This is a genomic window from Novosphingobium sp. BL-S-20 (assembly GCF_055521635.1).
On record NZ_CM145494.1, the window covers coordinates 7501 to 63114 of the forward strand.

Consider the following 55614-nt stretch of genomic DNA (forward strand, 5'->3'; position numbering starts at 1 on the left):
ATGTCGCAAAGACCAGCACGTCCGGCGCGACCTTGTAGCTGGCGGTGAAATCGTAGCTGAAGTTCCAGTCGCTGAACTCGGGCGAGATTTCCTGCGGGGTGAAGATCGCCAGCTGCGCGGTCTTGATCGCGCTCGTCGGGCCGGTGGTGAGCACCGGGTTGCCCGCGCCGTCGAACACGCGGCGCTGGTAGTAGCCTTCCTTCTTGTCGTAGTTCAGGCGCACGCCCGGCTGGACCGTCAGTTCGGGCGTTATGTGCCAGCTCAGCTGGCCGAACAGGGCCGCGCTGGTGTTCTTCAGATATTGCGTGTTGTAGGCGACGAGGCCGTTCAGCACCGAGGGATCGTTCGACAGCGCGTTCGACGGCGCGATGTTCCAGCGGCTGGAAGCGGTGCCGTGGGCCTCGGTGCCCTGGGTGTCGATCCGCTGGTAGAAGCCGAAGGCACCGACGACGAAGTCGATCTTGTCGCTGCTGTAGTTGTAGCGCAGCTCCTGCGTGTACTGGTCCTGCTGCGAGGGATTCTGCGACAGCGCGACGATCGGCAGGCCGGTGAAGTCACGGTCGTTCGACGGGTCCCAGTCCCAGAAGCGCCAGGCGGTGATCGAGGTCAGGGCGCCTGCGCCCAGGTCCCACTTCACGCGCAGCGAGGCGCCGCCGATCTTGTTCTTGGCGCGCAAATCGGTGTCGAGATCGGTCAGGCGGTCGAAGGCATTGCGGCTCGGCGGAGCATAGCCCAACGCGGCGGACAGGGCTTCGAACTGGCGGTTCAGCGCGCGCTGGGTCAGGCCGGTGCGGACATAGACCGAACCGCAGCAATTGGCGTCCTGCGCGCTGAAGTCACCCGCGAGCGTGACTTCGAGATCGTCCGTGGGCTTCCAGAGCAGCTGGCCGCGCAGGCCCAGGTTGTCCTGCCCCTGGATGTGCTCGCCGGTGACGACATTATAGATCGTGCCCTTGCGGCTGGTCGACGAGATTGCGAGGCGCGCGGCCAGCTTGTCCGTCAGCGGACCGGATACGGCGGCCTTGGCCTGCTTGAAGTTGTAGTTGCCGATCGAAACCTCAGCCTTGCCCTCGAAATCGAAGGTCGGCTGGTTGGTCGTGATGTTGATCGCACCGGCAGTGGTGTTCTTGCCGTAGAGCGTGCCCTGCGGGCCGCGCAGGACCTCGATCTGGGCGACATCCAGGAAGTCGAACGTGGCCGAGGCGACGCGCGAGTTGTAGACGTCGTCGACATAGATGCCGACGCCCTGCTCGATGCCGTCGTTGGTCAGGCCGAACGGCACGCCAAGGCCGCGGATGTTGACGGCGGTGTTGCGCGGGTTCGACGAATAGAACTGCAGGGTCGGCGTCAGCTGCTGCAGGCGGCCGACGTTGAACGAGCCGGTGGAATCGATGTGCTCTCCGCCCACCACCGAGATCGCCAGCGGCACGTCCTGGCTCGATTCCTGACGGCGGCGCGCGGTCACGAAGATTTCCCCGCCCCGATCGTGCGCGCCGGTGCCGACCGAGGTCGGCGGCACGTCATCGTCGCCGGTAGCGGCGGCAGCGGTTTCAGCGGTGCTCGCAGCAGCGGACGTTGCGGCGGCAGGCGCGTCCTCCTTCGCCAGGGCTGGAGTCGCGGCCAGCATCAGCGTGAACGAAAGGCAAGCGAGCGGAAGCGGGGCCGGCAGCGGCCCGCGAATGGTCTTTCTCATGTGATCCCCCTTGATGATATGTCGAAGGGCCTCACATCCGGTGGTCCGGTCTGCGCGGCTCAGTGCGGTTCGTTCGGTGGTGCGCCTTACGAGGCGAAGCGCCGCCGTTCGGTGATGTCGAGCTGAACCAGCTTCCCATCGTGAACTGTCAACTGGATGACGCCATAGCGCATCTGGTCCAGAGCATCGGCTACCACCTGAAGCGGTGCCGCCTTGGGATTGGTGCTGGCGGATTCCCTGGCGAGGTGCAGTCCCGATCGCTGGTTGTCCGATGACGGTTGAGACATTGCGAATCTTCCTCCGAGCGCGGCTTTTTCCGCCGCCATCCGCACTCGTATTCTCAACTTAAAAAGTTGACAATATCCCTAGCCGAAAGTTTCTCGTTTCCGCGCCCAAGCAAAATCTTTTTACGCCGAAACGATATGGCCCTGCCCCGTTTGATCCGGGCGGCAAATTCGAGGGATCGCAAGTCGTCCTGCAAGGACCACTAACGGAAATTACTTATTCCAATCAGTAATTTGAAAATGAGCAGGCCGGGCCGTCAACGTCCGGCGCGCGTTCAGTCCTCGCTGTCCGCCTGAGCGGGGACAAGTTCGATGCGATCCGACAGGCGTACCCCATCGAGCAGTTCCGCCGTGCGATCGCGCACTTCGAGCATCAGCGCACGGGTGCGGCAGTTCTCTTCCTCAAGGCAGTTCTTGCACTTCTCGTGCGCGAACCGGCTGGCACAGGGCACCAGCGCCAGCGACCCGCGCATCAGGCGGATCAGGTCTCCATAAGTGATATCGATCGGGGAGACCGCCAGCCGATAGCCGCCGTCCTTGCCGCGCTGCGAATCGACGATGCCGAAACGGCTCAGTTCGGACAGGATCGTGGTCAGGAACTTGGCGGGAATGTTCTGTGCTTCCGCGATCTGCGCGAGCTGGATTGGACCCTGCCCATAGTTGTCGGCAAGATGCTGCATGGCGCGGATGGCGTAGCGGGTTTTCTGCGATAGCACGCATCCGTCATGCCGCAGCACGAGCGCCGATGGCAAGGCCGCCGCGCGGGGATTTCACAGATTGTCAGTCTCTTCGGTTGACAACTTGAAGCCCCGCCGGACGCAGCCCCGATGGCGGAAATTGTCCGCCTCCCCTTGGCGGCTTGACGCACGAAGCCCTTGGCCGTCGCTTTTCGCAGTGCAAAAGACCGATGCCCTCCCCACATGGCCCGGCAGCGCCGCGCAGACTTCACAAAAACCGGGGTTTTCCATCTCCTCGCCCGCTCGCCGGGGTCCACCGATCAAGTACTTATTCGCAAATGCACAAGACCCGGCACCCACCCCGCGCCAGATTTTGCCGCAAGCGGCCACTTCCATCAACGAGCCGCGCAACCGGGAATCGGTCTGACTTTGTTCGGGGAAATACCATGATCAGCAAGTCACGAATCGCCTACGCGCTCGCTTCGAGCGTCTCGCTTCTCGCGTTCGCATCGGGCACTGCGCATGCGGAAGACGCCGATGCCGCCGCGGCAACCGCGGCCGCCGCTCCCGCGGAAGGCCTTACCGATATCGTCGTCACGGCCGAGCGCCGCGACGTCAGCCTCCAGCAGGCCCCGCTCTCGGTCAGCGCGATCACCGCTGAAACGCTGAAGGCCGCGAACATCAACGACATTACCGGCCTCAACGGCACGGTTCCCGGCCTGGTCGTCGCCAAGAGCGGCGGCGGCGAGCGCATCATCACCATTCGCGGCATCGGTTCGGAAACCCCGGAGAACACCAATACCCAGCCGGGCGTCTCCTACCACATCGACGGCGTCTATATCTTCAACTCGATCGCCGCGAGCGCGGCCTTCATCGACGTGGCGCAAGTGGAAGTACTGCGCGGGCCGCAGGGCACCCTGTTCGGCCAGGGATCGACCGGCGGCACCATCAACGTCGTCTCGATCGAGCCGAGCACCGAAAGCGTCAGCGGCAACATCAACGCGGGCTATGGCAACTATAACTACATGGAAGGCTCGGGCGCGCTGAACGTGCCGCTTTCCGATACCCTGGCGGTACGCGGCGCCTTCCAGTTCACCAAGCACGACGGCTATGCCCACGCCACCGAAGTGCCCGGCTTCGCCAAGTACGACCTCGACGACCAGGACGAGACCGGCTGGCGCCTCGGCGCCAAGTGGCAGCCCGCCTCCAATTTCTCGATCGTGCTGAACACCGTGCAGTTCACCAGCAACACCAACGGCCCGGCGCAGAAGAACATCCTCGATCCGAACCCGGACCCACGCGAGCTGACCCAGGACTATCCCGGCCGCTCGGTGGTGAAGACCCAACTCTACACCGGCGTCATGAAGTGGGAGACGCTTTTCGCCACGATCAAATCGATCACCGGCTACCAGAAGCTCCATTCGGAACAGGCCTGGGATTCGGACGGTCTCGACACCGAGCTGTTCTTCCAGAACACCTACAACCCGGTCAGCTTCACCGGCGTGGCCTACGACCACGTGCCGCTGTGGGAATCCGACACCAAGAGCTGGAGCCAGGAAATCAACCTGACCTCCAACGGCAGCGGACCGTTCAACTGGGTGCTCGGCGGCGTCTACCTGCACTCCAAGAACAGCCAGTACATCAACGAGTACCGCGGCTCGACCGGCGACATCCTTTCCCCGGCGCTGCCCACCAGCACGGCCTGGGACGATCCGGCGATCGAGAACCTCACTTACGCCGAGCTGTCCTCGATCAAGCGCGACCTTTACGCCTTCTTCGCGCAGGGCACCTACGATCTCACCAGCCAGCTCAAGCTGACCGCCGGCGTGCGTTACAATCACGACAAGGCCACCGGCATGTTCGACAGCATGTCCGGCGGCACTTCCAGCCAGACCTCGGGCGCCTACCTCCAGCCCTCCTCCACGGGCGGGCGCAAGGGCGATGCCTGGACGGGCAAGGTCGCGCTCGATTACCAGATCACGCCCAGCAACATGGTCTATGCAAGCTGGACGCGCGGCTTCAAGCCCGGCGGCATCAACAGCTCGGCTTCCGCGGGCAACAGCTATTCGATCCTGCCGACCTACAAGCAGGAATCGGTCGATTCCTTCGAGATCGGCACCAAGAACCGCTTCCTGGGCGACACGCTCCAGATCAACGGTTCGGCCTTCCTCTACAACTACAAGAACATGCAGTTCCTGGAGGAAGACCCTATCCTCTACGGCGAGGGCATCAGCAACGCCCCCAAGGCGCGGGTCTACGGCCTCGAACTCGAAGGCTCGTACATCCCGACCGAAGGTCTGCGCTTCGACGCCTCGATGTCGTACCTGGAAGGCGAGTTCACCTCGCACTACCTTGCGCTCGACCCCACCAACGCGGCCAATGCCCAGAATGCGGCGGGCTATCCCGACTACCTGTTCTGGACGAACTTCTTCCCCGCCGTGCTCGCCCGCGACGCTGCCCGCCAGGACATCAAGGGCAACCGCGTGCCCAAGCTGCCGCGCTGGCAGGGTAACATTGCGGCCACCTGGAACGGCAAGGTCGGCCCCGGCGAACTGACCGCCCGCGCCCAGCTGATCTATCGCGGCAAGTACCAGTACCGCCTGTTCAACGAAGGCGGCGTCGACCTCACGCCCTCGTACACCCAGGTCAACGCGATGCTGAAGTACGAGCCGGAAGGCACCAATACCAACGTGACCCTGCGCGTCATCAACCTGTTCGACAAGAACGGCATCAACTCGCGCTTCTCGGACCCCTACGGCAGCGCCCAGGTGATGGATACCTACATCCCGCCGCGCCAGGTGATCCTCTCGGTAGGATACAAGTTCTAGAAGTCTGTTTGGAAAATGCCCGAAAGGGCATTTTCTAGCGGTACCGGCCCCAAAGGTTTTTTGGCGCTCCCGCCCTACCACCCAACGGTAGTATCCTGCGGGTGGTAGGGTGGGGGCGCCTGAGAAACTTGGGGCCGGTGCCGCCAAAATCCGCCTCGGGCGGATTTTCAAAAAACGCAGAGCGCGGCAGTTCAGGCTGCCGCGCTCCTTTTCTTTTCGGTGGCCAAGATTCGCTCGCCTTGTCCCGCCGCCCCGATCAACTATCTAGGCGCAGATCATCAAGAGTGTGCAGCCGCAGCATGAGAGTCTGCACGGCGTGTCAGTCCGGCGATTCCATCCCGGACGGAACCCGCAGGAGTCGCAATGCCGCGCAGTGTCCTCGTCCTATTCGCCGCCTCGCTGGGCTTCTTCTTCGTGACGGCGACGACATTCACCTCGCTGGGCTACGTGCTCTACACCATGGTGGCGCAGCTCGGCTGGTCGAAAGCCGCGGCCGGACTCAGCTTCTCGCTGCTCGGCCTCGCCTGCGGCCTTGCCAGTCCCCTGCCGCCGCTGCTGATGAAATCGATCGGCACCCGGCTGACGATGTTCGCGGGCTGCCTCGTGCTCGCCGCCGGGTTCTTCATCGCATCGCAGATCGAGCACCTGACCCTGTTCTTCGTGGCGACGACCCTGATGGGCATCGGCTTCTCGCTGATCGCCCCCTCGCCCGCCGTCTACCTGCTGGCAACGTGGTTCCCACGCACTTCGGCGCGGATGATCGGCTTCTACTTCATGGCCGGCGCGGCAGGCGGCATTGCCGGGCCGCTGATCGTCGGCGCCATCGTCGGCATGACCGGCGACTGGCGCCTGCACTGGCTGGTCATGGCGGTCAGCGCCGTCGTGCTCGGCCTGATCTGCCTCGTCTGCATCCGCGACGCCGTGAAGGTGGAAAGCGTGGAGCAGGTGAAGGGAGCGGGCCATGAGCAGGATGCTCCTGCCGAAAAAAGCCTCTGGACCGTGCGCCAGGCGCTGATGACGCCGAGCTTCCTGATCCTCGCCCTCGTCATGACCGTGGTGCAGACCGCCGTGACCTCCGCCCACTCGATCCTCGTCGCCCATATCGCCAATCTCGGCGAAGGCGCGGCACCCGGCGCCATCGCCATGAGCCTGCTGGCATTCGCGGGCACCGGCGCCAAGGGCCTGACCGGCACCCTGTGCGAGCGCATCGACCCACGCCGCATCCTCATTGCCGGTCTGGCCTTGCAGGCTGTGGCCATGACGCTGCTGTGGTCGACCTCGATCGTGCTGGTCGCGACGGCAGCCGCGACGCTGTTCGGCCTCGGCTGGGGCATGGCCTGGCTTTCCGCCCATATCCTGCTGCTGCGCTACTTCGGCGCGGGCATCGCCGGCGACATGACCGCGATGGCGACCACCGCCACGACTTTCGCGGTACTCGGCCCGATCCTGGCGGGGCGGATCGCCGACGTGACCGGCGGCTATTCGCTCGCCATCCTGATCTTCGCGCTGCTGCTGGCCGCCTCCACGATCGTCGCCGTGCTGTTCCTGCGCGCGCCTGCCGCCCGCCCGGTGAAGGAAGCGGACGTCATCGCAGAGGGTGAACTCGTCCCTGCCGAATAAATCGCCGTTCAAATCGAAAAGGCCCCGGCGCACGAAAGCTGCCCCGGGGCCTTTCCGCGTCCGGGCCATCTGCCAAAAGTCACTGCGCCCAGTGCAAAGCCCTGCCCGATGGTCCCCGCTAGTCTAGCCAAATTGCGGGAGGACGCATGGACGTTCTCCCCGGTCTCACCGATACGGGGATCAGGCAGGAATGACTCTACTCAACGACCAGTTCTTCGATAGCCTGGGCAGTTCCATCCTGGACACGCTCGAAGCCGACACGCTGCCCCCGGCCTGTTACACCGATGAGGACTTCCACCACTTCGAAAAGGCCGCGCTGTTCGAGCACGAATGGCTCTGCGTCGGCCGCGCCGAGTGGCTGGAGAACCCCGGCGACTTCTTCACCGTCACCCGCGCCGACGAGCCGATCATCGTCACCAAGACCCGCGACGGCACGGTGAAGGCGCTCTCGGCGGTCTGCCAGCACCGCGCTATGCTGGTGGCGGAAGGCCACGGCAATGCCCGCGCCTTCGTCTGCCCCTACCATCACTGGACCTATGATCTCGACGGTACCCTCGTCGGCGCCCCGGCGATGAACCGCACCTGCAATTTCGACAAGAAGGCCGCCAGCCTGCCCGAGATTCGCCACGAGATCTGGCACGGCTTCGTCTTCATCAACCTCGATCCCGAAGCCGAACCGCTGACCCCGCGCCTGTCCGGCCTTGAGGAGGTCGTCGCCAACTACGACTTCGCAAACCTGCGCGGCCCCCGTCCCGAGGAAGCCACCGTGTTCCCGTGGAACTGGAAGGTCATGCTGGAGAACAACAACGACGGCTACCACGCCAGCCGCCTCCACGCCGGGCCGCTGCACGACTTCATCCCCAGCGGCCTCGCCACGTTCCCCGAAGTGCCGGAGGATTCGGCGGGCTACTATCGGCTCAACGGCACGCTCCACAAGAACGCCGCCTTCAACGCCACGCAGAAGTCGGTCTTCCCGGTGTTTCCCAAGCTCACCGAGGAAGAGCAGAACCGGCTCCTGTTCGTGAACCTGCCGCCCAGCCTCTCGCTGGTCGTGCTCAACGACACCGTACTCTACCTCATCATGGACCCGCGCTCGGCCCAGTCGCACGCGCTCACCATCGGCACGCTGATGGTGCCCGAGGCGATGGACGATCCGCTGTTCGAACTGAAGATGAAGATGAACGACACGGCGGTCGAGGAAATCGTCAGCCAGGACTTCCATGTCGACGAACTCGTCCAGCAGGGCCTGCGCTCGAAGTTCGCACCGCGCGGGCGTTATTCCTGGCAGGAGGGCGCCCAGCGCCTGCTCAACGTCTGGCTGGTCGAGCGCTATCGCCGCGAATGGGACCGTCGCCGCGGACCTCAGAAACCTTTGGCCGCCCCGATCACCCGCCTGCGCGCCTGATTCACAGGGTTTTACCGTCACCTATTCCCGACGGTCTGCGGCGTCCGGTCTCGTACCGGGCGCCGCCTTTTCTTTAGCGGCGCGAGGAATCAACGATTCGTGCGCGGCATGGCGAGCGCCCAAGAACGGTCCGGCTAGGCCAGTCCCCAGACCAACGGGAGCAAGCCTCAATGACCAACACCCTCATCTTCGTCGATTTCGCCACCGACGATCCCGCCAAGGCCGCTGAATTCTACGCCGAAGTCTTCGGCTGGGAGAACGATGCCCGCCCGCACGGCATCTACCACCGCATGGTCCCCGGCGGCTTCTTCCAGCACAAGGACGGGTCGGACAGCCAGATCGGCAACCTCCACCTCGGCGTGTTCGATGCCAATAACGCCCGCCCGCACCCCAACCCCGAGGGCGTCGAACCGCGCACTCTCGCCACCGAGGGCCGCAAGGCGCGCATCTGGGTGCTGATCGGTGACGACGACAACGAGCACCGCATCCTTTCCACCGCCGAGAAGCTGGGCGGCAAGGTGCTCTGGCGCAATCACTACTGGAAAGAGTTCAACGGCTACAACCACGCCTTCGCCGATCCCTGGGGCAACGAGATCATCCTCTGGGGCAAGGCCGGCGAGAATCCCGAGATTCCGGCCGACTACACCCGCGAGTAGCAGCGGTTTTCCCGGCGGCACGACAAGTTCTTGTGCGCGCCGCCGCAAGACCGCCCCGCCCCCCTCTCCATAGCCTGCAACCATCGAACCAGCATTCGGAGCCAAACCCACAATGAGCCGTCTCCCCATCGTTTTCTTCGGCCATGGCAGCCCGATGGTGGCGCTGGAAAAGAGCGCAGTGACGCGCACCTGGAACCAGATCGCCGAAGGAATCGGCAAGCCCCGCGCGATCCTGTGCATCTCGGCCCACTGGCAGACGCGCGGCACCGCCGTCACCGCCATGGCCCAGCCGCGCACGATCCACGATTTCGGCGCTTTCCCGCAAGCCCTGTTCGACGTGCAGTACCCCGCCCCCGGCGATCCGGAACTGGCCGCGCGCGTGCGCGAACTGCTGGCACCGATGCCGGTGACGATGGACGCCAGCTGGGGGCTCGACCACGGCACCTGGTCGGTGCTCGTCCATGCCTATCCCGAAGCGGACGTGCCGGTGATCCAGCTCGGCATGGACCTTGGCAAGAGCGCGGCGGAGCACTGGCTGGTCGGCCGCATGCTGCGCCCGCTGCGCGACGAGGGCGTGCTGATCATCGGCACCGGCAATATCGTCCACAACCTGCCCGCGATGGACTGGGCCAACCCGGCTGCCGATCCCTATCCCTGGGCCGAGCAGTTCAACTCCACCATGTGCAAGGCGATCGCCTCCGACGATCCCCAGACGGTGATCGACTACGAGGCGCTGGGCGATGCCGCCCGGCTCTCGGTGCCGAGTTCCGACCATTTCCTGCCGCTACTCTACGTCCTGGGCGCCCGCCACGAGGACGAGACCGCGACTTTCGAACCCGACTTCATCCAGCACAAGTCACTCAGCATGACGAGCGTGCGGATCGGCGCCGCGTAAATCCGCGCGCCCTGACCTCTTTCCTTCCCAACAGGAGTTCCGATGGCACTGATCAGCCTTAAGCCCGAACCAGCCAGAGAGGCCGCACTCCAGCCGACCGCCCTGCACCACCTTCGGGCCACGCCGGAAACGGTGCACTGGGGCTACTTCTCGCCCGAGATCAAACCCGCGCTCTACGTGAAGAGCGGCGACCTGATCCAGGCGCAGGCCGTGACCCATCATGCGGGCGACGATCCGGAGCTGATGTTCGACGACGACATCCGCCGCATCTTCACCGAGATCGATCCCGCCACCCGCGCGCCCGGTTGCCACATCATGACCGGCCCGATCTTCGTCGAAGGCGCGGAACCCGGCGACATGCTGGAAGTGCGCTATCTCTCGATGCGCCCGCGCTTCAACTACGGCTCCAACCTCGCGGCCAACTGGGGCCATCTCTACGAGGAATTCGGCCAGACCGAGCGCGTCACGATCTACAAGATCGATCCCAACGCCAATACCGCCAGCGCGCTCTACGCCTACGACGTGGACGAAAAGTACGTCGTCCCCGGCCGCATCACCCATTGCCCGGAATGCGACCGTTCCACCGCACTGCCCGGCATCACCATCCCGGCCCGTCCGCACCTCGGCACCGCGGGCGTCGCGCCTGCCGTCAACGAGGCGGTGAGCACGATTCCTCCCGGTCTCCACGGCGGCAATATCGACAACTGGCGCATCGGCGCGGGTGCGACGATGTATTACCCGGTGCAGGTCAAGGGCGGCCTGTTCTCGATCGGCGACCCCCACATCAGCCAGGGCGACGGCGAGATCAGCGGCACCGCGATCGAATCCTCGCTCGACGTGCTGTTCCAGATCGTGCTGCGCAAGGACTTCCAGTTCCCCTCTCCCCTGCTGGAGACGCCGGACTGCTGGATCGTCCACGGCTTCGGAGAGAATCTGGACAAGGCGATGAAATCCGCCTCGATGGACATGCTCCACCTCCTCACCGAGCATCAGGGCCTGTCGCGCAACGACGGCTATTCGCTGATGAGCGTCGCCGCCGACTTCGGCGTGACTCAGGTGGTGGACGGTACCCAGGGCATCCACTGCCGCATCGAACGCCGCATCTTCCCCGAGAAGGGCAGCGTCCGCGATCCCGAGTAAAACCGAACGCACCGGACGCGAGAGCCCTCACTCTGCGTCCGGTGCGTGCCCGAGAAGTCAAGAACCGGAGCCCTACGATGGGTTATGAACTGATCGACGTCCGCCCCCTGACCAAGCGCATCGGCGCGGAAATCTTCGGGGTCGACTTGCGCCAGCCGCTCGGCAACCAGGCCTTCGCGGAGATCCACGACGCGCTGATGAAGCACCAGGTCGTGTTCTTCCGCGATCAGGACATCGATCACGAGGCGCACAAGGCGCTGGGTCGCGCCTTCGGTCAACTGGCGATCCATTCCGGCGTCGCGGGCCTGCCCGACCATCCCGAAGTCGTCGCGATTCACGCCGACGAGAATTCGAAATTCGTCGCAGGCGAGAACTGGCATTCGGACCTGTCCGCCGATGCCGAGCCGCCGATGGGCTCGATCCTGCACATCCACACCCTCCCTGAAGAAGGCGGCGATACGCTCTTCGCCAGCATGTATGCGGCTTACGAGGCACTGTCCCCGGCGATGAAAGGCTTCCTCGATCCGCTGACCGCCGTTCACGACGCCAATCCCGTCTACAAGGCGATCTTCCCGGATTCGACGAAGACCTACCCCTGCAATTCGCACCCGGTGATCCGCACCCATCCCGTAACGGGCCGCAAGCTGCTCTTCGTGAACTCCTCCTACACCACGAAGATCAACGAGCTGTCCGGCCCCGAGAGCAAGGCCGTCCTCGATTTCCTGTTCGACCATGTGAAGGACGCAAACTTCCACGTCCGCTTCCGCTGGCAGAAGAATTCGGTGGCCTTCTGGGACAATCGCTGCACCCAGCACTTCGCGGTCTGGGACTACTTCCCCGAAGTCCGCTCCGGCTTCCGCGTGACCGTTGCGGGTGACCGGCCATTCTGACTCCTCGCATGAAGCTGCGCCTGCTGCTCGCCGCCCCAACGCTGGCATTCGCCCCGCCCACGTTCGCCGCTTCTCCCGCCGGAACGCTGAAAGGCGAACTCGACGCCATGGTCGCGGCGGGCGAGCTGCCCCAGGCGCTGGTGCTGATCGAGCAGCACGGCAAGCCGCTGGTCGAAATCGCCACCGGCTATGCCGACATCGAAAGCCATAAACCGATCGCCCGCGATGCGATCTTCCGGCTCTATTCGATGTCGAAGCCGATCACGTCGGTCGGCGTGCTGATGCTGGCCGAGCAGGGCAAGCTCGCGCTCACTGATCCGGTGGGCCGATATCTGCCGGAACTGGCCGACCTGCGGGTCTGGGACGGGAGCGCGGAAGCGAACACGGTTGCGGCAGCGCGTCCGGTCACCATCGAGGACCTGCTGCTCCACCGCTCCGGCCTCACTTACGAATTCATGGGCAATACCCCGGTCCAGCGCTGGTACCGCGACAAGGGCGTCGCCCGCACGACCGCCGTCGCCAGCACGGACATGCCAATACCGCCGGCCGCAACGCTGGACGAACTCGTCGCCCGCCTCGGCAAGGCCCCGCTGCTGCACCAGCCGGGTAAGCGTTTCAGCTACGGCTTCTCCACCACCGTCCTCGGCGCGGTGATCGAGCGGGTTTCGGGCGAGAGCCTCGACAAGTTCCTCAAAGCCCGTATCCTCGAACCGCTGGAGATGAAGGACACCACGTTCGTCGTCAGCGAGGCGCAGGCTCCCCGCCTCGTCACCGGCTATGCCGCCAGCGCCGGGGGCCTCAAGATGGTCGACCGCCCGGATACGTCCGAATACCGCGATCCCACCCGCCTGCGCGACGGCGGCGGCGCGCTGGCCGGAACGCTGGAGGACTATCGCCACTTCGCCGAGATGCTCGCCGGTCGCGGCGCATGGCACGGCAAGCGCCTGCTCAAGCCGGAAACCGTCGACGCAATGTTCACCCCGCGCCTGCGCACGGGCGGCGGCGAGCATCTCGATGCGCCGTTCGGCTACGGCCTCGCCATTGGCGATGCGGGCACCGAAGCGCGCGGCGGTCTCCCCGTGGGCGCGGGAAGCTGGTCCGGCTCGGCCAATACCTACTTCTTCGCGGACCCGGCGCATGACGTCGTGGCGATCCTGATGACCAACGAACTCACCCCCGGCGCCTTCGAAGCCCGCACCTGGAAACTGCGCGAGGCGCTGGACCGGGCGGCTCTGGCCGTGGTGAAGCGCTGAAATAACAAATAACAGGCGGAAACTGGTCGCTCGGCGGATTTGCCGTATAGTGCCGGGATGAGCGACCAACCTTCCGCCGCCCATCCTTCCCATCCGGGCCAAAACCCGGCCCAGAGCCCGATCAGGCCCGCCACGTTCCCCTGCTTCGCCCTCGCGCCCTGGACGATCGCGGTGCCATTCCTCGCCCTCGCGGCAATCGCGCTCGGCAAGCCCGGTTCGATCCCGATGGCGGTGCTGATCGCGGTGGTGCTGGGCGCGGCGATCATGGCGGCGGTCTATCATGCCGAAGTCATCGCCCACCGGGTCGGCGAACCGTTCGGAACCCTGATCCTCGCTTTCGCGGTGACGGTGATCGAAACCTCGCTGATCGTCTCGATCATGCTCAGCGAGGGCGTCGGCGCACAGGCGCTGGCGCGGGACACGGTGTTCGCGGCGGTGATGATCACCATCAACGGCATCGTCGGCGTTTGCCTGCTGCTGGGCGGCGGGCGACATCACGAGCAGGGCTATACCCAGTCCGGCGTCAACCACGGGCTGGCGATCCTGGCGACGCTGTCGATCCTCACGCTCGTCCTGCCCAATTTCACGACGAGCCAGACCGGACCGTTCTACAACGACAAGCAGCTGATCTTCGTCGCCGTGGACGCGCTGATGCTCTACGCGACATTCGTCGTCGCCCAGACCATCCGCCACCGCGACCACTTCCTCTATCCCGAGGAAAACGACGGCAGCCACGAGACGGTCCCGGCGGCCAAAGCCATTGCCGCAGGCGTCATGCTGCTGGTGGCGCTGGTGGCCGTGGTCATGCTGGCCAAGGCACTTTCGCCCTCGATCGAGGCAGGGGTAGCCGCGATCGGCGCGCCGCCGGCCACGGTCGGCATCATCATCGCCGCGCTGGTGCTGGCGCCGGAAAGCCTCGCGGCCCTCGGCGCCGCACGTGCTAACCGGGTGCAGACCAGCCTCAACCTCGCGATCGGCTCGGCCCTCGCGACGATCGGCCTCACGATCCCGGCGGTGGCGATCGCCTCGCTGTGGATGGGGCTGGACCTCGAACTCGGCCTGTCGCTGAAATCGATCGCGCTGCTCGGCCTGACCCTGCTGGTGGCGACGATGACGCTGAGCACCGGACGGACCACGCTCGTGCAGGGCATGGTCCATCTGGTGATCTTCTCGACCTACCTGTTCACGACGCTGGTGCCTTGAGGGCCTGCATCGCGCGATACCTTGCGTGAGAAAACGATACCTCGCGTGAAAAGCCGACGTCATCCTGAACTTGTTTCAGGATCCATTTCGCCGATCAGGCCGATGGTCTCGGCTGCACGATGGATCCTGAAACAAGTTCAGGATGACGCTGTGTAATGGGCGAGCAAGCCGGTGAACTGCCCCCGCCCCCTCAATTCCGGTAGAGCGCGTCCAGCCGCTCGCCGTAGCGCTCTCTCAGCTTGTGGCGGCGAATCTTCAGGCTCGGCGTCATTTCCTCGTTCTCGATCCCGAACGGCTCATCGGCGAAGGTGTACTGGCGCACCTTCTCGATCACCGAGAGGTCCGCGTTCACCCGGTCGATCGCACCGCGAATCTCGGCGCGGAAGGCGGGGAGGCCCTGAAGTGCCTTGAAGTCGAACTTCTCGCCATTGACCTTGGCCCATTCCAGCGCCCAGTCGGCATCGGGCACGATCAGGCCGACGATGTAGGGGCGGCGGTCGCCGTGGACCATGGCCTGGGCGATCTCCGGCTGGAGGGTCAGCATCGATTCCACTTTCTGCGGAGAAACGTTGTCGCCCTTGTCGTTGACGATCATGTCCTTCTTGCGGTCGGTAATCATGATCCGCCTGCGATCGTCGATATGGCCGACGTCGCCGGTGTGGAGCCAGCCGTCCTTGAGCACCGCCTCGGTAGCGGCGCCGTTCTGCCAGTAGCCTTCCATCACCAGTTCGCCGCGCACGAGGATTTCACCGTCCTCGGCGATCCGCACTTCGACCCCGCGCAGCGGCGGACCGACGGTGTCGTGCTTGATTCCGGCGGCGGGGCGGTTGCAGCTGATGACCGGCCCGGCCTCAGTCTGGCCGTAGCCCTGTAGGAGCGTCAGCCCCATCGCATCGAAGAACGCGCCGATCTCGGGATTGAGCGGCGCCCCGCCCGAGACGAGCGCCTTGATCCGCCCCCCGAACTTGGCGCGCACCTTGGGCCGCAGGGTCCGTTCGATCACCATGTCGAGCGGGTAGTCCAGCAGGCGGCGGCGCCCGGCCTGTTCGCGGCCTGCAATGCCCATGGCCAGCTCCATCAGCCGCGCGGGGATCGCGCCCTGCTTCTCGATCTGCTTCATGATGCGCGTGCGCAGCACTTCGAACAGGCGCGGGACGACGACCATGATCGTCGGGCGCACTTCCTCGATATTGGAAGCGAGCTTGTCGAGGCCCTCGGAATAATAGATCTGCCCGCCCATCGCGATCGGCAGGAACTGGCCGCCGGTATGCTCGTAGGCATGGCTGAGCGGCAGGAACGAGAGGAATATCTCGCCCTCGTCGCAGCCGAAGTCGTCGAAGATGATCTGCGCCGCGCCCGCCACGTTGGTGAGGACCATGCCATGGTGCTGACGCACCCCGCGCGGGGCGCCACCAGTGCCGCTGGTATAGATGATGCAGGCGAGATCGCGGCGCGTGAACTTCGCCACCCGTGCATCCACTTCCGCCCGCGCCGCCCCGGCATCGCCTTCGAGCAGGGCGGCCCAGTCATGCACCTCATAGGCGCCGCCCTGCATCGGCGGCAGCGTCTCCATGCCGATGACGTGGCGGCAGAGGTCGGTCTGGACGATCGCCGGAAGCAGCGCCTTGCCCAGCTTCGCGGTGGAGACGATTGCCGCGCGGGCGCCCGAATTCTCCAGGATGTGGATGTGATCGCGCGTCGTGTTGGTGGTGTAGGCGGGCACGGTCACGCAGCCCGCCGCCATGATCGCAAGGTCGGCAAGACACCATTCCGGCCGATTTTCCGACACCACCATGACCCGGTCGCCCGGCTGCAGCCCCATGCGCCGCAGCGACGCCGCGATCAGGCCGACCCGGCGCGCCGCCTCCGCCCAACTCGTGGAATGCCACTTGCCGTCCCGCTTGGCCCAGAGCATCGGCGAATTGCCGAGCCTGTCTGCCTGCGTGAGGAACAGCGATACCAGGTTGGTGCACTTGTCGAAGTCGCCAAGATCCATGCCGGGCTCGTCCTCTCTTGCCATGCGGAATTGTCCGTTCTGATCAACGTTTAGGCGCGTGGGGAGGTTGCGACAAGCAAAGCCGCATCCCCGCCTGCTACTATAATGCCGGGTTTTGACGCTATTCGGACCCGACCGCCTCGGCGATCGAGGCGAAGCCATCGCGCTTCATCAAGGCTTCCAGCCCCTTGCAGAGCGCCTTGGCCATGCCGGGGCCTTCGTAGACCATGGCGCTGTAGACCTGCACCAGGCTGGCGCCTGCACGGATGCGCGCCCAGGCATCCTCGGCCGTGGCGATGCCGCCGACGCCGATCAGCGGAACCGCAGCTCCGGTGGCCTTGCGGAAATCACGCAGGCGCTGCTGGGCGAGATCGCGCAAGGGCGCGCCGGACAGGCCCCCGGTCTCGCCGCGATGGGGCGAGCGCAGGGCCGGGCGGGAAATCGTGGTGTTCGACACGATCAGCGCACCGAGGCGCTTCTCGATGGCGATGCGGGCGATGGCGTCGATATCGGCAGGTTCGAGATCCGGCGCGACCTTGAGGAAGACCGGCGGGCCATCCGTGCCGCAGACCTCGGCGCGGGCTTCCAGCACGGCGTCGAGCAGGCCGGTCAGCGCCGATTCGTCCTGAAGCGCGCGCAGGCCCGGGGTGTTCGGGCTGGAGATGTTCACCGCCAGATAGGTCGCCAGCGGCGCCATCAGGCGCGCCATCGTCGCATAGTCGGCGATGCGGTCATCCGCGTCCTTGTTGGCGCCGATATTGATGCCGACGACGCCCGGACGATCCTTGCGCGCGGTCAGCCCCGCCAGCGCGACCTCGGCGCCCTTGTTGTTGAAGCCCATGCGGTTGATCACCGCGCGGTCCTCGACCAGTCGGAACAGGCGCGGCTTGGGGTTGCCCGCCTGCGGCAGCGGCGTGATCGAGCCGACCTCGGCAAAACCGAAACCGAGACCGAGCAGAGCGTCGGGAACCTCACCGTCCTTGTCGAACCCGGCGGCCATGCCCACGGGATTGGGGAAGGCGATTCCCGCTACTTGCGTCGCCAGCGAGGCCGGGAACGCCGGGGCACGGCCGGGTCCGGCCAGTTTCAGCGCCTTGAGCGCGAGGCCATGCGCCGATTCGGCGTCGAGACGGAACAGGGCGGGTCTGATCAGGGAATAGAGCACGGACCCGCGCATAGACACCTCAGGGCTGTTGCTCAAATGCTTCTTATCGGGCGCGGCGCGCGCAAAATCGCTTTTTCGGCGTCATCGCCGGGGCACGCGTGTCGCACTTATACAATAAATCGGCGGAGGGGCGGCATACACGGGACTTGCGACCCGAAGGGCTCGTAGCGGGATGCGCACGAGTTCTTTATTACCTAACGGCGGTTCCCGATTCCGATCGGGAGCCGCCTTCTTTTATCGGGATTCGCCTGAACGGCTCCGGAACCGCGAGATTTGCAACAGGCATTGCCGGTTTTGTCGCAAGAACCCCTGCGAAACGCCATTGAAACCGGAGGGGTCCTGCACTAGGTGGCACAAATCGGAAAGATTTGATCCACTTTAACCGCAAGAGACGCGAAAGCCGCTGATATGCGCCTGTCCAGCATGGCCGACTACGCCGTTGTCATCATGTCCGCCGCGACTCGGCACTCGGGCACTTGTGCGCATCATCCGGAAGATTCGCGGCTGAGCCGCATCTCGGCGGCGCAGCTTGCGGAAGAGACCGGCCTTCCCGCACCCACGGTGCAGAAGCTGGTGAGCAAGCTGACCGCCGCGGGATTGCTGCAATCGACCCGCGGCGTGGGCGGAGGGCTGAAACTGGCCCGCGCGCCCGAGACGATTTCGATTGCGGATATCGTCGAGGCAGTGGAAGGGCCGATCGCGCTCACCGCCTGCCTCGAACAGGGCAAGCACGAATGTACGCTGGAAGGCGGATGCAGCGTGCGCCCGCACTGGCCGCAGGTAAACGCGGCCTTGCGCGGCGCATTGGCGCAAGTGGTCCTGACCCAGCTCGTCGAGGAAGTATGAATGACTGAGGAAACCTCCCCCGAGGGCACCATCGAGGTGCGCGAAGTCCATGGGGACGATCTGCGTCCGGCAGAGTCGGGCGAAGTGGAAGTGCGCGATCAGGCCGCGCGCGACGCCGCTGCGCGCGTCGCGGACTACGAGCACGGCTGGGTTGCCGACATCGAGCAGGAATACGGCCCCAAGGGCCTTTCCGAGGACACCATCCGCTTCATTTCGGCCAAGAAGGACGAGCCGGAATGGATGCTGGAATGGCGCCTCAAGGCCTATGCCCGCTGGCTGGAGATGACTCCGCCCGACTGGGCCAAGCTGAACGTGCCGCCGATCGACTACCAGGACGCCTACTACTGGGCCGCGCCCAAGAAGAAGCCTTCGCTCTCCAGCCTCGACGAGGTCGATCCCGAGATTCTCAAGGTCTACGAGAAGCTGGGCATTCCGCTGGAGGAGCAGAAAGTGCTCGCCGGTGTCGAAGGCGCGCGCAAGGTGGCCGTGGATGCGGTGTTCGATTCGGTCTCGGTCGCCACCACCTTCCGCAAGGAGCTGGAGCAGGCGGGCGTGATCTTCCGCTCGATCTCCGAAGCCATCCGCGAATACCCGGAGCTGGTGAAGAAGTGGCTCGGCAAGGTCGTGCCGGTGCAGGACAACTACTTCGCGGCGCTGAACTGCGCGGTCTTCTCCGACGGCACCTTCGTCTACATCCCCGAGGGCGTACGCTGCCCGATGGAGCTTTCGACCTATTTCCGCATCAACGCGGAGAACACCGGCCAGTTCGAACGCACCCTGATCGTCGCCGACAAGGGCGCCTACGTCTCCTACCTCGAAGGCTGCACCGCGCCGATGCGCGATGAGAACCAGCTTCACGCCGCCGTGGTCGAACTGGTCGCGCTGGAAGATGCCGAGATCAAGTACTCGACCGTTCAGAACTGGTATCCCGGCAATGCCGAGGGCAAGGGCGGCATTTACAACTTCGTGACCAAGCGCGGCCTCTGCCAGGGCGCCCGCTCGAAGATCTCGTGGACCCAGGTAGAAACCGGCTCGGCGATCACCTGGAAGTACCCCTCCTGCGTCCTCAACGGCGAGGATTCGGTGGGCGAGTTCTACTCGGTGGCCGTCACCAACAATTACCAGCAGGCCGATACCGGCACCAAGATGATCCATAACGGCAAAGGTAGCCGCTCGACGATCATCTCCAAGGGCATCTCGGCGGGCAAGAGCAACAACACCTATCGCGGTCTCGTCCGCGTGGCTGCGGGTGCCGAAGGCGTGCGCAACTTCACCCAGTGCGATTCGCTGCTGCTGGGCAAGGAATGCGGCGCCCACACCGTGCCCTATATCGAAGTGCGCAACCCCAGCGCCCAGATCGAGCACGAGGCGACCACCAGCAAGATCAGCGACGACCAGCTGTTCTACGCCATGCAACGCGGGCTCGACACCGAGCAGGCGGTGGCGCTGATCGTCAACGGTTTCGCCAAGGAAGTGCTCCAGCAGCTGCCGATGGAATTCGCCGTCGAAGCGCAGAAGCTGCTGGGCATCAGCCTTGAAGGAAGCGTGGGCTGACGATGGCCCGCTTCCATACACGCAAGACATTCAAAGGAATCCCCGCATGACCGCCGCCCGCAAGACCCTCGGCATCAGCAAGGACGCCGCGCCGAAGGCCGACGCCAAGGCCAGCTTCAACGTGACCGGCGCGCGCCTCGAAACGCTCAAGGAGCGGGCCAAGGAAATGCGCCGCAACCCTAGCGAGGCGCAGAAGGCGCTCTGGGCAGAGCTGTCCGGCTCGAAGCTGGGCGGCGTGAAGTTCAGCCGCCAGTCGGTGGTCGGTTCGACGATCGTCGATTTCGCCTGCCCCTCGCGCTGGATCGTCGTGCAGCTCAGCCCCGAAGACTCCAACCCGGACGTCAACGAGCTGCAGGACCGCAAGCTGATCGAAGTGGGCATCCGCGTGCTGCGCTTCTCCGAAGATGAAGTGCTGGACCGCATCGACGGCGTCGTGCGCGAGATCACCACCGAACTCAACGTGCCGTTCGACAAGCGCTCCGCGCGCCGGAAGGCCGGGACCACTGCCGCCCCCCGCTTCGACGAGGGAGCCGAAGGATGACTATGCTCAAGATCGATAACCTTCAGGCCAATGTTGCCGAAAAGCCCATCCTCAAGGGTCTCTCGCTGACGATCAATCCGGGCGAGATTCACGCGATCATGGGGCCGAACGGCGCGGGCAAGTCCACGCTGGGCTACACGCTCGGCGGCCGTCCGGGCTACGAAGTGACCGGCGGCTCGGTGGATTTCCTGGGTCAGGACCTGCTCGAACTGGAACCGCATGAGCGTGCCGCCGCCGGCCTGTTCCTGGGCTTCCAGTACCCGGTCGAGATTCCCGGCGTCTCCTTCGTCCAGTTCCTGCGCGAAGCGGCCAATGCCCAGCGCAAGGGCCGGGGCGAGGAACCGCTTTCGGGCGGCGAATTCCTGAAGCTCGCCCGCGAAAAGGCGGGCCTGCTGCGCATGGACATGGACATGCTGAAGCGCCCGGTGAACGTCGGCTTCTCCGGCGGCGAGAAGAAGCGCGCCGAGATGGTGCAGATGGGCATCCTCGATCCCAAGCTGGCGATCCTGGACGAGACCGACTCCGGCCTCGACATCGATGCGCTGCGTATCTGCGGCGAGGGCATCAATGCTATCATGCGCGCGCCCGACAAGGCGGTGCTGCTGATCACCCACTACCAGCGCCTGCTGGACTACGTGAAGCCGGACTTCGTGCACGTCCTCGCGGCAGGCCGCATCGTCAAGACCGGCGGCCCGGACCTCGCGCTGCGGCTTGAGGAAGAGGGTTACGAAGCCGTGGTTCAGGAAACCGCCGCATGAGCGAAGTCGCTGCTCTCCCGACGCGGAAGCACGAAGACTTCCGCTATTCCGACATCGACGCGCTGGCCGGTGTCTGGCCGATCGCGCGCGAGGAAATCGTCGTGGCTGACGGCGGCGACGAATCGCTCCAGATCGTCGAGGACGGTGCTGCCGCGGTGGCCCGTCACCTCGTGATCTCGCTGGGCAAAGGCGCGAAGTTCGACCTTCGCGTGCTTTCGGCAGGGCCGGTCTATGGCCGCATCGCGGTCGATGTGCGACTGGCCGAAGGCGCCGATTTCACGCTGGGCGCGGCGCAGCTCGCCACCGGCAGCGAGACGCTGGAGGTCGTCACCGAAGTCACCCACGCCGGGCTGAACGCCACGTCCAGCCAGATCGTGCGCACCGCGCTCGCGGGCCATTCGGTCGGCACTTACCTCGGCCGCATCGCGGTGGAGCGCGGGGCCGACGGCACCGATGCCGAGCAATCGGTCCGCGCCATGCTGCTGGATCGCACCGCGACCGCCAATGCCCGTCCGGAACTCGAAATCTATGCCGACGACGTCAAGGCGGCGCATGGCTGCGCGGTGGGCGAACTCGACGCCAACGGACTGTTCTACCTGATGAGCCGCGGCCTCACCCCGCCCGAGGCCAAGCGACTGATGCTCCAGGCCTTCATCGCCGAAGCCTTCACCGGCGCGCCCGGCGAAGCGGAACTGAGCGAGGCCGCGATTGCCCGTCTGGAGGCGATTCTGTGAGTACCGATACGCTCGTCCTCAAGGACCAGTTCCCCGGACTTGCGGGCAACTGGCACTACCTCGACACCGGCGCGACCGCGCAGAAGCCGCAGGCGGTGATCGACGCCACCGTGAATGCGCTGGGCCGCGACTATGCGACCGTGCATCGCGGCGTCTATGCCCGCTCTGCCGAGATGACGCTGGCCTTCGAGGCCGCGCGCCGCAAGGTCGCCGCGTTCCTCGGCGGGCACGAGGATGAGATCGTCTTCACCCGCGGCGCGACCGAGGCGATCAACCTCGTCGCGCAGAGCTGGGGCGTGCAGAACCTCAAGGCCGGTGACCGCATCCTGCTTTCGGTGCTGGAGCATCACTCCAACATCGTGCCGTGGCAGCTGCTGCGCGACCGTACCGGCGTGGAGATCGACGTCTGCCCGCTGACCGAAGACGGCCGGATCGACCTCGAAGCGGCCGAGCGTATCCTCACCCCCGCGCACAAGCTGGTGGCCTTTGCGCATGTCTCGAACGTGCTCGGCTCGGTGCTTCACGTGGAACATGCCGCGAAGCTGGCCCATGCCGTCGGCGCCAAGCTGCTGATCGACGGCTGCCAGGCGGCGCCGCGCATCGCCCTCGACGTGGCGGCGATGCAATGTGATTTCTACGTCTTTTCCGCGCACAAGCTCTACGGTCCCACCGGGATCGGCGCGCTCTGGGCGAAGAAGGCGCTGCTCGATGCCATGCCCCCGTGGCAGGGCGGCGGGTCGATGATCGACCGCGTCACCTTCGAGAAGACGACTTACGCCCCGGCGCCGCAGCGCTTCGAGGCAGGCACGCCGATGATCGTCGAGGCCCTTGGCCTTGCCGCCGCCATCGACTGGCTGACCGCGCAAGGCCTCGACCGTGCCGAGCGCCACGAACGCGATCTGGCCGCACGCCTGCGCGCCGAACTCGGCAAGCGCAACGACATCACCCTGTTCGGCCCGGCGGATTCGGTCGGCATCGTTTCTTTCGCGATGGACGGGGTGCATCCGCACGACCTCGGCACCATATTGGATGAAGAGGGCGTCGCGATCCGTGCCGGCCACCACTGTGCACAGCCGCTGATGGACCACCTTGGCGTTCCCGCCACGGCCCGCGCCAGCTTCGGCATCTATAGCGACGACAGCGATATCGAGGCGCTCATGAAGGGTATCGAGCGCACCCGGAGAATTTTTGGATGAGTGACGAGAAGCCCACATTCACCGTCGAGGAAGTCGATTCGGTAACGCCCGCGCCCCGTGCGCGAGTGGAAGACGTGCCGGTTCCCCCCGCTGAGCGGAAGCGCGATTATCTGGACGGATTTCTTGCCGAAAAGCCGCAGGGCATCGACCCCGGCCAGCCCGGCGGCGCGATCTACGACGGCGTGATCGACGCGCTCAAGGAAATCTTCGATCCCGAGATTCCGGTGAACATCTACGACCTCGGCCTGATCTACGGCGTCGAAGTCTCGCCCGAGGCTTCGGTCGCGGTGACGATGACGCTGACCACGCCGCATTGCCCGGTGGCGGAATCGATGCCCGGCGAAGTCGAGATGCGCGTGGCCGCCGTGCCCGGCGTGCGCGATGCCGAGGTCAACCTCGTCTGGGACCCGCCGTGGGACATGGTCAAGATGTCCGACGAGGCCAAGCTCGAACTCGGCATGCTCTGATGGCGACGCTTGCCCCCACTCTTACCGTGCGTCTTGCCGACTATGCCGACGCGGCCGATGCCGCGCGCGTGGTCGCGTTGCTCGACAGCTATGCGCGCGATCCGATGGGTGGGGGCAAGGCGCTGTCCGACGACGTGCGCGAGCGGCTGGTGCCCGGCCTTGCCGCGCACCCCGGCGCCTTTTCGCTGCTGGCCTTCGCCGGTGACGAGGCCTTGGGTCTGGCGAACTGCATCACCGGATTCTCGACCTTCGCCGCGCGTCCGCTGGTGAACATCCACGACATGGCCGTGCTGCCCGAGGCGCGCGGCAAGGGCGTGGGCCGCGCGCTGATGCTGGCGGTAGAGACAGAGGCCCGCACGCGCGGCGCCTGCAAGATCACTCTCGAAGTGCTGAGCGGCAATGACACGGCCAAAGGCCTCTACGCCGCGCTCGGCTACGGCGATTATGCGCTGGACCCGCAGGCGGGCACCGCGCTGTTCTGGGAAAAGAAGCTATGACCACCGCAACTGAAACGAAGCCCGCACGCCAGCGTCCGGCGGCGGTCATCCTCACCGCCAATGCCGAAGCGCGCATCGCCAAGCTGATGAGCGAGGCCCCCGAAGGCACCATCGGCGTGCGCCTCTCCACCCCGCGTCGGGGTTGCTCGGGGCTGGCCTATTCGGTGGACTACGTCAGCGAGGAAAAGGCCTTCGACGAGAAGATCGAGACCCCCGGCGGCCTGTTCTACATCGACGGCGCCTCGGTGCTCTATCTGATCGGCAGCATCATGGACTGGGTGGAAGACGACTTCACCGCCGGATTCGTCTTCGCCAACCCGAATGCCAAGGGTTCGTGCGGCTGCGGCGAGAGCTTTACGGTTTAAGTGTCCATTTGAAAAATGCCCGCGAGGGCATTTTTAGAGCGGCACCGGCCCACGCCCCCACCCTACCACCCGCAGGATACTACCGTTGGGTGGTAGGGTGGGGGCGTGGGCCGGTGCCGCAAAATTCGCCTTTAGCGAATTTTCAAAAGAATCCCTATTTGCGCAGCGCCGCGATGCAGGCCGCGCGGTCGACATCCTGCCCGTCCGATACCCGCCGCGCGTCGATATAGGACGCGCGCGGCTCCTTCGAGGAGGCCGAGGGGTAGAGGTAGATGTCCAGCAGGCAGGCCTTGCCGGTGAATTGCAGCTTGCGCGCATCGCCTTCCCAGACGTTGAGGCGTGGCTCTCCAAACATCCGCACGAGCTGGCTCTCGTTCGATCCGATCACCCCTTCCGCGCCCGGAATCGTCTGAAAACTGGGATCGCGCGCGGTATGCGTGGGCTGGCGGACACTGGGAATCTGCGTCCCGCGCTTGGGCGGATGCGGCGTGCTCGCCACCCCGCCGCCCGACGTGCTGGCGCACCCCGCGAGCAGCAGGGCAAGCCCGGCAGCGGCCAGAGCGCTCCTGAGGCGGTTGGGCTGAATCATCGGAAGGGCGGCTGCCACAGGACGGTCGTGAGTCATGATCGCGCCCCGCATCGCCCGCCCCCGGAACGCTGTCAACTCTCGCCGCGCTTGCGAAGCGGCGGCCCGCGCGCTACGCGCGGTACAACTTCCAGACAATCCAAGGACTCCTTTTCGCATGGCTGAACCCACCGTGCCGCCCACTTTCGACGTGATTGCCATCGGCAACGCCATCATCGACGTGATCGCCAACTGCAACGACGCGCTGATCGAGGAACTCGGCCTCTCGCGCGGCGGCATGATGCTGATCGACGCCGACCAGGCCAAGAGCCTCTACGAAGCGATGGGCCCCGCCCGCGAGATCTCGGGCGGTTCCGCCGCCAACACGCTCGCCGGTCTGGCCGCGCTGGGCGCCAAGTGCGCCTTCATCGGCCAGGTCGCCGACGACCAGCTGGGCGAAGTCTTCACCCACGACATCCGCGCGGGCGGCATCGCCTTCGACGTGGCGGCCCGCGCCGGCGTGCCCACCGCACGCTGCCTGATCTTCGTGACGCCGGACGGCCAGCGCACGATGAACACCTTCCTCGGCGCATCGCAGCACCTGCCCGCCGAAGCGCTGGACGAAAGCGCCATCGCCAACGCCGCCGTGCTCTACCTCGAAGGCTACCTCTGGGACCCCGAAGAACCGCGCGCCGCAATGCGCAAGGCCATCGAAGCCGCCCGCGCCGCCGGTCGCAAGATCGCCTTCACCCCTTCGGAATGCTTCGTGATCGACCGTCACCGCGCCGACTTCCTCGACCTGATCGAAACCGGCAAGATCGACGTGCTGTTCTGCAACGAGCACGAGATGGCCGCCCTTGTCGGCCATGACGACTTCGAAAAGGGCATCGCCCAGCTTGCGCCGCAGATTCCGGTGCTGGTCGTCACCCGCGGCGCCGAAGGCGCAGTCGCGATCTCGGGCGGCCAGCGCGCCGAAGTCGGCGCCCAGCCGATCGAGCGCGTCATCGACACCACCGGCGCGGGCGACCTTTTCGCCGCCGGTTTCCTGTTCGGCCATGTCCGCGGCAAGAGCCTCGAAGAGTGCCTCCAGTATGGCGCGATCTGCGCCTGCGAGATCATCTCGCACTACGGCGCCCGCCCCGAAGCCGACCTCAAGGCGCTGATTTCCGAGCGCGTCGGCTGATCCGGCCAGACCCTCGCAAGACAGGAAGGGCTCCGTTCGCAGGAACGGGGCCCTTTTGCTTTGACGAAACGTCGCTCCCGCGACAGTCTGGGCCATCGTCCCCTACCGGAGCGCCCATGGCCCATCACGATCCCGCCCTGATCGACTTCGAGGCGAGCTGCCTGCCCGAATATGGCCAGTCCTACCCGATCGAGGTCGCCGTGGCGCGAATCGACGGCGAGAGCCGATCCTGGCTCATCAGGCCGACACCGCGCTGGCAAACCTGGGACTGGTCGAGCGAAGCCGAAGCGCTCCACGGCATCACTCGCGCCATGCTGGAATGCGACGGCTTGCCGCCCGCCCAGGTGCTTGCCGAAATGATCGAATTCGTCGGCAGCTGCGATGTCTATTCCGATGCCGATCTCGACCAGTACTGGCTGGAAGTGCTCTGCCACGAACTCGGGGCCGCTCTGCCCTTTCCGATCCGCTTCCTCGGCGAATGGATGGCCGGGCGCGGGCTTTCCCGCGAGCAGGTAGACGCGGCGCTGGAAGAGGCGAAGCGCCGCCTGCCCAAGGCCCACCACGCGCGCGAGGACGCGAAACGTCTGGCGCTGGTCGTCAGCCTGCTGATCGAGGAACAACCGGCATGAACTTGCGCGAAGCCCTGTCGGTGCGCATCCACGTCCCGGTTTCGCCGGAGAGCTTCCGGGCCATGCTGGCGGGCGATATCGCCGCCGGAGAGCGCGATCCCGTCCTCGCCGCAATCCTTGCCATCGTGCGCGAGGACAACCCGCTGGGAGATTTCGGCCTCTACAAGGGTGTCGCGGAAATCGGACTGGGCTGGGAGAGCTTCACGCCGGGTCCGGAGGCGAAACCGACGTTCGGAGAGGCGGCCATGACCAGCCTCTCGCCCACCGTGATCCTCGCGGTCCACGCTTCGTGCAGCGAGGACGATCCCGCCTTCCTGGAGGCGATGGACCGCATTCTGGCGGCCCATCCCTGGGAAGTCCCGGTCATCGAGATCGCGCCGACCTGGCTGGCCGAGCGCGGCTCACCGGCTCAGTAGGTATCCGGCGGCGGTGGCGCCTGAGCGGGCATCGGCTGCGACAGATTTTGGGGTTGAGCGCCCGGTTGGGCCGACTGGAAGCGCGCCAGACATTCCGCCTTGCGCTGCTCGCGGGCATCCGAATAGCTCTGCGCCGTCTGGCCGGGCAGCGCGCAGTCGCGCTCCGGCCGGACCGGGACCTTGGCACGGCAGCCGTCCTCGGTGGCGAAGAGGTTGTCGGCGCAGTCGGCCAGCGCCGCCACGTCCGCATCGTGCTGCGCGCGGCAGCTCGCGGTCCAGCGCTGCTTGTAGGACAGCTCCGCGAAGTTCAGGCAGTCCTGATATTCCTGCTGCGCGGCTTCCTGTCGGCGCGACTGCTCGGCCTGCTGGCGCTGCTGCGCCTTGGCCTGAGCATCTTCCTGCTTCTGCCGGGCTTCCTGCGCCGCCAGTTCGCGGGCTTCCTGCCGCGATGCCTGACCGGGCAGGAAAATGCCGTAGTAGAAGCCCACGCCGGCACCGGCGAAGACCACCGCCACCGCCAGCGCGACTTTCAGGATCGAGTCCGCCTTACTGGCCATCTGCTTTCTCGTGATGTGCTTTCTCACGGGCGACTTCGCGCCAGCCGATGTCGCGGCGGCAGAAGCCGGTGGGGAAATCGAGCGCGTCTACCGCGGCATAGGCCTTCGCCTGCGCCTCGCTGACCGAAGCCCCGCGCGCCGTCACGTTGAGCACGCGCCCACCGCTGGCGACCAGCACGCCGTCGTTCAGCGTGGTTCCCGCATGGAAGACCTTGGCGCCCTCTGCCTCGGCGGCCGCGATGCCGCCGATCGCACCGCCCTTCTCGGGGGTGCCGGGATAGCCATTGGCCGCCATGACCACGGTCAGCGCGGTATCGCGGCTGAACTTCGGCGGCGCGATCGCGGCCAGACGATTATCGGCACAGGCATGAAGCAGCTCGACCAGATCGGATTCGAGGCGCAGCATCATCACCTGACACTCGGGATCGCCGAAGCGGCAGTTGTATTCGATCAGCTTGGGGCCTTCGCTGGTCAGCATCACGCCCAGGAACAGCACGCCGGAGTAAGGCGTGCCCTCGTTCTCAAGCTGGCGCACGGTGGGGGCGATGATGCGTTCGAGCACTTCGGCTTCCAGCACGGGCGTCAGCACCGGAGCAGGGCTATAGGCCCCCATGCCGCCGGTATTGGGGCCGGTGTCGCCGTCGCCCACCCGCTTGTGGTCCTGCGCCGAGGCGAAGGGAACGATGGTGGAACCGTCGGTCAGCGCGAAGAAGCTGGCTTCCTCGCCTTCCATGAATTCCTCGATTACCGCCTCTGCGCCCGCCTCGCCGAAGCGGCCCGAGAAGATCTCGCGCACGGCTTCCTCGGCCTCGGCCATGGTCATGGCCACGGTCACGCCCTTGCCCGCTGCAAGCCCGTCCGCCTTGATGACGACCGGCGCGCCGAACTTCGCCAGCGCGGCCATGGCATCGGCCTCGCTGGAGACGCGGTCGTAACCGGCGGTGGGGATGCCCGCGCGCTCGCAAAGGTCCTTGGTGAAGCCCTTCGAGCCTTCGAGCTGGGCCGCTGCCTGGCTCGGGCCGAACACCGAGAAGCCCTCGGCGCGCAGGGAATCGGAAAGACCGTCCACCAGCGGCGCCTCCGGGCCGATCACCACGAGGCCGACGACGTTCTCTTCGCAGAAAGCGATGACCGCACCGTGATCGGTGACATCGAGGTCGATGCAGCTTGCCACTTCGGCAACGCCCGGATTACCGGGGGCAGCCCAGAGCGCGTCACAAAGCGGGGATTGCGCCAGCTTCCAGGCCAGCGCATGTTCGCGGCCGCCGGAGCCCAGAAGAAGGATGTTCATTTGCCCTTGCCTTTCGATGACGACGAATTCGATGACGGTCGTTCGGGTGGGCTGGTAGCGAAGCAAGCGGCCGGGGACAACGCTGCGCCGCTCTCGATCAGCGAGATTTCGAATCTTCTGAAGCGCACCGTCGAGGACCGCTTCGGCTTCGTGCGCCTGCGCGGCGAGCTTTCCGGCGTGAAGCGCGCGGCATCGGGCCACCTCTACTGCGCGCTCAAGGACGACAAGGCGGTGATCGACGGCGTCATGTGGCGCGGCGGCGCGCAGCGACTCGCCTTCCGGCCCGAAGACGGCGTGGAAGTGATCGCCACCGGCAAGCTCACCACCTATCCCGGCCGCTCGAAGTACCAGATCGTCATCGAGACGATGGAGATCGCGGGTGAAGGCGCGCTGCTGGCGCTGCTGGAAAAACTGCGCGCGCGCCTCGCTGCAGAGGGCCTTTTCGCCCCCGAGCGCAAGCGCGAACTGCCGTTCCTGCCGCAAGTGATCGGCGTCGTCACCTCGCCGACCGGCGCGGTGATCCGCGATATCCTCCACCGGCTGGACGACCGCTTCCCCAGCCATGTCCTCGTCTGGCCGGTGCTGGTGCAGGGCGAAGGCGCCGCCAGCCAGGTGGCCAATGCCGTGCGCGGCTTCTCGGCGATCCAGCCCGGCGGCCCGGTGCCGCGCCCCGATCTGGTGATCGTGGCGCGCGGCGGCGGCTCGATCGAGGACTTGTGGTCGTTCAACGAGGAGATCGTCGTGCGCGCCGTGGCCGAATCGTCGATCCCGGTGATCTCGGCGGTGGGCCACGAAACCGACACCACGCTCTGCGACTATGCCGCCGACCGCCGTGCCCCCACCCCCACCGCCGCCGCCGAAATGGCGGTGCCGGTGCGTCTGGACCTCGCCGCCACGCTCGACGAACTGGCCTATCGCAAGCGCCGCTGCGCGCTCCGCCCGGTCACGCTGGGCCGCGAGCGTCTGGAAGCGCGCGTCCAGCGTCTTCCCAAGCCGGAAGCCATCCTTGCCGCCAAGGCCCAGAAGCTGGACGACCTCTCCGAGCGCCTGCGCCGCGGCCTGCGCGACGAAGCCGCCGCCAAGCGCGAGCAACTTGGCCGCACCGCCTCGCGCCTCTCGCTGCCGCTGCTGCGCCACCGCATGGAGCGCAGCGAGGAACGGCTGGCACGCACCGGCCTGATCCCGCGCCTGCTGACCCGCCGCTGGGCCATGGCGCGCGACGGCCTCGCCCCAGTCTCCCGCGTCCTGCCGCAACTCGATCCCAAGCGCCCGCTGGAGCGCGGCTATGTCCTCGCCAAGGGACCCGACGGCCGCGCCCTCACCAGCCGCGAGGCGGCGGCTCGGGAAGCACTGCTGACCTTGGAATTCCGCGACGGCGAACTGACGGTCGCGGTGGGGACCGAGGCCCCTGCCCCCGTGGCCAAGGCGCCCGAACCCGCCCCCGAAGCAAGCGCCGCGAAGCGCCCGGCACGACCGAAGCCGGACGAGACGAGGCAGGGCGATTTGTTTTGACCGCCGCGCTCTGCTAGGATTTCGCCCATGCTTATGTCTTCTGCCGACCGCCCCGCCAAGCTCACTTACGGACCCAACGGATTCCGGGTCCTGAGCGGCGGACATTTCGTGCTCTGCGCCGTTACCGGCGAGAAGATTCCGCTGGAGGAACTGCGCTACTGGAGCGCCGAGTTCCAGGAGCCTTACGCCTCGGCCGAAATCGCGACCAAGCGCCTCACCGGAAAGGCATGAACGCCCGCAAGGTTCTGCCGCCCGCGCTGATTCTGGGCGGCGCCGTCGTCGCCTCGGTTCTGGCTCTCGCCGGGCTGGGCGCGCAATCGACCGCGCCCCTCGCTGCGGCTGCCGGAAACTTGGCCTATAGCGGCGAGCTGACCCAGGGCGGCTGGATGCGCGGCAAGGCGCCTTCCGGCACGAGCGCGCTGGCGCTGAACGGCCAGCCGGTGCCGATCGCGCCGGACGGTTCGTGGTTCGCCGCCTTCGACCGCGATGCCGGCACGATCTCCACGCTCACCGCGACGGTGAATGGCCGCAGGATATCGCAGCCCGTGTCGGTCTCGCCGCGCGCCTGGCAGATCGAGAACATCAACATTCCGCGCAAGCCAGGGGGCCCGACCGAGGCCTTCCTGGCGATTCGCAAACCCGAACTCGACCGCATCAACGCCGCCCGCGCCTTGAAGACGGACGCACAGGGCTGGCGCCAGCACTTCATCTGGCCCGCCAAGGGGCGCATTTCCGGACGTTTCGGCTCGCAACGCGTCTATCGCGGGGAGCCTGGGGCCTATCACTCGGGTCTCGACATCGCCACCGGCACCAGCGGCACGCCTTTCGTGGCGCCAGCCGACGGCGTGGTGATCCTCGCCGCCGAGAAGCCCTTCACGCTCGAAGGCAACCTGCTGATGCTGGACCACGGCATGGGGCTGAACAGCGCCTTCCTGCATTGCTCGCAGATTCTGGTGAAGCAGGGCGATCATGTCCGGCAGGGACAGGTGATCGGCAAGATCGGCATGTCCGGCCGCGCCACGGGGCCGCACCTGCACTGGTCGATCAAGTGGAACGAGGCCCGGCTCGACCCGATTCTCTTCACCGGACCGATGAACTGAACGACCAATCGGGGCGATTCCGGGCAGTTACGCCGAAACCGGCTTGCGGCCCTCGCGGGAATGCTTATCCCGCCCCTGTGCGCCGCGCCATTGCCCTTCTCGTCCTGCTGGCCCTGCTGCCGCTCACCTGGGGGCACGCGCCGCAACAGCCGAAGTTCAAGCGCTTCGAGCTTTCCTTCAGCCCGCTCCCCCTGCCGCCCGCCGCGCGTGCAAAGCCGCGCCTCGGGGCGTTCCGGCTGGAGGAAGTCTGGCAGGCGCATAGCCGCACCCATTCCTTCGGCTCCTACTCCGCGCTCCTGCTCCGCTCCGGCGGGACGATGCTGGCACTGAGCGATTCGGGTGGTTTTCTGGAGTTCAAGGCGCCCGGCCAGTCGCAGGTGGAAAGCCGCATGGGCGACCTGCCGCTGTCGAAGGACGCCGACAAGGCCGCCCGCGATGTCGAATCGGCGACGCAGGACGACAAGGGCATGATCTGGCTCGGGCTGGAGGGGCGCAACGCCATCTACCGGATGAATCCGGGCTACGAGATCGAGCGCAAGGCCAGTCCTGTCGTAATGAGCGATTGGGGCGTCAATTCCGGCCCCGAGGCCCTGACGCGCCTCCATGACGGGCGATTCGTGGCCCTGCGCGAAGGCTATCTGGGCTGGAGCGACCACCTGCACCAGGCCGCGCTGTTTCGCGGCGACCCCACCGAGCATCCCGACGGCCAGAGCTTCACGCTCGATGCACCGAGAGGCTTCAGCCCGACCGACATGGCGCAATTGCCGGACGGTCGCCTGCTGATCCTGATGCGCCGGCTGGTCTGGCCGATGCCCCAGCGCTTTGCAGGCCGCATCGCGATCGGCGACCCGAAGGCGATTCGTCCGGGCGGAACCTGGAAGATCACCGAGGTAGCACGGCTATCCTCGGACCTGCCGATCGACAATTTCGAGGGAATCGCCATCGCACCACGCACCGATGGCCGGGTGACGGTCTGGCTGATCTCGGACGACAATTACTCGCCGCTCCAGCGTACGATCTTATGGAAGCTGAGCGTCGATCCGGCCGAGCTTCCTTAAACTCAAGGCTAGGCCTCTTTTCGTCGCCCCCTCGAAGGCGGGGGCCCCGCCTTCGAGGGGGCGACGGGTTTTAGTATCGGCAGTGTGCGCTACGAGCCGATCCCAGCCCGCTCACGCCAAACCCGGACGTGCGAAAAGGCGCGCAAGCCAGCTTACACGCCCTTCGCGAGACCATGTTTTCACGCTTCCCGCAGGAAGCGTGAAGGATCAGGCAGCTGCGGCCTGGGTCTTCTTCAGCTCGCGCTTCACCTTGACGGCGCGGGCGCTGAGCTTGGCATCCGAGGTCTTCAGCAGCCAGTTGTCGAGGCCACCGTTGTGCTCGACCGAGCGCAGGCCGTGGGTCGAGACGCGGAACTTGAAGCTGCGCTCAAGACCGTCCGACAGCAGCGTGACGTTCTGAAGGTTGGGAAGGAAGACGCGCTTGGTCTTGTTGTTGGCGTGGCTGACGTTGCAGCCGACCTGGCGGCCCTTGCCGGTCAGTTCGCAGATGCGGGACATGTCTCTAACTCTCGCTCGAAAAAATTCTGTGGCCGTAGAAACGGGAAGGCGCGCCCTTAGCGATTCCCCGGGGGAAGGTCAAGTTGCGCACAGCTTTTTGAAGGTCTAGCGCTTGGCCATGACCCGCTGGCCTCTCCCCGAATACATGGAACTCGCGCTCGCGCAAGCGCGGGAAGCCGCCGATTCTGGCGAAGTGCCGATCGGCGCGATCGTCGTGAAGGACGGAAAGGTGATCGCCACCGGCCGCAACGGCCCGCGCGAGCGCCACGACCCCACCAGCCACGCCGAAATCGAGGCGATTCGCACCGCCGCACGGATTCTCGGCAATGAGCGGCTGGAAGGATGCGAGCTATGGGTGACGCTGGAGCCTTGCGCGATGTGCGCGGGCGCCATCGTCCATGCGCGAATCGCCCGGCTCTATTACGGCGCCGCCGATCCGAAAGGCGGCGCGGTCGAACACGGCGCCCGCGTGTTCGAGCACGACCAGTGCCTGCACAAGCCCGAGGTCTATTCGGGAATCGGCGAATCGGAAGCCGCGGAGCTGCTGCGCGGCTTCTTCCGGGCGAAGCGGTGATCGGCGATCAGCTGAAGATGCTCTCGTCGTCCGCTGCTACATCGCCCTTGCGAGCGAACCAGGCCTTGGCGTCGGCACGAAACAGGAACACCACCGCGATAATCTGAAGCCCGGTGATGACCACCACCGCGACCGTGCTCAACAGCCCGCGCCCGGCCAATGTCGGCAGCGAGGGAATCGTCATGAGCACGCCCCCGACGGTCAGCACCGTCAGTATCCACTTCGCCACGTTGCTGGCGTTGCGGGAAATGAAGAACCACAGAAGCAGGATCAGCGCGAAGCTGAACACCTGGACGCCGACGACGAAGCCCAGCCCCAGACCGGAACTCGAGATCCTGGGATCGGACAGCGTATCCTTCATCGAAAAGGCGGAATTTATCACCGCCAGAACCAGAGAGCCGAGATAGAAGCGATCGAACTGGACGATGGAATTCGGACGCAAGGCAATGTCTCCCCTATTGCCCCGTCCGCCCCGGACAGGGTCGGCGGAGCATGACGGAGCGCTGCCCTGTTCGCAACCGCTTCTAAAGCGGCGAGAAATCCAGCCCAATATCGGCTGCGGGCGCGCTCTGGGTGAGGCGGCCGACGGAAACGTAAGTCACGCCCGAAGCGGCGATCGCGCCGATGGTGGAGAGATTCACCCCGCCTGAGGCTTCGGTCGGCACACGGCCTGCGACCAGCGCCACCGCCTCGCGCAGCATGTCCGGTCCCATGTTGTCGAGCAGCAGGTGATGCGCCCCGGCGGCAATGGCCGGTTCGATCTGGTCGAGGTGGTCGACCTCGCAGATGATCTGCGCGACGCCCGCCACCCTCGCGCGGGCGACTGCCGGGCCGACGCCGCCCGCAACGAGAACATGGTTGTCCTTGATCATCGCCGCATCCCACAGGCCCATGCGGTGGTTGCGGGCGCCGCCCATGCGGGTTGCGTACTTTTCGAGGTGGCGCAGGCCGGGAATGGTCTTGCGGGTGTCCAGCAGCGTCGCATGGCCATCCATGGCATCGACATATTCGCGCGTCATCGTCGCGACGCCGGAGAGGTGTTGGACGGTGTTGAGCGCGCTGCGCTCGCCGGTCAGCATCGCGCGGGCATTGCCGGTGAGGCGCATGAGCTTGGTGCCCGGTTCGACGCGGGCGCCTTCCTCGACGAGGATTTCGATCTCCATCGCCGGATCGAGCTTGCGGAAGAAGGCTTCGGCGATCGGCAGTCCGGCGACGGTGATCGCATCGCGCGAATCCATGACGCCAGAGAACCGCGCGTCGGCCTCGATCACGCTTTCGGAGGTCACGTCATGGCCGCCGCCGGGCAGGCCCACGCCGAGGTCCTCGGCAAGCGTTGCATCGACGAAGGCGGCGAGGTCGAAACCGGGGATCGCGAATGTGCTCATGGCCCGCGTCTTTCGCGCGATCCGCAGGCAAAGTCGAGGGCCTGTATGGGCTTCGACAAGCTCAGCCTGAGCGGGTTGGGGGGTAAAGCCGAACGGTAAAGGGTAGCGTGAGCGGGAAAGGACGTTACGCCTTGCCCCGCTTACCCTGAGCTTGTCGAAGGGTCCCGCCCCCCGGAATCAGTGAACGAAGCGAGCGATCACGTCGCGGTAGGAGCGGCTGACCTTCACCTGTGCGCCCGAATCGAGCACCAGGAAGCACTCGCCGTTGGTGTGCGGCTTGACCTGGCGGACCTGGTTGAGATTGACGATGGTCGAGCGGTGAACGCGCTGGAACACGCGCGGGTCGAGGCGGCGTTCGAGGTCCTTCATCGTCTCGCGCAGGATCAGCGAATTGTCGGCGGTGCGGATGCACATGTAGTCGCCGGCAGCCTCGATGTGCTCGATCGAATCGACGTCGATCCGGAAGATCTGGCCGCGATCCTTGATGTTGATGAGCTTCTCGTAGCGGTCCGCGTTGGGATCGGTTTCTTCCGGGATATGCTCGATCGCGTCGGGGGCCACTTCGGCCAGCACCGTCTTGAGCTTTTCCGCCTCGTCCGACGAGCGCTTCTCGGCCATGCGCTGGCGCACGCGGGCGAGGGTATCGTCGAGCTTGGTCTCGTCCACCGGCTTCATCAGGTAATTCACCGCGTTCGCCTCGAAGGCGCGGACGGCGTGTTCCTGATAGGCGGTGACGAAGACGAACAGCGGCGGCTCGATCTCCATCACGCCCTTGACCACCGAGAAGCCGTCGAAACCGGGCATCTGGATGTCGAGGAAGACGAGGTCGGGCTTTTCCGTCTTGATCTTGCGGATGGCCTCGCGGCCGTTCGAGCAGGTATCGATGATCTCGACATCCGGATACTTCTCCAGACGAAGCTGAAGGCCCTGGATGGCGAGTTTCTCGTCGTCGACGAGGATGGTGCGAATGGTCATCAGTTACGTTCTCCGGCCCGGCTAACGCTTGTGGGCCAAATATGTTTCATCGCGCGGCGAAAACAGGCTGCCGCGGCTGCTCGATCATGTCTTCCGGGGTGGGTTGGCGTTCTGCGGGGAGTTCGATGAGCACGGCGAAACCGCCTTCGATCGGCTCAATCGTCTCGAACCGGTGATGCTCGCCATAGGCCTGGGAAAGACGGTCGCGGATATTTGCCAGGCCGACGCCAGTGGAGACCGGCTCCCCTCCATCGTAAGTCATGCCCGACAACCTGTTGTCGGTCGTCGGACTTTGCAAGCCCGGCCCGGTGTCCGAGACGGTGATGCGAAGCATCGGCCCGACGAGTTGCGTGACGATGGTGATCTCCGCCCCGGATTCCTGCGGAGTCACGGCATATTTGATCGAGTTTTCGACCAGCGGCTGGAGCAACAGAGAAGGCAGAAGGCAGGTCTCGGTTTCCGGGTCGATGTTGAAGGTGGTGCGCAGGCGTTCCTCGAATCGCATCAGTTCGATGTCGAGGTAGAGCTTCAGCGTCTCCACCTCGGTCGCCACCGTCACGCGGGCCGAGGGCTTGTTGATGAGGGTGTAGCGCAAGAACGACGACAGGCGGCTGAGCATCGCATTGGCCGGTTCGGTCTGCTTGAGCAGCACCAGCGTCGAGATCGAGTTCAGCGTGTTGAACAGGAAGTGCGGGTTCAGCTGGTAGCGCAGCATGGCCAGCTGGGCCTGGGTCGCCTGATTCTCCAGCCGGATCATCTGGTCGTTCTGCTCTTCCACCTGAAGGTAGAAGTTGATCGCGTAATAGAGCGCCGACCAGGCCCCCAGCAGGGTCGCATCGAGGTAGAAGATGCCGAGGAACAGCTGGGTGAAGCTGGAATCGCTGTCGGTGCGGTAGAGCGAGACCACCCAGGCGTCGATGAAGGCGTGAAGCCCCACCGCGAAAGGCAGGATCAGCGCCGTCACGCCCCAGGTTATCAGCGCCCGCTTGGTAATCAGCGAACGGTAGACGACCGAGAGCACCAGCGAGATCGAGAAGCCGGTGACGGTGGCGATCAGCACCAGGACCAGCGAGGACAAGGGCTGGGCATTGGCGATCGTCGACATGGTGCGAAGCAACATCGCACCGCTCCAACCGACGAACTGAAGGCGCCAGAAGGCCTTGTCCTTGTTGGCAAAGAACGGAATGGGCTGGATCGGCAGGACGCTCATGAGCGCTTCCTAGCCGAATTATTACCGAAGCGGAAACTCTGGAAAACGGCGCCCATCCGTTACCGTCAGCTCTTTTTGCCGCCGTCCCTCGCTTCGGCGACCGCCTGCGACAGCTGATCGACGCCGACCGCGCCGGAAATCAGCCGTTCGCCCGCGACCCAACTCGGCGTACCGCCGAATCCGAGCCTTCCGGCGATTTCCAGATTGCGCGAAAGCTCCTGCTCCACGGCGGGTCCGGCGGCGACCTTGCGGGCGCGCTCCATGTCGAGACCGGCCTTCTGCGCGGCGGCATCGATGCTCTGGGCATCGACCTGGCCCATGGCGAACATCGCATCGTGGAACTGCGGGAACTTGCCCTGCTCGGCAGCGGCCAGCGCCATCTTGGCGGCGGCGGGGCTTTCCGGGCCGATGATCGGCAATTCGCGCACGACGATGCGCAAGTCAGGGTTGCTTTTCAGAAGCTGCGCCACGTCCGGCAGGCTGCGGCGGCAATAGCCGCAGGCATAGTCGCTGAATTCGACCAGCGTGACCTTGCCGTTCGGATTGCCCAGCACCGCGCCGGGGAACGGCGTCTCCACGTTCTGGCGCACGCCGGAAAGCTGCTGGCTGGCCTGCTTGCGCTGGAGGTTGTCCATCGCCTGAGGCAGGATTTCGGGATGTTCGAGGATGTAGTCGTGCACGACCTTCTCGACCGCGACGCGGCCGCCGAACCAGCTGCCGACGCCGACCAGAGCGACGCAACCGGCAATCACTGCGAACTTCGTGCCATTACCCATCGTCGTCGAAAATCCCGTAAAGTGTTAAGCCCGCCCTTAGCGGAGGTCGGTCCCGGCGGCCATAGCCGCTACATTTCAGCGCTTCTTGCGCTCCAGTGCGGCGCGCGCCTGCATCTCGATATCCTGCGCCCGCAACCAGTCGGGCGAATTGTTCGGCAGGCCCGCTTCGGCGGCCTGCGCGCTGCGCAGCGCCGCGTCCATCTGGCCGGTCAGCGACTGCTGCTCGGCGCTGGCCAGCCGTGCGCGGGGCATGTCGCCGTTGGCGGCGTAGATCGTGCCGAGCTGATACCAGGCGAAGGGATTCTCCCGGTCGCGGGCGACCGCGTTCTTCAGCACCGTCTGCGCCTCGGCGAAATGGGCCGGGTCCTCGGTGGCGATCAGGGCATGGCCGAACAACGTGGCGATCAGCGGCTGGTAGCCGGTCAGCTCGGTCGCCTTGCGCAGCGGCACCAACGCTTCCGCAGCCTGTCCCGCCTCCAGCAGAATCTGGCCCTTGAGTTCGAGGAAATAGGGGTCGTTGGCATCGACCGCGAGCAGGGCATCGGTCTCCGCCCGCGCGCGGTCGAGCTGCGACTGGCGGTGATAGGCATAGGCGCGGGCATAGTGGGCGGGCACCGAGTTGTCGGTCTCGGGATAAGTCCGGAACACGTCGCGCGGCTCGGCCAGATAGCCGAACAGCTTGGCCTTGATCCGCATGAAACGCTGCTGAATCTGCGGATCGTCCGGCCTGGTCCAGGCCGGGTCCTTCTCGTAGACGTCCTGAAGCGTCTGGATGCGATCGCCGGTCAGCGGATGGGTGGAATAGAACTCGTCCCCGCTCTGCGGCCGGTAGCCGTAGCGGAATTCCAGATTCTGGAGCTTCTTGAAGAACTCCACCGAACCGCGACCGCTGATTCCCGCCGTGGAAAGGTACTGGGCACCGGCAGCGTCGGCGGAGGCCTCCTGCGAGCGACTATAGGCCAGGTACTTGCCCATGGCAGCCTGCTGCCCGGCCATGATGACGCCCAGCGCCGCCTCTCCCCCGCCCGCAGCGGCAGCGGCAGCGCCGAGCAGCAGCGAGAGGATCGAGATGTTGGTGGCCGGCCGCGCGCCCTGATTCAGCACGGCATGGCCGCCGGTGACGTGACCCAGTTCGTGCGCGATCACCCCCTGCACTTCGGCGGCGGTATCTGCCTGGTTGATGAGGCCGCTGTTGACGTAGACCGCCTGCCCGCCCGCCACGAAGGCGTTGACCGAGGAATCGTTGACCAGAACGATATCGACGTGATTGGGATTGAGTCCCGCCGCCGTGACCAGCGGCTTGGCCATGTCCTTGAGCAGGGCCTCGGTCTCGGCATCGCGCAGGATCGACTGCGCGCTGGCCGGTGCGGCGGACCAGCCGAGCAGCGCCAGGATGCTCAGGAAGAGTGCGGCAATTCGCGCGAAAGGCATGCTCGTCCTTGGGGCCTCCGGGCCTGAACCGGCGCTGAAGGCAGCCGGTTTGCAGAATGCTTACCAGCCTAACGGCGGAGCATTCTCTGGCAAGAGTGCGCGCTCCAGTTCAGGCCAGCAGGTGGCGCGCCGCGCGGTCGAGCAGGGCTTCGTCGTCCGCCACTTCGCCCAGCAACACCAGTTCGCCCGCCTCATTGCGCCGCGCGACCAGCACGGTGAATTCGCCGGAGCGGCCAAACTCGTCGGGCGAGCGGGGCGGAAGCGCGCGCAGGGCCTCTGCGGTTGCGGGCAGGCCGTCTGCCGGGCCGTCCGCCCATTCGGTGAGCAGCGCGGATTCGCGCGGCAGCAGAGGACGGTCGAGAGGGGCGGAATCGTCCTGCGAAGTCGGCTCGGTGCTGGCAGAAGCGCCCTGCTCCTTCCAGTTGATGACCCCGTAGATGCAGTCGATCGCGAGCTGATCGCGCGAGAACGGCAGCAGGATGCCGCGATAGAGAATCGTCGCGCCGTGCCGGTTCACGAATTCCGCCTCGAACCCGACCGGAGCCTGATTCGCCAGAATCTGCATATAGTGATCGGTGATGCGCGACAGCAGCGAGCGGCTGGGTACGTCGTCAAGCCGCTGGATCGCTCCCGCCGCGCCGCATTCCTCGGCCAGCGCCGCGCCGAGCCAGACGATCGCCGGGTTCTCCACCCCGTCCGAGAAGTCGAGCAGCACGCCGTGCGGGCCGAAATCGGGCAGGCTGGCGGGGTCGAGATCGGCAGCGTCGGGGAAAGCCCGGTCGCCCAGCAGGCTCGCCCAGAAATTGTAGGCGCGCACCTGCATCCGGCGCTCATTGCCCGCCGGGCGCGTCGCGTCCGCGCGGTCGCTGCCGGAAGAAGCCGTAATCGCCTCATCCCTATCGGAAAATTCGCCGTGCACCCTGTCCATCATGCCCCCTGCTGGTCGTCGCTCCCTTGTGACGGGGCACGGTGAAATAAAGTTTAAGCCCGCTGCGCCCCCATAACAGCAGATAGCGTCACAGCAGATAGCGCATCTTGATCGTCATACGGGTGTTCTCGGCGCCGACGTCGAAGGCGGCCTTGTCGAAGCGCGGCGGCCCCATCCGTACCGGCGCATCGCGCGAGAAGCCGAAGCCCTCGCGGGGAATCATCAGCGCGGTGTCGAGTTTGCCGTTGCCGTTCTCGTCGTGAATCAGCGAGATCGCGTAGCGCCCCTCTGGAACCCGCCCGAAATCGAGCCGCACCTCGCCGCTGACCGGAACCGTCAGCTTGCGCGCCTGCGGGTCCTTGTCGCAGTTCGGAAAGGTCCGCGCGTCGGTGGTGAGGCAGGCGAGAATCTGGCCCTTCTGCGAGCGCAGGCCCGTGATGGAGGCGGTCACGTCCGACTGCGCACCCGTCGCGCCTAGCGCCAGCGGTGCCGCCATCAGCAGAGTCAGGGCGCCGAGACGCCCCGGTCGGTGCCGCACAGATGATCCCAGAACCGGAAGTAGAGGCCGTAGTTGCATCGGTAGAGCTCATGATGGCGGTGATGGTGGCTGGCGGTGATCAGCCAATGCCCCAGACGCGAGTGGACGAGGCGGGCGGGAAACATCTCCCAGCCCATGTGATTGGCGATTCCCATGACCGTCATGATGGTCAGGACCAGTCCCAGCACGCCGACATGGATCGGCACCAGGAACACCAGCGCCGGGACGACGACGGCCCCGGTCACGGCTTCCAGCGGGTGGAAGCTCATCGCCGCCCAGGCCGTGGGCGGTCGGCTGGCGTGGTGGACGGCGTGCATCCGGCGGAACACGCGGGGGCGGTGCATCCAGCGGTGGGTCCAGTAGAACCAGGTGTCGTGCAGGAACAGGTAGAGGAACAGCGAGACCGGCATCCACCATAGCGGCCATGCGGTGGGATCGCTGTAGATCAGCGTCCAGCCATGCGCCTGCCAGCCCCAGGCGACCACGCCCGCCGGAATGCCGTAGATCGCCGAGGAAGCCAGCGACCAGCCGATCTCGCCGCGAATCTGGCGGTCCATGCCTTTGTACAGCCCCGGCCTCGCCCGCGCGGTGATCCACGCGAAAAGTCCGGATGTGCCGAGATAGCGCAGGCCGACGATCGCCGTCATCGTGACGGCGGAAACGCAGAGCGCCCACAGACCGGGACCGGAAATCGCTGGCATCTAAGGGCTTATGCTCTGGGAGCGGGATCGAGGCCAGCCGAATTTCGTGAGGGGTGGTCAGGTTTTGAGCAGCCGGATAACGGCTTATCCGTATTTTCGGTCCCACCTTCTCGTCATCCCCGCGAAGGCGGGGATCCCGCTTCTTGCGCCATGGCGAGAGGGTAGAAAAGAAAGCGGGACCCCCGCCTGCGCGGGGGCGACGAGGCTAGTTAGTGCGCGTTTGTTTCGACGAGATTAGTAAGTGCGAGGTTTGTTTCGCGCGATCAATCCAGCGAGACCCGGATCGGTGGCAGCACATCCAGCCCCGCTGCCCCTGCTTCGTCAACCAGCCCCTCGGGATCGGGGTGAATCAGGATCTCGGTATCGGGAAATTCCGCGGCGAGCCGGTGCTCCAACTCGTCCATCACCCGGTGCGCCTCACGCACGGTCATCTCGGGATCGACCCAGACGTGGAACTGCACGAAGTCGCGGTTGCCCGAAGTGCGCGTGCGCAGGTCGTGGACGCCGGTAATGTCGGGATGGCGCGCCAGCACCTGGAGGAAGCGATCCTTCTTCTCCTCGGGCCACTCGTGGTCCATCAACTGGTCGAGCACATCCTGCGAGGCATTCCAGGCCCCCCAGCCGAGCCAGGCAGCGATGCCGAGACCGAACAGCGGATCGGCACCTTTCAGCCCCGCATACTGATCCAGCACCAGCGCCACGATCACCGCCACGTTGAGCAGGAGGTCGGACTGGTAATGGACGCTGTCGGTCTGGATGGCGATGCTGCCCGTCTTGCGGATCACATGGCGCTGCCAGGCGACCAGCGCCAGAGTCAGCGCGATCGCCACGCCCGAGACGGCAATGCCGCTCTCCGCGCTCTCCACCCGGCTTTCGGCGAGGAATTCCTCCACCGCGCGGCTGGCGATGGCCAGCGCCGAGATCGAGATCAGCACGATCTGGAACATCGCCGCGATCGCCTCGGCCTTGCCGTGGCCGAAGCGGTGCTTGTCGTCCGCAGGCTGGGCGGCGATCCAGACGCCGAGCAGGGTAGCAATGCTGGCGACGAGATCGAGCGTGGTGTCGGCCAGACTGCCGAGCATCGCCGTCGATCCAGTGGACCATGCCGCCCAGCCCTTGAGGCCGAGCAGCAGCACCGCCACGCCGATACTGGCGAAAGCGGCGCTGCGGGTGAGGTGGGCGTGTTCGTGCAAGAGCGGCCTCAGGGATAGAGCAGCGAGCTGACCCAGCCGCCCGCCGCATCATCGGCGCGCACGAAACGGCGGCGTTCGTGGAGACGATAGGGGCGATCCTGCCAGAACTCGATGGCGGCGGGCACCACGCGGTAGCCGGTCCAATGCGCGGGACGCTCGATCTCGCCTTCGCCGAAGCGGGCGCGAACGTCCTCGTAGCGCGACAGGAAGGTCTCGCGGCTGTCGAGCGGGGCCGATTGGTCCGACGCCACCGCGCCCAGCTGCGAATCGCGGGCGCGCGAGTGGAAGTAGGCGTCGGCTTCCTCGGCGGTCACCGGCGTCAGCTGACCCTCGATGCGAATCTGGCGGCGCAGGCTCTTCCAGTGAAACAGCAGGGCGACGTGGGGATTGGCCGCGATCTCCTGCCCCTTGCGGCTATGGCCATTGGTGTAGAACACGAAGCCTTCCGGCCCATAGCCCTTGAGCAGGACCATGCGCACCGAAGGCAGGCCGTCCGGCGTCGCGGTGGCGAGCGCCATGGCGTTCGAATCGTTGGGTTCGGTCTCGCGCGCCTCGTCGTACCAGGCCTTGAACAGGGCGAACGGATCGCCGTGGGGGATGACTTCGCGGGCCTGTTCAGCTTCCATCTGCATTTCCTGACGAACTTTGCATGAGATTCATAGGGTCATGCCCTTATGCTCCGCACCGGAAATTCCCGATGACTTGCGGGCACATGGCCGGTGCATAGACGCGCTGTCATAAGGAGAAAAGCACCGCTTGCCGTAAGGCTCGTCCGCACCTAGCTAGAGAGCCATGGCAGCAGACCCTTATTCCACCCTTGGCGTATCGCGCACGGCCAGCGAGAAGGACATCAAGTCCGCCTATCGCAAGCTGGCGAAGGAACTTCATCCCGATACCAACAAGGACAATCCCAAGGCCGCGGAACGCTTCTCCGAAGTGACCGGCGCCTACGACCTGCTTTCCGACAAGGACAAGCGGGCGAAGTTCGATCGCGGCGAGATCGACGCCGAAGGCAACCCGATGGGCTTCGGCGGATTCGGCGGTGGGGGCGGCGGATTCGGCGGTGCCGGATTCGGCGGTGGCCCCGGCGGGCAGCGCGGCTTCTCGGGCGGGTTCGGCGGCAATGACGGGATCGACCTGGAAGACCTGTTCGGCGGCATCTTCGGCGGCGGCGGCCAGCGCGGCGGCGGTGGCTTCGGCGGCATGGGGGGCGGAACCCGCACCCGCGCCGCGCCGCGCGGCGGCAACGTGAACTATCGCCTCTCGGTCCCGCTGCCCGACGCGGCGGAACTGAAGCCCCAGCGCATCACCCTGTCCGACGGCAAGACCATCGACCTCAAGCTGCCCAACGGGCTGGAGGACGGCACCCAGATGCGCCTCGCCGGCAAGGGCGAGGCTGGCCCCGGCGGCGCGGGCGATGCCATCGTCACCATCCAGATCCAGCCCCACGCCTTCTTCCGCCAGGACGGCGACGACTTGCGCGTGGACCTGCCGATCACCCTCGACGAAGCGCTGAACGGCGGCAAGGTCAAGGCGCCCACGGCTGCCGGTGCGGTAATGCTCTCGGTTCCCGCCGGGGCCAGCTCGGGCAAAGTCCTGCGCCTCAAGGGGCGCGGCATGACCCGCAAGGACGGCACGCGCGGCGACCTGCTGATCAGCCTCCAGATCGTGCTGCCCGAGGGCGATGCCGACCTCGCCAAGCGGCTGGAAGGCTGGAAGGATTCGCGCGACGTGCGCGCCAAGCTGGGAATCTGACGGGAGGGGGCTTGAGCCTTCCGGCTGAAGACCTCCACTCACAACCCTCAATCCCGTCGCCCCCGCGAAGGCGGGGGCCCCGCTTCCTTCAAGCCACGCCGCAAGAACAAGCGGGATCCCCGCCTTCGCGGGGATGACGGAGGTGGTTACGGCCAACTCAGATGTCGATCTGCATCATCGGCAGGCAAATGCGCTTAGACTCCCGCGGCCCTAACGCACTTCAAAATTTGAACATCCTGCCCGCAGCGCCTATCTCGGCCCGGTGAAAGCCGCTCCGCCGCCAGAAACACCCGCCGCGATAACGCCCGAGGACCGGCGCCGCGCGGCCTTGCGCTGGCAGGAGATGCAGGACCGCTTCCCCCGGCCCGATCCCTCCGGCCGCGCCTATCTCGTGGTCAAGCGCGTCCTCGCCGGAACCTGGGAAGACGGCTTCATCCACGCCGGCAACTTCGCCTACATGACGATCGTCGCGCTGTTCCCCTTCTTCATCGCCCTTGCCGCGATCTATTCGGCGCTGGGCGAGCAGGGGCAGCTGGAAAGCGCGATCGACGCGGTGCTCAATTCGCTGCCGCCGCGCGTCGAGGAAGCGCTTGCCCCGGTCGCCCGCGATGCCGTGGCGGCGCGGCATGGCTGGCTGCTGTGGATCGGCGGCGTGCTGGGCCTGTGGACCGCGACCAGCCTGATCGAGACCATCCGCGACATCCTCCACCGCGCTTACGGCACCACCAAGAGCCTGAAATTCTGGCGAAACCGACTGGCATCGAGCGGATTGATCTTCGGATCGGTGCTGCTGCTGTTGCTTTCGCTGTCGTCGCAAGTGCTGATTTCGCTGATCGAGGACGTGCTGCTGACGCTGTTTCCGGCGCTCAAGGCGTTCAATTACCAGATCGGCGTGTCCCGCGCGGTCACGGCGGGCACCCTGTTCGCCTCGCTCTACGCGCTATTTTTTCTTTTGACGCCAAGCCGTTATCAGGCAAGACTCTATCCCAAATGGCCGGGACCGCTGTTCGTCGCGACCTGGTGGCTGGGCGCCGCCTGGCTGCTGCCGAAAGTGTTGCGCAATTTCATCGCTTACGATTTGACGTACGGAAGTCTCGCCGGAGTGATGATCGCGCTTTTCTTTTTCTGGCTTGTCGGACTAGGGATGGTCGCGGGCGCGGAACTCAACGCCGCCCTTACCGTCAGTCCCGAGGAGCAGGAGATGCTTGCCGGGGGCTCAGGCGGGAAAAGCAGCGCCGCTGCACAGAACAACGAAGTACAGGAAGAACAAGAATGACCGGTCTGATGCAGGGTAAACGCGGCCTGATCATGGGCCTTGCCAATGACAAGTCCCTGGCCTGGGGCATCGCGAAGAAGCTGCACGAACAGGGCGCCGAGCTGGCCTTCTCCTATCAGGGCGATGCGCTGGCCAAGCGCGTGAAGCCGCTGGCGGAAAGCCTCGGCAGCGATTTCCTCATCGATTGCGACGTTTCGGACATGGCGGCACTCGATGCCGCGTTCGAGACGCTGAAGGCGCGCTGGGAGACGATCGACTTCGTCGTCCACGCCATCGGCTTCTCGGACAAGAACGAACTGCGCGGCAAGTATGTCGACACCAGCCTCGACAACTTCCTGATGACGATGAACATTTCGGCCTACAGCCTCGTCGCCGTCACCAAGCGTGCCGAGCCGATGATGCGCGAAGGCGGCTCGATCCTGACGCTGACCTATTACGGCGCCGAGAAGGTCGTGCCGCATTACAACGTGATGGGCGTGGCCAAGGCGGCGCTGGAAACCTCGGTGAAGTATCTCGCCAATGATCTCGGCCCGCAGAACATCCGGGTGAACGCGATCTCGGCAGGTCCGGTGAAGACGCTGGCTGCCAGCGGCATCGGCGACTTCCGCTATATCCTCAAGTGGAACGAGCTGAACTCGCCGCTGCGCCGCAACACCACGATCGAGGACGTGGGCGGCTCGGCGCTCTACTTCCTGTCGGACCTGTCCGCAGGCGTGACCGGCGAAGTCCACCATGTCGATTCGGGCTACCACCTAGTCGGCATGAAGCAGGAAGACGCGCCGGACATCGCGCTGAGCTGATCGGCGGCTTTCCGAATACGAAAAGGGCCGGGAGGAAACTCCCGGCCCTTTTCTTGTGTGCCGCAAAGGCGTCCGCACTCAACTCATCAAGCGCGGCACCGAGACCGAGAACACATCGAAATGCGCGTCAGGATGCTCGGCCTGCCCGTCGCGCGGGGCCTGACGGACCTGCACCACGCCGTTCTTGCCGAAGCCGTCCACCACCGGGCGACCGGCATCGCGGCTCAGCCAGAGGCGCAGGAGGTGCCGCTTGCGCTGCGGCTCGGGCCAGTCCCAGAACGTGGTGCGGGAATGGAGCGCGGCATAGTTCGACAGCCACTGGATGTCGCCGGGACGGAAATCCATCGCGATGGCCATGCCTTCCTCATACGTGATCGTGTCGAAGAGTTCGAGCACCTCGATCTGCTCCGGCGTCAGCTTGGGCACGCCCTCGTATTCCTGCGCGGTGAGGATATAGAGCGAGCCCGCATACATCGAGAACACCCCGTCCACGAGGCTGACGATCGGCGAGGTATAAGTGTCCGCAGGCGCATTGTGGTCCTGACGGCGCCAGTCCCAGTGGAACGGTTCGAGCAGCAGCGGCGCCAGGTCCGGGCGGCGGCGCAGGATCTCGTTGTAGATCTCCGCACCGGAGACGAGGCAGGAGAGGCCCCCCTCCTTGGCCGGACGCAGGCACATGAGCGCGACGATGTCCGAACTGTCGGAGTGATAGACCAGCTTGTCGCGCACCTTGGAGGAGAGTGCGGTGGGATCGTCCATGGTCTTGTCGCTGGTGGCGTAGACGTGGTCGATCAGGTCGCCCATCTCGTTCTGGCGGATCGGATCGCCCATGTGCAGGCCGAGGATGTAATAGATCGCATTGGACAGCGCATCCGAATAGAGCTGGGTACGAAGCCCGCGCACCAGCACGAAACCGCGCCCGTAATCGACATCCTCACCCCAGGACTTCACCGCATCGGCGCAGGCGACCAGCGGATATTCCTCGGCCGTGACCGTGCGCAAGTCCGGATTCTCGGCGAGGAAACGGGCGCCCAGCATCTCCAACTCGGAGACCTGCGCCTCGGAAAGCAGGTAGATCCACTCGTCGGTTCCGACCAGCCGGTCGCCCCGCCAGGCGGCAGCGGTAGTGACGGGCGGGACGGCCTCCAGCGGCGCGGGAGCGGAACTGGCCATGCTTCGTGGGTCCTTCTTTTGGGTCTGTAGCTATGCGCCGGACCCTAGGCGGATTAGCGCAGGCTGACTTGGCAAGCGATGCCCGAAACCTTTCCCTCCTGCGTCCTTGCCTTTCAGGACAGCACCACCTCGCCCCCATCACCCCGTCGTCCCCGCGCAGGCGGGGACCCCGCTTTCTTATCTCCATGGCGCAAGAAAAGCGGGGCCCCCGCCTTCGCGGGGGCGACGGGGATTTATAGGTCGCAATCGGTTCCCAGCCGACCGATTTCCATCCCTCGATTGCATGAGACAAGAATAGAACATAAAACGAACATATGTTCGATTCGAGTCGCTTCAAACGGGCCGCGAGCCTCGTGCAGACCTCTCCGGAAGGCTGGCCGGACGCACCTTTGCAGCAGGACGGCGTGCATGAATTCTACGCGGCACAAGGCCAGGACGGCAGCGCCGCGCTGGCCCCGCCCCTCGCCCTCGCCCTTCTCTGTGCGGTGCAGGCGCGACAGCCAGGGGAGACACTGCTCTGGCTGAGACTCGCCAAGGGCAAGCAGGCCCGGCAGCGCCCTTATGCTCCCGGTCTGGCCGAACTCGGCATCGACCCCGCCGCGATCGTGCTGATGCGCCTGCCCGACCTCCAGAGCCTGCTGCGCGCGGGCGTGGACTGCGTGCGCCACGGCGGCGCGGCCACGGTGGTCCTGGAAGTGGACGGCCGCGCCCCGGCCTTCGACCTGACCGCCTCGCGCCGCCTCGCGCTGGCGGCGGAGCAGAGCGGCACCATGGTCCTGATCGTGCGCAGCGGCGCCGATCCCGCCCCCAGCGCCGCCCATAGCCGCTGGCAGGTGGCCAGCGCCCCCTCGATGCCCCTGCCTGCCGATGCACCGGGAGGGCCGGTGTTCGACGTGACCCTGCTGCGCCAGCGCGGCGGGCGGGAAGGACTCAACCTGCAACTGGAATGGGATCGTGAGAAAGGCGTCTTCCGTGCGCCGCTACCTCGCGGTCGTCCTGCCCTTCCTGCCGTCCGAACGGGCGATGCGGGAAGGCGCAGCGCCGCCTGACGCGGCCTTTGCCCTCATCGCCAAGCAGCGCGGAGCGCAGCGCATCATGGCGCTCTCCCCCGCCGCGCTGAAACGCGGCCTTGCGGCAGGCATGATGCTGGCCGACGCCCGCGCGCAGGAACCCGATCTCGCCGCGCTGGAGCACCGCCCCGAAGCCGACCGCGCCCTGCTGCTGCGGCTGGTGGAGGCCTGCGAGCGCTATACCCCGATGGTCGCCCCGCAAGGCGACGACGCGCTGGTGCTGGACCTCACCGGATGTTTCGACAGCCTCGCCATGGACGAAAGCGGCGTGCTGGACGATCTCGCACGCCGCCTCTCCCGGCTCGGCTTCCACCCGCTGGCCGCCTGTGCCGGAACCCCGGATGCCGCCCTCGCCCTCGCCCGTTTCGGCAAGCGTTCCCTGCGCGAACTGCCGGTGGCCGCGCTGGGCCTCGGAGAAGACGCCCATCTCGCCCTGAAACGCGCCGGGCTGCGCACGATAGGCCAGCTCGCCGACCGCCCCCGCGCGCCGCTGGCCGCCCGTTTTGGCAAGGCCATGTCGGTCGCCCTCGCCCATCTGCTGGAGGAGCAGGACCGGCGTATAACCCCGCACCGCACCCTGCCCCCGATCTGGGTCGAGCAGCGCTTCGCCGAGCCGATGGCCACGGTGAAACCCCTGCTCGGGGTGATCGCGTGGCTGGCCGGAGAGGCGCGGAACCTGCTGGTCGCGCGCGGACGCGGCGGGCGGCGCTACGAAGTCTCGCTGTTCCGCACCGACGGTCATGTCGCCCGCCTCGCCGTCGACAGCGGCCTGCCGCTGCGCGACCCCGCCGATGTCGTCCGGCTGTTCCGCGAGCGCATCGAATCGCTCGCCGACCCGCTCGATCCGGGCTTCGGCTACGACCTCCTGCGCCTTTCCGTCCCTCTGCACGAAGACCTTTCCGAAGGGCAGGAGCGGCTGGACGAGGACAGTTCCGGCAGGCCCGACCTCGCCCCCCTGCTCGACCGCCTGCAAGTCCGCTTCGGCGCCGAATGCCTCCACCGCTTCGCCCCGCGCGACGAGCACTTGCCCGAATATGCCGATCGGCTCGTGCCCGCCGCGTCTCGGCCGGAGTCATGGCCCTTGGCGGAAGCGGGCGAGCCGCCCCTGCGCCCGCTGTTCCTATTCGACCCGCCCCAGCCGATAACCGTCCTTGCCGAAGTACCCGACGGCCCGCCGCGCCGGTTCGGCTGGCAGGGCAGGCAGCACCGGGTCGTGCGGCAGGAAGGCCCCGAACGCATCGCCTATCCCTGGTGGAAGACGGTCGAGGCCAGCGGCCCGACGCGCGACTACTACCGGATCGAGGACGAAGACGGCTGCCGCTTCTGGCTGTTCCGCCACGGCCTCTATGGCAGCGAGAAGACCGATCCGCGCTGGTATCTCCACGGCGTCTTCGCATGAGCGAGGGGCCGCCTCCTTATGTCGAGTTCGCGACGACGACCGCCTATTCGTTTCTGCGCGGGGCGAGCACGCCGGGCGAGATGGCGATCACGGCGATGGGGCTCGGCCACCCCGGCATCGGCATTGCCGACCGCAACACCGTGTCCGGCGTCGCCCGCGCCCTCGCCGCGCTGCGCAAGCTCGCGGAAAAGGCCGAAGCGGACGGCGAGACCCTGCCCGATTTCCGCCTGATGGTCGGCGCGCGGCTGGTCTTCGCCGACGATACCCCGGAAATCCTCGCCTACCCGACCACCCGCTACGGTTGGGGCCGCCTCACCCGCCTGCTCACCACCGGCAACTTGCGCACCACCAAGGGCAACTGCGTGCTGCACCTCGACGACCTGCTCACCTTCCTGGAGGACATGCAACTGATCGTCGCCACCCCGGCTTCCGACGACCTCCTGCGCCGACTCTCGAATGCCGCGCCCGGCAAAGTCTGGCTCGGCGCGACGATGCTGCGACAGGGCCGCGATGCCCGCCGCCTCGCGGCCTCACGCGAACAGGCGGCCATGACCGGCGTTCCGCTGATCGCCATCAACGACGCCCAGTACGACAAGCCGGAAGCGCGCCCCCTCCACGATGTCATGACCGCGATCCGCGAGAAGACCACCGTGCAGGCCGCCGGTCGCCGCCTCGCCACCAATGCCGAACGGCACCTGAAGCCCGCCGCCGAAATGGCCCGCCTCTTCGCCGCCGCCCCCGAAGCCATCGCCGCCACCCGGGATTTCATGGACGGCATCGCCTTCAAGCTCGACGACCTCAGCTATACCTACCCCCATGAACCCGTCCCCTACGGCTACACCCCGCAGGGCTGGCTGACCGAGCTGGTCTGGAGCCGGGCCAGCAACCTCTATCCGCAAGGCATTCCCGACAAGCTGACCGGACTGCTCGCCGGGGAACTGGAGATCATCGGCAAGCAGGGCTACGCCGCCTACTTCCTCACCGTCCACGATATCGTCCAGTGGGCGCAGGGGCAGGGCATCCTCTGCCAGGGCCGGGGATCGGCGGCCAATTCCGCGGTCTGCTTCGTGCTCGGCGTCACCGCCGTCGATCCGGTAAAGCACACCCTGCTGTTCTCCCGCTTCATCTCCACCGAGCGCAAGGAACCGCCGGACATCGACGTCGATTTCGAGCACGAACGGCGCGAGGAGGTGATGCAGTACATCTACAAGCGCTACGGCCGCGACCGCGCCGGGATCGCCGCCACGGTGATCCACTACCGCTCGCGCAGCGCCGCCCGCGACACCGGCAAGGCGCTGGGCCTGAGCGAGGACGTAACCGCCCGGCTCGCCAGCACCGTCTGGGGCAGCTACGCCGCGAAATACGACCGCAACCGCTGCCTCGAAGCCGGACTCGATCCCGACAACCCGACGATCGCGCGGGTCAATCGCTTCACCGAGGCGATTCTGGAATTCCCCCGCCACCTCTCGCAGCACGTCGGCGGCTTCGTGCTGACTCAGGACCGGCTCGACGAGACCGTGCCGATCCATCACGCGGCCATGGACGAGCGCACTTTCATCGAGTGGGACAAGGACGACATCGACACGATCGGCCTGATGAAAGTCGATATTCTGGCGCTCGGCATGCTGACCTGCATCGGCAAGGCTTTCGAAATGATCGAGACTCACATTGGCCGCCAGTACCAGCTGAACTCGGTACCGGGTGACGAGAAGGATCACAGGAACAACCCTCCCCACGTCAAAGCGGTCTACGAGATGCTTCAGAAGGGCGACAGCATCGGCGTCTTCCAGGTCGAGAGCCGTGCCCAGATGAACATGCTGCCTCGGTTGAAGCCGGTGAAATTCTACGATCTGGTAATTCAGGTCGCCATCGTGCGTCCCGGTCCGATTCAGGGCGACATGGTCCATCCCTATCTGCGGCGGCGGCAGGGCATCGAAGAACCGGAGTTTCCTTCTCCGGCTCCCCCCCACGATCCCAACGAACTGCGCAGCGTGCTCGGTGAAACCATGGGCGTCCCGCTATTTCAGGAACAGGCAATGAAGCTCGCCATCACCGCCGCGAACTTCTCCGATATCGAAGCCAACCAGCTTCGCCGTGCCATGGCGACTTTCCGCAATGTCGGCACCATCGACTCCCTCCGCGACAAGATGGTCGGCGGCATGGTCGCGCGCGGATATGCCAAGGAATTCGCCGAGCGCTGCTTCAAGCAGATCGAAGGCTTCGGCAGCTACGGCTTCCCGGAAAGCCACGCCCTCGCCTTCGCGCGGCTGGTCTGGGTCTCGGCCTATATCAAGCATCACTACCCCGCCGTCTTCGCCGCCGCCCTGCTCAATTCGCAACCCATGGGCTTCTACGCCCCGGCGCAGATCGTCCGCTGCGCGCAGGAGCACGGGGTGGAAGTGCGTCCCGCCGACGCGAACCACAGCGAATGGGACTGCACCCTGGAGCGAAACGCGAAAGACCAACTCGCGCTGCGCCTCGGCCTGCGCCAGATTCACGGTTTCCGCGAGGACTGGGCCGAGGCAATCAAGGACCATCGCCCCTACACCAATCTCGAAGACCTCGCCCGCCGCGCCGAGCTGCCGCAGCGCGCGCTCAACCTGCTGGCCGATGCCGACGCCCTGCGCTCGCTCGGCCTCGACCGCCGCGAGGGCCTCTGGGAAGCGCGGCGCACGCCCAGCGGCGAACTCCCCCTCTTCGCCGCCGCCCGCGCCCGCGAACTGGGCGAAGAACCACCCGCCGCCCTGCCCGCCATGCCGCTGTCGGAACAAGTCGCCGCCGACTACCAGACCACCCGCCTCTCGCTGAAAGCCCACCCGATGGACTTCCTGCGCCCGCACTTCGCGGCGGAAGGTGTGCTGAGCTGCGCCGAACTGGCAAAAGCGAAAGCCGGAAAGCGGGTGAAAGTCGCGGGCGTAGTGCTGGTCCGCCAGCGACCGGGCGAAGGCAAGGCGATCTTCGTCACCCTGGAAGACGAAGGCGCCATCGCCAACGTGGTGATCTGGGAAAGGCTGTTCGAGATCTACCGCCGCCCGGTGATGGCGGCCCGGCTGATGGTGGTGGAAGGCCTAGTCCAGCGCAGCCCCGAAGGCGTCGTCCACCTGATGGCCCAGCGCATCCACGACCGCACGCCGGAACTCGCCCGCCTCTCCGAAGACCACGAGACCCAGCCGCAACTCTCCAGCGCAGACGAGGTCGTGCGCCCCCAGCATCCGCGAAACGTGCGCATCCTGCCCCGCTCGCGCGACTTCCATTGAGTCGACAAGCCTTGCGGAACTTCAATCATGGGAGAAAAATGGTGCACCCGACAGGATTCGAACCTGTGGCCTCTGCCTTCGGAGGGCAGCGCTCTATCCAGCTGAGCTACGGGTGCAGTGCTGGGGCGACTAGCAGAGCATGAGCGGCGTTGCCAGCGCCAAATCCATCCATCGCATCATAGGCTTGGGAAAACCTTCTTCGGGATATCGCCAAGGCGAACGAGCCCACGCCATCCACGGCTTGAAAGTTCCCTATATGTTCTTATGATGCTGCCATGGCCGAAGCTGATTCCCCCCTCTCATCGCCGCTCACTTCCTTCGTCGCTGCCGACGTCGCTCGGGGAATCGGGCGGCTCTTTGCCCGCAACGACATCTGGTGCCTGCCGGAAATGCCGCTGCGCTGCGGGCGGCGGGCGGACCTCATGGGCATCGATGCCAAGGGCCACGTCATCATCGTCGAGATCAAGGTTTCACGGGCGGACCTGCTGGGCGACGGCAAGTGGACCGACTATCTCGACTATTGCGACCGCTTCTACTGGGGCCTGCCGCCCTCGCTGGACCGCGCGCCGCTGGAAACCGAGCCGTTCCTGCCCGAGCAGTGCGGCGTGATCGTCGCCGACGGTTACGATGCGGAAATCCTGCGCCCTGCCCCGCTGCGCCAGCTGGCCGCAGCGCGCCGCAAGGTCGAGACCGAGCGCCTCGCCCGCGCGTCACTCCGGCGGCTCGTCACTCTGGGCGATCCTCAGACCCAGCAATGGGGCAGCGAAAACTGAGAGGCGATCCGGAGCCGAGACTCCGGATCGCGGTACAAGTCAGGCGACTTCCTTCTCGATCCATTCCGGATAAAACGACGGCTCGCGCTCCGACCAGCCCGAGGCGGTGGCTGCCGCTTCGCTGATCGAGTGGAGCAGGATCTTGCGCCGCTCCGGCCGGATCTGGGGCAGCGCCGAGGCCCCGCAGAAAGCCCCCGGCAGCCAGGGCCGTGCCCAGCCACCCAGCAGGCGCTCGTAGAGGAAGCGGAACGCCGAGAACGATTCGATGCGGTCCTGCGCCAGATCGAAGGCGGCGACATGGACGAGCTTGCCCATGAACACGGTGATATCGTCGAAGCCGAATTCGTCGGGCCGCATGTCGCGCAGGGCGGTAAGGTCGGCATAGGCCTCGTACTGCTTTCGGATCGAGGTGGCCTCGGCGCCGTCACGCGCCCAGAGACCAAGCGCATCCTGTCGGCCCAGCCCCACGTCAAGGCTGCGACGGATGTAGCGCTGCTCGCAGGGCGTGAAGCTGGCGAACTCCCGCAGTTCGCTGATGGTGATGCTGGCCTTTCCCGTGTGAGTCATGGTCCTGATCCTCGTGACACGGAAGGACTATCCTCCCTGTCACAAAAACCAATTTCTGCCACATGGGTTGCTACAGCCTTAACTGCGCAAAGGTTTGTCCCCCGTAATTCCGGCAAGATTCATGCAGGATTTCAATTCGGGACAGTTTGAAAGATACCGATTCCCGCACTTTTTGCGCGGAAATCGGCCCTCTCCCGCCAGGGAGAAGGCCGATCCGAAGAAATCGCGGCCTGCAAAAATTCAGATGAGTCCGGCGAGCGGGCTGGACGGATCGGCATAGCGGCGCTGCGCCATACGTCCGGCGAGGTAGGCATCGCGGCCCGCTTCGACCGCCAGCTTCATCGCGCGGGCCATGCGGATC

56 protein-coding genes and 1 tRNA gene (2 of these 57 cut by a window edge) are annotated in these 55614 nt (G+C 65.9%); 33 read left to right on the plus strand and 24 right to left on the minus strand.

From position 1 onward, the window contains the following. The 3 genes from ACZ1II_RS07655 to ACZ1II_RS07665 form a co-directional block, all read right to left on the minus strand. A protein-coding gene (locus ACZ1II_RS07655) for a TonB-dependent receptor (protein ID WP_465147255.1) crosses the window boundary here: on the minus strand, positions 1-1627 show its 5' portion. It extends 833 nt beyond the left edge of the window; the window shows 1627 of its 2460 coding nt (coding positions 1-1627); it begins with the start codon at positions 1625-1627; its stop codon lies off the left edge, out of view. 152 nt (positions 1628-1779) lie between these two features. Then, positions 1780-1980 (minus strand): YezD family protein, encoded by a 201-nt coding sequence (locus ACZ1II_RS07660; protein ID WP_465145888.1) that lies wholly within the window; start codon positions 1978-1980, stop codon positions 1780-1782. Positions 1981-2252: 272 nt separating this feature from the next. After that, positions 2253-2693 carry an RrF2 family transcriptional regulator gene (locus tag ACZ1II_RS07665; protein ID WP_465145889.1) on the minus strand — a complete coding sequence of 147 codons (441 nt, stop codon included), beginning with the start codon at positions 2691-2693 and terminating at the stop codon, positions 2253-2255. 407 nt (positions 2694-3100) lie between these two features. Here ACZ1II_RS07665 and ACZ1II_RS07670 point away from each other — a divergent pair, with 407 nt between their 5' ends. The 9 genes from ACZ1II_RS07670 to ACZ1II_RS07710 all read left to right on the plus strand — a co-directional run bounded on the left by ACZ1II_RS07670 (position 3101) and on the right by ACZ1II_RS07710 (position 14544). Next, positions 3101-5482, plus strand: coding sequence for a TonB-dependent receptor (locus ACZ1II_RS07670; protein WP_465145890.1), 2382 nt, complete (start codon positions 3101-3103; stop codon positions 5480-5482). A gap of 363 nt (positions 5483-5845) precedes the next feature. Continuing rightward, a complete protein-coding gene (locus ACZ1II_RS07675; protein WP_465145891.1) occupies positions 5846-7102 on the plus strand; it encodes an MFS transporter in 1257 nt (418 codons plus the stop codon). A 190-nt stretch (positions 7103-7292) separates the two neighbouring features. Beyond that, complete coding sequence (locus ACZ1II_RS07680) at positions 7293-8507, plus strand: aromatic ring-hydroxylating oxygenase subunit alpha (RefSeq protein ID WP_465145892.1); 1215 nt, start codon at positions 7293-7295, stop codon at positions 8505-8507. 170 nt (positions 8508-8677) lie between these two features. Then, positions 8678-9163 carry a VOC family protein gene (locus ACZ1II_RS07685; protein ID WP_465145893.1) on the plus strand — a complete coding sequence of 162 codons (486 nt, stop codon included), beginning with the start codon at positions 8678-8680 and terminating at the stop codon, positions 9161-9163. 112 nt (positions 9164-9275) lie between these two features. Further along, a complete protein-coding gene (gene ygiD / locus ACZ1II_RS07690; RefSeq protein WP_465145894.1) occupies positions 9276-10058 on the plus strand; it encodes a 4,5-DOPA-extradiol-dioxygenase in 783 nt (260 codons plus the stop codon). 42 nt (positions 10059-10100) lie between these two features. Beyond that, complete coding sequence (locus ACZ1II_RS07695; RefSeq protein WP_465145895.1) at positions 10101-11198, plus strand: acetamidase/formamidase family protein; 1098 nt, start codon at positions 10101-10103, stop codon at positions 11196-11198. A gap of 77 nt (positions 11199-11275) precedes the next feature. Then, a complete protein-coding gene (locus ACZ1II_RS07700) occupies positions 11276-12088 on the plus strand; it encodes a TauD/TfdA dioxygenase family protein (protein WP_465145896.1) in 813 nt (270 codons plus the stop codon). A gap of 8 nt (positions 12089-12096) precedes the next feature. After that, positions 12097-13341, plus strand: a complete 1245-nt coding sequence (locus ACZ1II_RS07705) for a serine hydrolase domain-containing protein (protein ID WP_465145897.1) — start codon at positions 12097-12099, stop codon at positions 13339-13341. Between the two features lie 57 nt (positions 13342-13398). After that, a complete protein-coding gene (locus ACZ1II_RS07710) occupies positions 13399-14544 on the plus strand; it encodes a calcium:cation antiporter (RefSeq protein ID WP_147215970.1) in 1146 nt (381 codons plus the stop codon). A 190-nt stretch (positions 14545-14734) separates the two neighbouring features. On the opposite strand, the gene ACZ1II_RS07715 is transcribed toward ACZ1II_RS07710, so the two are convergent. Together ACZ1II_RS07715 and ACZ1II_RS07720 are read right to left on the minus strand one after the other, a co-directional pair. Then, a complete protein-coding gene (locus ACZ1II_RS07715; protein WP_465147256.1) occupies positions 14735-16540 on the minus strand; it encodes an AMP-dependent synthetase/ligase in 1806 nt (601 codons plus the stop codon). A 121-nt stretch (positions 16541-16661) separates the two neighbouring features. Then, on the minus strand, positions 16662-17717 hold the full coding sequence (locus ACZ1II_RS07720; protein ID WP_465145898.1) for a quinone-dependent dihydroorotate dehydrogenase: 1056 nt from the start codon (positions 17715-17717) through the stop codon (positions 16662-16664). A 396-nt stretch (positions 17718-18113) separates the two neighbouring features. Here ACZ1II_RS07720 and ACZ1II_RS07725 point away from each other — a divergent pair, with 396 nt between their 5' ends. From ACZ1II_RS07725 to ACZ1II_RS07765, 9 genes are read left to right on the plus strand one after another with little or no spacing between them, the layout of a single operon-like run. Then, the gene (locus ACZ1II_RS07725) at positions 18114-18551 is read left to right on the plus strand and encodes an SUF system Fe-S cluster assembly regulator (protein ID WP_465145899.1); all 438 of its coding nucleotides are present in this window, start codon (positions 18114-18116) and stop codon (positions 18549-18551) included. Then, positions 18552-20105: a Fe-S cluster assembly protein SufB gene (sufB, locus tag ACZ1II_RS07730; protein ID WP_465145900.1), complete on the plus strand. Its 1554-nt coding sequence runs from the start codon at positions 18552-18554 to the stop codon at positions 20103-20105. 46 nt (positions 20106-20151) lie between these two features. Further along, on the plus strand, positions 20152-20646 hold the full coding sequence (locus tag ACZ1II_RS07735; RefSeq protein WP_147215976.1) for a DUF559 domain-containing protein: 495 nt from the start codon (positions 20152-20154) through the stop codon (positions 20644-20646). Between the two features lie 2 nt (positions 20647-20648). Continuing rightward, complete coding sequence (gene sufC / locus ACZ1II_RS07740) at positions 20649-21404, plus strand: Fe-S cluster assembly ATPase SufC (RefSeq protein ID WP_465147257.1); 756 nt, start codon at positions 20649-20651, stop codon at positions 21402-21404. Then, positions 21401-22138, plus strand: a complete 738-nt coding sequence (locus ACZ1II_RS07745; RefSeq protein WP_465145901.1) for a SufD family Fe-S cluster assembly protein — start codon at positions 21401-21403, stop codon at positions 22136-22138. Before sufC ends, ACZ1II_RS07745 begins: the two co-directional genes overlap by 4 nt. Next, a complete protein-coding gene (locus ACZ1II_RS07750) occupies positions 22135-23334 on the plus strand; it encodes an aminotransferase class V-fold PLP-dependent enzyme (protein ID WP_465145902.1) in 1200 nt (399 codons plus the stop codon). Before ACZ1II_RS07745 ends, ACZ1II_RS07750 begins: the two co-directional genes overlap by 4 nt. Continuing rightward, a complete protein-coding gene (locus ACZ1II_RS07755) occupies positions 23331-23801 on the plus strand; it encodes an SUF system Fe-S cluster assembly protein (RefSeq protein ID WP_465145903.1) in 471 nt (156 codons plus the stop codon). The genes ACZ1II_RS07750 and ACZ1II_RS07755 overlap by 4 nt, the downstream gene beginning before the upstream one ends. Then, entirely contained in the window at positions 23801-24298 is a 498-nt protein-coding gene (locus tag ACZ1II_RS07760; protein ID WP_465145904.1) for a GNAT family N-acetyltransferase, read from the plus strand. The genes ACZ1II_RS07755 and ACZ1II_RS07760 overlap by 1 nt, the downstream gene beginning before the upstream one ends. Beyond that, entirely contained in the window at positions 24295-24663 is a 369-nt protein-coding gene (locus tag ACZ1II_RS07765) for a HesB/IscA family protein (RefSeq protein WP_465145905.1), read from the plus strand. Before ACZ1II_RS07760 ends, ACZ1II_RS07765 begins: the two co-directional genes overlap by 4 nt. Positions 24664-24817: 154 nt before the next feature. Here the strand turns inward: ACZ1II_RS07765 and ACZ1II_RS07770 are convergent, their stop codons facing one another. Then, a complete protein-coding gene (locus tag ACZ1II_RS07770; protein ID WP_465145906.1) occupies positions 24818-25288 on the minus strand; it encodes a hypothetical protein in 471 nt (156 codons plus the stop codon). 118 nt (positions 25289-25406) lie between these two features. Between ACZ1II_RS07770 and ACZ1II_RS07775 the strand changes: the two genes are divergently transcribed. The 3 genes from ACZ1II_RS07775 (at position 25407) to ACZ1II_RS07785 (ending at position 27456) form a co-directional block, all read left to right on the plus strand. Continuing rightward, entirely contained in the window at positions 25407-26411 is a 1005-nt protein-coding gene (locus ACZ1II_RS07775; RefSeq protein ID WP_465145907.1) for an adenosine kinase, read from the plus strand. 116 nt (positions 26412-26527) lie between these two features. After that, complete coding sequence (locus ACZ1II_RS07780; RefSeq protein WP_465145908.1) at positions 26528-27040, plus strand: 3'-5' exonuclease; 513 nt, start codon at positions 26528-26530, stop codon at positions 27038-27040. Beyond that, positions 27037-27456 carry a hypothetical protein gene (locus ACZ1II_RS07785; RefSeq protein WP_465145909.1) on the plus strand — a complete coding sequence of 140 codons (420 nt, stop codon included), beginning with the start codon at positions 27037-27039 and terminating at the stop codon, positions 27454-27456. The genes ACZ1II_RS07780 and ACZ1II_RS07785 overlap by 4 nt, the downstream gene beginning before the upstream one ends. On the opposite strand, the gene ACZ1II_RS07790 is transcribed toward ACZ1II_RS07785, so the two are convergent. After that, positions 27450-28013 carry a hypothetical protein gene (locus ACZ1II_RS07790; protein ID WP_465145910.1) on the minus strand — a complete coding sequence of 188 codons (564 nt, stop codon included), beginning with the start codon at positions 28011-28013 and terminating at the stop codon, positions 27450-27452. The genes ACZ1II_RS07785 and ACZ1II_RS07790 overlap by 7 nt on opposite strands. Continuing rightward, positions 28003-29304 (minus strand): phosphoribosylamine--glycine ligase, encoded by a 1302-nt coding sequence (gene purD, locus ACZ1II_RS07795; protein WP_465145911.1) that lies wholly within the window; start codon positions 29302-29304, stop codon positions 28003-28005. Before purD ends, ACZ1II_RS07790 begins: the two co-directional genes overlap by 11 nt. Between purD and xseA the strand changes: the two genes are divergently transcribed. The 4 genes from xseA to ACZ1II_RS07815 all read left to right on the plus strand — a co-directional run bounded on the left by xseA (position 29266) and on the right by ACZ1II_RS07815 (position 32974). Continuing rightward, complete coding sequence (gene xseA, locus ACZ1II_RS07800) at positions 29266-30816, plus strand: exodeoxyribonuclease VII large subunit (protein ID WP_465145912.1); 1551 nt, start codon at positions 29266-29268, stop codon at positions 30814-30816. The genes purD and xseA overlap by 39 nt on opposite strands. A 27-nt stretch (positions 30817-30843) precedes the next feature. After that, positions 30844-31047, plus strand: coding sequence for a DUF2093 domain-containing protein (locus tag ACZ1II_RS07805; RefSeq protein ID WP_147215998.1), 204 nt, complete (start codon positions 30844-30846; stop codon positions 31045-31047). Beyond that, positions 31044-31916, plus strand: a complete 873-nt coding sequence (locus ACZ1II_RS07810) for a M23 family metallopeptidase (protein ID WP_465145913.1) — start codon at positions 31044-31046, stop codon at positions 31914-31916. The genes ACZ1II_RS07805 and ACZ1II_RS07810 overlap by 4 nt, the downstream gene beginning before the upstream one ends. Before the next feature lie 77 nt (positions 31917-31993). Further along, entirely contained in the window at positions 31994-32974 is a 981-nt protein-coding gene (locus tag ACZ1II_RS07815; protein WP_465145914.1) for an esterase-like activity of phytase family protein, read from the plus strand. A gap of 207 nt (positions 32975-33181) precedes the next feature. Here the strand turns inward: ACZ1II_RS07815 and rpmB are convergent, their stop codons facing one another. After that, entirely contained in the window at positions 33182-33472 is a 291-nt protein-coding gene (rpmB, locus tag ACZ1II_RS07820) for a 50S ribosomal protein L28 (protein WP_465145915.1), read from the minus strand. Between the two features lie 118 nt (positions 33473-33590). Here rpmB and ACZ1II_RS07825 point away from each other — a divergent pair, with 118 nt between their 5' ends. Beyond that, a complete protein-coding gene (locus ACZ1II_RS07825) occupies positions 33591-34046 on the plus strand; it encodes a nucleoside deaminase (protein ID WP_465145916.1) in 456 nt (151 codons plus the stop codon). Positions 34047-34053: 7 nt separating this feature from the next. On the opposite strand, the gene ACZ1II_RS07830 is transcribed toward ACZ1II_RS07825, so the two are convergent. The 11 genes from ACZ1II_RS07830 to pdxH all read right to left on the minus strand — a co-directional run bounded on the left by ACZ1II_RS07830 (position 34054) and on the right by pdxH (position 43809). Further along, positions 34054-34488: a hypothetical protein gene (locus ACZ1II_RS07830; RefSeq protein ID WP_465145917.1), complete on the minus strand. Its 435-nt coding sequence runs from the start codon at positions 34486-34488 to the stop codon at positions 34054-34056. Between the two features lie 82 nt (positions 34489-34570). Then, the gene (nadC, locus tag ACZ1II_RS07835) at positions 34571-35431 is read right to left on the minus strand and encodes a carboxylating nicotinate-nucleotide diphosphorylase (protein WP_465145918.1); all 861 of its coding nucleotides are present in this window, start codon (positions 35429-35431) and stop codon (positions 34571-34573) included. Positions 35432-35608: 177 nt separating this feature from the next. After that, complete coding sequence (locus ACZ1II_RS07840) at positions 35609-36406, minus strand: LytR/AlgR family response regulator transcription factor (protein WP_465145919.1); 798 nt, start codon at positions 36404-36406, stop codon at positions 35609-35611. 46 nt (positions 36407-36452) lie between these two features. Next, positions 36453-37616, minus strand: a complete 1164-nt coding sequence (locus ACZ1II_RS07845; RefSeq protein ID WP_465145920.1) for a sensor histidine kinase — start codon at positions 37614-37616, stop codon at positions 36453-36455. Between the two features lie 65 nt (positions 37617-37681). After that, positions 37682-38392 carry a DsbA family protein gene (locus ACZ1II_RS07850; protein WP_465145921.1) on the minus strand — a complete coding sequence of 237 codons (711 nt, stop codon included), beginning with the start codon at positions 38390-38392 and terminating at the stop codon, positions 37682-37684. Positions 38393-38467: 75 nt separating this feature from the next. After that, on the minus strand, positions 38468-39823 hold the full coding sequence (locus tag ACZ1II_RS07855) for a M48 family metalloprotease (RefSeq protein ID WP_465145922.1): 1356 nt from the start codon (positions 39821-39823) through the stop codon (positions 38468-38470). Between the two features lie 109 nt (positions 39824-39932). Further along, entirely contained in the window at positions 39933-40751 is an 819-nt protein-coding gene (locus ACZ1II_RS07860; protein ID WP_465145923.1) for a PAS domain-containing protein, read from the minus strand. Between the two features lie 88 nt (positions 40752-40839). Then, entirely contained in the window at positions 40840-41289 is a 450-nt protein-coding gene (locus ACZ1II_RS07865) for a DUF2141 domain-containing protein (protein ID WP_465145924.1), read from the minus strand. Next, the gene (locus ACZ1II_RS07870; RefSeq protein WP_465145925.1) at positions 41256-41990 is read right to left on the minus strand and encodes a sterol desaturase family protein; all 735 of its coding nucleotides are present in this window, start codon (positions 41988-41990) and stop codon (positions 41256-41258) included. The genes ACZ1II_RS07865 and ACZ1II_RS07870 overlap by 34 nt, the downstream gene beginning before the upstream one ends. Before the next feature lie 263 nt (positions 41991-42253). Continuing rightward, a complete protein-coding gene (locus ACZ1II_RS07875) occupies positions 42254-43183 on the minus strand; it encodes a cation diffusion facilitator family transporter (RefSeq protein ID WP_465145926.1) in 930 nt (309 codons plus the stop codon). 8 nt (positions 43184-43191) lie between these two features. After that, on the minus strand, positions 43192-43809 hold the full coding sequence (gene pdxH / locus ACZ1II_RS07880; RefSeq protein WP_465145927.1) for a pyridoxamine 5'-phosphate oxidase: 618 nt from the start codon (positions 43807-43809) through the stop codon (positions 43192-43194). A 166-nt stretch (positions 43810-43975) separates the two neighbouring features. Between pdxH and ACZ1II_RS07885 the strand changes: the two genes are divergently transcribed. The 3 genes from ACZ1II_RS07885 to fabI all read left to right on the plus strand — a co-directional run bounded on the left by ACZ1II_RS07885 (position 43976) and on the right by fabI (position 47014). Then, positions 43976-44938 carry a DnaJ C-terminal domain-containing protein gene (locus ACZ1II_RS07885; protein WP_465145928.1) on the plus strand — a complete coding sequence of 321 codons (963 nt, stop codon included), beginning with the start codon at positions 43976-43978 and terminating at the stop codon, positions 44936-44938. A gap of 262 nt (positions 44939-45200) precedes the next feature. After that, a complete protein-coding gene (locus ACZ1II_RS07890) occupies positions 45201-46214 on the plus strand; it encodes a YihY/virulence factor BrkB family protein (RefSeq protein ID WP_465145929.1) in 1014 nt (337 codons plus the stop codon). Further along, complete coding sequence (gene fabI / locus ACZ1II_RS07895) at positions 46211-47014, plus strand: enoyl-ACP reductase FabI (protein ID WP_086490790.1); 804 nt, start codon at positions 46211-46213, stop codon at positions 47012-47014. The genes ACZ1II_RS07890 and fabI overlap by 4 nt, the downstream gene beginning before the upstream one ends. 78 nt (positions 47015-47092) lie before the next feature. Here fabI and ACZ1II_RS07900 read toward each other — a convergent pair whose 3' ends face one another. Further along, positions 47093-48187 carry a TauD/TfdA family dioxygenase gene (locus ACZ1II_RS07900; protein ID WP_465145930.1) on the minus strand — a complete coding sequence of 365 codons (1095 nt, stop codon included), beginning with the start codon at positions 48185-48187 and terminating at the stop codon, positions 47093-47095. 314 nt (positions 48188-48501) lie between these two features. On the opposite strand from ACZ1II_RS07900, the gene ACZ1II_RS07905 reads away from it, so the two are divergent. Genes ACZ1II_RS07905 through ACZ1II_RS07915 form a run of 3 tightly spaced genes read left to right on the plus strand, consistent with a single transcriptional unit; the run spans position 48502 to position 53913 of the window. Beyond that, positions 48502-49236, plus strand: a complete 735-nt coding sequence (locus ACZ1II_RS07905) for an ImuA family protein (protein ID WP_465145931.1) — start codon at positions 48502-48504, stop codon at positions 49234-49236. Beyond that, on the plus strand, positions 49160-50656 hold the full coding sequence (locus tag ACZ1II_RS07910) for a Y-family DNA polymerase (protein WP_465145932.1): 1497 nt from the start codon (positions 49160-49162) through the stop codon (positions 50654-50656). Before ACZ1II_RS07905 ends, ACZ1II_RS07910 begins: the two co-directional genes overlap by 77 nt. Continuing rightward, the gene (locus ACZ1II_RS07915) at positions 50653-53913 is read left to right on the plus strand and encodes an error-prone DNA polymerase (RefSeq protein WP_465145933.1); all 3261 of its coding nucleotides are present in this window, start codon (positions 50653-50655) and stop codon (positions 53911-53913) included. The genes ACZ1II_RS07910 and ACZ1II_RS07915 overlap by 4 nt, the downstream gene beginning before the upstream one ends. A 39-nt stretch (positions 53914-53952) precedes the next feature. Here ACZ1II_RS07915 and ACZ1II_RS07920 read toward each other — a convergent pair. Then, positions 53953-54029, minus strand: a tRNA-Arg gene (locus ACZ1II_RS07920). 159 nt (positions 54030-54188) lie between these two features. On the opposite strand from ACZ1II_RS07920, the gene ACZ1II_RS07925 reads away from it, so the two are divergent. Beyond that, on the plus strand, positions 54189-54686 hold the full coding sequence (locus tag ACZ1II_RS07925; protein ID WP_465145934.1) for an MmcB family DNA repair protein: 498 nt from the start codon (positions 54189-54191) through the stop codon (positions 54684-54686). A gap of 39 nt (positions 54687-54725) precedes the next feature. On the opposite strand, the gene ACZ1II_RS07930 is transcribed toward ACZ1II_RS07925, so the two are convergent. Continuing rightward, a complete protein-coding gene (locus ACZ1II_RS07930) occupies positions 54726-55253 on the minus strand; it encodes a hypothetical protein (protein ID WP_465145935.1) in 528 nt (175 codons plus the stop codon). A 240-nt stretch (positions 55254-55493) separates the two neighbouring features. Continuing rightward, a protein-coding gene (locus ACZ1II_RS07935; RefSeq protein ID WP_465145936.1) for a thiazole synthase crosses the window boundary here: on the minus strand, positions 55494-55614 show its 3' end. 668 nt of this gene lie beyond the right edge of the window; 121 of the gene's 789 nt are visible here — the last part of the coding sequence; its start codon lies beyond the right edge, outside the window; it ends in the stop codon at positions 55494-55496.

Coding starts and splice junctions, on each gene's coding strand:
- rpmB (WP_465145915.1), bottom strand. CDS start 33,472: ATGTCCCGCATCTGCGAACTGACCGGCAAGGGCCGCCAGGTCGGCTGC.
- ygiD (WP_465145894.1), top strand. CDS start 9,276: ATGAGCCGTCTCCCCATCGTTTTCTTCGGCCATGGCAGCCCGATGGTG.
- ACZ1II_RS07845 (WP_465145920.1), bottom strand. CDS start 37,616: ATGAGCGTCCTGCCGATCCAGCCCATTCCGTTCTTTGCCAACAAGGAC.
- ACZ1II_RS07930 (WP_465145935.1), bottom strand. CDS start 55,253: ATGACTCACACGGGAAAGGCCAGCATCACCATCAGCGAACTGCGGGAG.
- ACZ1II_RS07775 (WP_465145907.1), top strand. CDS start 25,407: ATGGCTGAACCCACCGTGCCGCCCACTTTCGACGTGATTGCCATCGGC.
- ACZ1II_RS07670 (WP_465145890.1), top strand. CDS start 3,101: ATGATCAGCAAGTCACGAATCGCCTACGCGCTCGCTTCGAGCGTCTCG.
- purD (WP_465145911.1), bottom strand. CDS start 29,304: ATGAACATCCTTCTTCTGGGCTCCGGCGGCCGCGAACATGCGCTGGCC.
- ACZ1II_RS07755 (WP_465145903.1), top strand. CDS start 23,331: ATGAGTGACGAGAAGCCCACATTCACCGTCGAGGAAGTCGATTCGGTA.
- ACZ1II_RS07925 (WP_465145934.1), top strand. CDS start 54,189: ATGGCCGAAGCTGATTCCCCCCTCTCATCGCCGCTCACTTCCTTCGTC.
- ACZ1II_RS07855 (WP_465145922.1), bottom strand. CDS start 39,823: ATGCCTTTCGCGCGAATTGCCGCACTCTTCCTGAGCATCCTGGCGCTG.
- ACZ1II_RS07790 (WP_465145910.1), bottom strand. CDS start 28,013: ATGGCCAGTAAGGCGGACTCGATCCTGAAAGTCGCGCTGGCGGTGGCG.
- pdxH (WP_465145927.1), bottom strand. CDS start 43,809: ATGGAAGCTGAACAGGCCCGCGAAGTCATCCCCCACGGCGATCCGTTC.
- ACZ1II_RS07825 (WP_465145916.1), top strand. CDS start 33,591: ATGACCCGCTGGCCTCTCCCCGAATACATGGAACTCGCGCTCGCGCAA.
- sufB (WP_465145900.1), top strand. CDS start 18,552: ATGACTGAGGAAACCTCCCCCGAGGGCACCATCGAGGTGCGCGAAGTC.
- ACZ1II_RS07685 (WP_465145893.1), top strand. CDS start 8,678: ATGACCAACACCCTCATCTTCGTCGATTTCGCCACCGACGATCCCGCC.
- ACZ1II_RS07675 (WP_465145891.1), top strand. CDS start 5,846: ATGCCGCGCAGTGTCCTCGTCCTATTCGCCGCCTCGCTGGGCTTCTTC.
- xseA (WP_465145912.1), top strand. CDS start 29,266: ATGTTCGCGGCCGCCGGAGCCCAGAAGAAGGATGTTCATTTGCCCTTG.
- ACZ1II_RS07715 (WP_465147256.1), bottom strand. CDS start 16,540: ATGGATCTTGGCGACTTCGACAAGTGCACCAACCTGGTATCGCTGTTC.
- ACZ1II_RS07840 (WP_465145919.1), bottom strand. CDS start 36,406: ATGACCATTCGCACCATCCTCGTCGACGACGAGAAACTCGCCATCCAG.
- ACZ1II_RS07745 (WP_465145901.1), top strand. CDS start 21,401: ATGAGCGAAGTCGCTGCTCTCCCGACGCGGAAGCACGAAGACTTCCGC.
- ACZ1II_RS07720 (WP_465145898.1), bottom strand. CDS start 17,717: ATGCGCGGGTCCGTGCTCTATTCCCTGATCAGACCCGCCCTGTTCCGT.
- fabI (WP_086490790.1), top strand. CDS start 46,211: ATGACCGGTCTGATGCAGGGTAAACGCGGCCTGATCATGGGCCTTGCC.
- sufC (WP_465147257.1), top strand. CDS start 20,649: ATGCTCAAGATCGATAACCTTCAGGCCAATGTTGCCGAAAAGCCCATC.
- ACZ1II_RS07780 (WP_465145908.1), top strand. CDS start 26,528: ATGGCCCATCACGATCCCGCCCTGATCGACTTCGAGGCGAGCTGCCTG.
- ACZ1II_RS07705 (WP_465145897.1), top strand. CDS start 12,097: ATGAAGCTGCGCCTGCTGCTCGCCGCCCCAACGCTGGCATTCGCCCCG.
- ACZ1II_RS07765 (WP_465145905.1), top strand. CDS start 24,295: ATGACCACCGCAACTGAAACGAAGCCCGCACGCCAGCGTCCGGCGGCG.
- ACZ1II_RS07850 (WP_465145921.1), bottom strand. CDS start 38,392: ATGGGTAATGGCACGAAGTTCGCAGTGATTGCCGGTTGCGTCGCTCTG.
- ACZ1II_RS07810 (WP_465145913.1), top strand. CDS start 31,044: ATGAACGCCCGCAAGGTTCTGCCGCCCGCGCTGATTCTGGGCGGCGCC.
- ACZ1II_RS07805 (WP_147215998.1), top strand. CDS start 30,844: ATGCTTATGTCTTCTGCCGACCGCCCCGCCAAGCTCACTTACGGACCC.
- ACZ1II_RS07735 (WP_147215976.1), top strand. CDS start 20,152: ATGACCGCCGCCCGCAAGACCCTCGGCATCAGCAAGGACGCCGCGCCG.
- ACZ1II_RS07770 (WP_465145906.1), bottom strand. CDS start 25,288: ATGACTCACGACCGTCCTGTGGCAGCCGCCCTTCCGATGATTCAGCCC.
- ACZ1II_RS07710 (WP_147215970.1), top strand. CDS start 13,399: ATGAGCGACCAACCTTCCGCCGCCCATCCTTCCCATCCGGGCCAAAAC.
- ACZ1II_RS07915 (WP_465145933.1), top strand. CDS start 50,653: ATGAGCGAGGGGCCGCCTCCTTATGTCGAGTTCGCGACGACGACCGCC.
- ACZ1II_RS07695 (WP_465145895.1), top strand. CDS start 10,101: ATGGCACTGATCAGCCTTAAGCCCGAACCAGCCAGAGAGGCCGCACTC.
- ACZ1II_RS07870 (WP_465145925.1), bottom strand. CDS start 41,990: ATGCCAGCGATTTCCGGTCCCGGTCTGTGGGCGCTCTGCGTTTCCGCC.
- ACZ1II_RS07905 (WP_465145931.1), top strand. CDS start 48,502: ATGTTCGATTCGAGTCGCTTCAAACGGGCCGCGAGCCTCGTGCAGACC.
- ACZ1II_RS07680 (WP_465145892.1), top strand. CDS start 7,293: ATGACTCTACTCAACGACCAGTTCTTCGATAGCCTGGGCAGTTCCATC.
- ACZ1II_RS07660 (WP_465145888.1), bottom strand. CDS start 1,980: ATGTCTCAACCGTCATCGGACAACCAGCGATCGGGACTGCACCTCGCC.
- ACZ1II_RS07885 (WP_465145928.1), top strand. CDS start 43,976: ATGGCAGCAGACCCTTATTCCACCCTTGGCGTATCGCGCACGGCCAGC.
- nadC (WP_465145918.1), bottom strand. CDS start 35,431: ATGAGCACATTCGCGATCCCCGGTTTCGACCTCGCCGCCTTCGTCGAT.
- ACZ1II_RS07725 (WP_465145899.1), top strand. CDS start 18,114: ATGCGCCTGTCCAGCATGGCCGACTACGCCGTTGTCATCATGTCCGCC.
- ACZ1II_RS07700 (WP_465145896.1), top strand. CDS start 11,276: ATGGGTTATGAACTGATCGACGTCCGCCCCCTGACCAAGCGCATCGGC.
- ACZ1II_RS07860 (WP_465145923.1), bottom strand. CDS start 40,751: ATGGACAGGGTGCACGGCGAATTTTCCGATAGGGATGAGGCGATTACG.
- ACZ1II_RS07760 (WP_465145904.1), top strand. CDS start 23,801: ATGGCGACGCTTGCCCCCACTCTTACCGTGCGTCTTGCCGACTATGCC.
- ACZ1II_RS07785 (WP_465145909.1), top strand. CDS start 27,037: ATGAACTTGCGCGAAGCCCTGTCGGTGCGCATCCACGTCCCGGTTTCG.
- ACZ1II_RS07900 (WP_465145930.1), bottom strand. CDS start 48,187: ATGGCCAGTTCCGCTCCCGCGCCGCTGGAGGCCGTCCCGCCCGTCACT.